This is a genomic window from Nocardioides immobilis, from assembly GCF_003515065.1.
GTDB lineage: Bacteria > Actinomycetota > Actinomycetes > Propionibacteriales > Nocardioidaceae > Nocardioides > Nocardioides immobilis.
In genome coordinates this window covers 167,863-223,207 of the sequence record NZ_QXGH01000011.1, presented here as the reverse complement: position 1 = coordinate 223,207, position 55,345 = coordinate 167,863, and the positions used below count along the sequence as shown (strand labels likewise).

Sequence of the window (55,345 nt, the reverse complement as noted above, 5' to 3'; positions counted from 1 at the left end):
CGACGGCCTGCTGAGCGCGGTGCTGCCGTTCGCTGAGCAACAGCTCACGGCGCACGGCGAGCTCTGGCCGTTCGGAGCGGCCGTGTCCGCCGACGGGGAGACGTTGCTGGTCGCGGTCGACGACGACCTCGGCGAGTCACCGCAGTCCGAGACGATCCTGACGGGCCTCTACGAGGTCGCGAGGGCCAGGGCTGACGACCAGCGGGCTGTTGCGTTCGTCGCCGACGTGCTCGCTCGCGGGACCTATGCGGTCCGGGTCGAGCTGGAGCACCAGGAAGGCGTAGCGCTGGTGGTCCTGCTGCCGTACAAGCGGTCCATCTTCAAGAAGACCGTCGCGCTCAAGCAGATGAGCGTGTCTGCTGCGGAGCCCAAGGTGTGGAGCGCCGACTCACCGCTCCCGTAGGTCCGGATCTAGGCTCACCGCATGGGCAAGGTGCACGCCGCCATCACCGGTCGGCTCCGGGACTTCATCGAGGCGCAGCACGTCTTCTTCGTCGCGACCGCGCCGCTCGCGGCCGACGGGCACCTCAACGTGTCCCCGCGCGGCATCCCCGGCACGTTCGCCGTGCTCGACGAGCGCACGTTCGCGTGGCTCGACGGCACCGGCAGCGGCAGCGAGACGATCGCGCACCTGCGCGAGAACGGCCGGATCACCGTCATGTTCTGCGCGTTCGAGGGCCCGCCCAACATCGTGCGGCTGCACGGCACCGGCCGCGTGGTCGGCGTCTACGACGAGGAGTACGACGCGCTGGCCGCTCACTTCACCGAGCTGCCCGGGGCGCGGGCGGTCGTGGTCGTGGACGTCGAGCGGGTCTCGGACTCGTGCGGCTTCGGCGTCCCGCTGATGAGCTTCGTGGGGGACCGCGACCTGCTCCCGCCGTACTTCGAGCGCAAGGGCGTGAAGGGCTCGGCCGACTACCGGCGCCGGAAGAACCGCACCAGCCTCGACGGCCTGCGGGCGTTCGACGACGACCCGCTCGACGAGTGGTCGACGCTCGAGGGGCTCGCGGCCATCCGGGAGCGGCTGGGCGCGCAGATCGACGGGTGGGAGTTCCCGGCGTCGTACGCTGTTGCCGTCGACGGCGACTTCCCGCACGTCAACCAGCCCGGCGGCGTGCACAAGCTGCCGGCCGCGGTCCTCGGCACCGTCCTGAAGCACGACGGCAGCACCGCCACGCTCGAGGTCAGCCGGCAGCAGCTCGACGAGGCGATCACGACGCTCGCGCCGGCCGCGGCGTGCACCGACATCGACCACCCCAACCTCGCCGCCTGGCGCGCGATCGCCGAGCGGCTCGACGCCCACGGCGGCGGCACCGTCACGGCGGTCTTCGTGCGCTCGGTCGACGACCCGGTCGGGTCCGAGCTCGACGCCGCCCTTCGCGCTGCCTGGTGATCGGGCAGAGGACGGCGCCGAGCCGGGGTCACCCCGTCAGGACAGCCGCCGCACGACCGTGAACAGTGTGAGCCCGGGGTAGGCCACGCTCCAGTCGCCGTCGAGCGCGCTCACGGAGATGTCGTCGGCAGCCAGGGCCGTGGTGTCGGCGCGCCTCCGCGTCTCAGGCGTAGGGGCACCGGGCACCAGCTGGTAGGTCCCTCCGGTCGCCGGCACGTCGCCGGTGAACCTGAGGCCGGGGTCGCTCGAGGTCCCCGCCACGTCACGACCGGGTCGCCGACGGTCTGCCCGGCAGCGACGAACGGGTGGTTGACGTTGAGCACCAGGTCGTCGTCGAGCGCGTCGGCGTCGATCAGCTCCTCGAGCAGGCGGACGGCGAACGCTGCGGTGTCGGCGAACGGCACGTGCGGGATCTGGGAGAGCTCGCGCGGGACCTCCGCGCTGAGCGCGACCGCCGGTACGCCGTACTCGTGCGCGGTGACAGCCGCACCGACCGTGCCGGAGTGGTTGATCGTCGCGCCGACGTTCTGGCCGAAGTTCACCCCGGACAGCACCACGTCGGGAGCGGCGCCCCAGTAGGTCTGCGCGAACCTGCTCAGGGCGACGTTGACGGCGTCGGCGGGCGGCGCCGAGGGCGTGGTCGACGCGCACGGCCCGGCGCTCTGGCAGACGCCGAACACGGCGGCGCCGCCCGGCGCGGCGGTGCAGTCACCGGCGTACGCCGATGGCGGCGTCACGGCCTGGACCGTGAGCGGCACCGGGCTGAACCCGGGGGTGGTCATCCGCGCGCCGGCGCCGCTCTGCTGCAGCCACGGGGCCACCGTCAGCACGTCCGCGCCGGCCGCACAGAGCGCCCGGCGGAGCTCGTAGAGGCCCTTGCCGTCGGTGCCGAAGGTGGTGTCGCGCCCCTGGGCGCTGTCGTCGTTCGTGAGCAGGACCCGGAGGCCGCTGAGTGGCGCGGACTGGGTCGTGGGCCGGGTCGTCGACTGGGTCGTCGACGGGGGCGCGGGTTGGGCAGCGCTCGGCCCGCCGACGAGCACGGGCGTGGTGAGGGTGAGGACGCTCGCCGTGGCGGCCAGCGCGGCGGCTGCGCCTCGGGGAAGGCGTCGGGATCGGATCGGTGTCATGGTTCTCCTCGGTGGTCGGGACACGTCCCCAGGCTCGGGCGAGGAGGCGGCCCGGAGCCAAGACCCGTTCGGCATGACCCACGGCGAGGCCCATGAACATCCAGCAGCTGCGGTACCTGGTCGAGACCGCTGACCACGGCAGCATGACCGCTGCCGCGGCCAGCCTGTACGTCGCGCAACCGGCTCTCAGCCGGGCGGTGCGCGCCCTCGAGCGCGAGCTCGGAGTGACGGTCTTCGCACGCTCGGCGCAGGGCGTCGAGGTGACGGCGGACGGCGAGGTGGTCGTGGCACGGGCGCGGCGGGTGCTGCGCAGCCTGGCCGCCCTGAGCCGGGCCCGCGACGCCGGTGGGGCGGGGCCGCCGTTCTCCATCGCCGCGTCGCCCACGCTGCAGGCCGCGCTGGCGATCCCGATCCTGCGCGCGCTGGGCGACCACGGCCTGACGACCTCGTGCCGCCTCCTCGGCGCGGGAGGCGCGGCCGACGTGCACGAGCTGGTGCGCTCCGGCCGGGCCGCCCTCGGCATCTGCGACCAGGTCCTCGAGACCGACCTCGTGGTGATCCCGGTCGGCCGGGTGGAGGTCCGCTTCGTGTCCCCGGCCGGGCTCGAGCTCCCGGACCCGCTGCCGCTCGCGGATCTCGGCGGGGTGCCGCTCGTGCTGCCCACGTCGGGCTCGGACCGCCGCGCCGCCCTCGACGCGTTCTTCGCCGCGATCGGGGTCGAGCCCGTCGTGTCGGTCGAGAGCGACGAGCGGAGCGTGTGGATGGAGGCGGTCCTGCACGGCCTGGCGTCCTGCCTCTGGCACAGCCTCGACTCCCGGTGGCTGCCGCCGGGGGAGGTCCGGGTCCGCAGCCTGGACCCGCCGCTGTGGCAGGAGCTCTCGGTGGTCCATCGCGGCGAGAGCGGACCGCCCGACCCGCGGCTAGACGTGGTCCGGCAGTTCGCCGAGCTCGTCGTCGGCAGCTGAGTCCGCGGCTGAGTCCGCGGCTGCCCGGTCGGGGGCACGCCGTACGCTCGTCGCCGTGCCGGAGCTGAACGACCACGACCAGTACGTCGGCGACGTGGTGCCCGGGTGGGAGACCCGGCTGGCGCCTGAGCCGGTCATGCTCGAGGGCCGCTACCTGCGCGTCGTACCGCTGACGTCGGCGCACTACTCCGACCTCTTCGCCGCCGTCTGCGGGCCCGACGACGACCCGCTGTGGACGTACCGGCCGATCGCCAAGCCGACGTCGCTCGCCAACCTGTGGATGCACCTGGCCGCCGTCGTCGACGCGCCGGACGACCTGACCTTCGCGATGGTCCCGACCGAGGGTGAGGGCGCCGGCCGCGCTGCCGGGATCGCGTCGTTCATGCGGGTCGAGCCGCGGACCGGGCAGGTCGAGGTCGCGGGCGTGCTGCTCGCCCGGACCCTGCAGCGGACCCGCGCCGGGACCGAGGCGATCCACCTGCTGATGCGCCACGCGTTCGAGGACCTGGGCTACCGACGCTTCGAGTGGAAGTGCGACAGCCTCAACGAGCCGTCGCGGCGGGCGGCGCGGCGGCTCGGCTTCGTCTACGAGGGCCGCTTCCGCAACCACATGGTCACCCAGGGCCGCAACCGCGACACCGACTGGTTCTCGGTCACCGACGGGGAGTGGCCGGAGGTCTCCGCGGCGCACCAGGCGTGGCTGGACCCGGGGAACTTCGACGACGACGGGCAGCAGCTGATCTCGCTGTCGTCACTGATCAAGTAGTTCGGGCTCACCCGCCACTCCGGCCCCGTCCGTCACATCACCCGGCCAAAACTGGCACTTATCGGGGGTTGCAACGGCCGACAAGTGCAGGAATCACCGGCGGACCGGTGATTCCTGCAACGCCCTCAGAGCGGCGCGCCCACCCGGTCCGCCGCAGCCGCCACCAGCTCCCGGGCCGTCCGGAGCCGGCGGAAGTACGTCGCCCGACTGAGGAACGTCGCCCGCATCACTTGGTCGTGGGTGGCGACCGGCTCGAGGTAGCGCTGCTCCAGCAGGTCCGCCAGGTGGGGCTGGTCGTGGAGCGCGGTGAGCATGGTGCGCCGTACGAAGGTGCGGACGCAGTCCGCCGCGTGCCGTACGTCGTGGCCGAGCGGCGCGGACGGCAGGGCGGCGAGCGCCCCGTCGTCGTGGAAGTCGTCGAGCGCCGCGAGCACCAGGTCGCCCTGGGTGCGCGGCTCGGGGAGGGTGATGCCGTGCTCGGCCGCGACGCCGCGGAAGAGCAGGCCGACCAGGCCGGCCGGGCCGACGTCGGCGACCCAGGTCCGCACCTCCTGGCCGCGGACGTCGCGACGCAGCTCGGGCACCTCCTCGTAGCCGCAGTCGGCGACGACCATCCGCTCGAAGTCGTTCCAGCCGAACTCGTTGACCAGGTCGAAGCGCGGGTTCGGCACCCGGCAGCGCTGCAGGGTGTGGCCGTTGCGGAGGGCCATCAGGTTGGGGTCCTCGTCGGCAGCGCCGGGCGCCATCAGCTGGAAGGGGCTGATCACGACCCGCTCGGTGATCCCATGGCGGTCGGCGTACTCGATCAGCGGGGCGACCAGCTCGGCCCGGGGGTCGCCGGACCGCACGATGGCCGCCGCCTCACCGAGCGGCAGCGCGATCGCGGCCGCGACCACGCGCCCGTCGGTGTGCCGCACGACCTGCGGCGGCGTCCGCCACGACACGGCCGGCTGCGCCTGCAGCCAGGGTCGTACGGCGTCCGCCAGCGCCTCGGGCGCCCAGCCCACGATCTCGTCGGCCTCGGTGGCCCGCACGTCGTCGCCGTACAGCGTCGCGCTGTGGGTCGGCGCCATCCCGGCACGGAGGCTCGGGTCCTCGGAGAGGCAGGCGAGCTGGTGCAGCGCGCGGGCGTCCCCGGCCGTCGCCCGCTCCCGCAGGTGCGACGCGATCCGGAGCACCAGGGCCGAGATCCGGGTGCCGTCGTGCCGGACCCGATCGGCGACCGCGTGCGCCACCAGCGGGTGCAGGGTGACGCCGGCGCCGCTGCGCTCGACGAACGAATACGACGTCAGCGTGGCCAGTGCGTCGTGGGAGTCGCGGTCGGGGAGGACGTCGGCCAGCAGCCGGTGGTCCACCCAGCCGGCGACGGCCGCGACCTCGAGCAGCTCCGTGTCGAGCTGGTCGAGGGCGAGCCCGGAGAGGTGACCGACCAGGTCGTCGGCGGTCGCCGTCAGCACCGCGCCCCCTGGCTCGATCGACGTCGAGCCATGCTCCATCCAGGCCGCGGCCCCGAGCACCAGCGCGAGCGGCAACCCGCACGCCCAGGTGCTGATCGCCGTCCGGGCGCTCCCGTCGTCGACGCCGTGGTTGCGCAGCACCTGGTCGGAGGTGTGCTGGTCGAGCGCGGGCATCCGCAGCGTGGCCACCAGCGGCTCCAGCTCCGGGGGGAGCCAGCCGAGCGGCTGCTCCGCGGCAGCGGTCACCACGCGGGTGGAGTCGGGCAGGGTGGCCAGCGTGCGCCCCAGCGCGTGCGCACGGGCGCCGAGGTGGCCGAGCTCGTCCACCAGGACCAGCAGGTCGCCCTCCGGCAGGTCGGCGAAGACGTCGGCGAGACGCGGGCCGGCCGCCACCAGCTGCCGGCCGTCGAGGGCGATCACGTGGTAGCCCGAGCGCTCGCCGCGCCGCGCCGCCTCGCGCAGCGCGGCACTCTTGCCGGAGCCGCCGGTGCCGCTCAGCAGCAGCAGCCGCGCGTCGGCATCGCCTTCGAGGAGCTGGTCGAGCCGCCGGCTGAGCTGCTCCGGGCAGACGTAGCGGCGCTCGTCGACGGCGCCGCCGAGAGTGGCGAGGCTGGCCCGCGCCGCCGGCCGGCGGGAGGCAAGGTGCTGGAGAGAACCCACAGGGGGAGAGTGGGGGACACGGCTTCGAGTTTTCTTCGAGTCGGAGTTTCCTTGCCGTCGGCCTGTCCGACACCGGAGCGTGGAAGGGTGGGCCGCATGGGGCGGGACGCGACCGCAGGGGAGATGCTGACGGACATCGTCGGCGCCCTGGCCTCGACCATCGGCGAACGGCAGGCGGCCGCGCTCGCGGACGAGCCCGACGCCGTCCATCAGCTGCGGACGTCCGTCCGCCGCCTCCGCAACGTGCTGGCCGCGTTCTCGCAGTACGCCGAGCCGTCCGCGGTGGGCGGCCTCCGCGCGCAGCTCGCTGAGTACGGCGACCGGCTCGGCGAGGCGCGGGACCTCGAGGTCCGGGTGGAGTGGTGCGAGCGGATGGCGGCCGAGGTCGGCCTCGACAGCGTGCTGCGCGGTCGGTTGGTCGCACCTGTGGTGGCCGCCCACGCGGACGCGCACAGCGCGTTCGTGGCGTGGGCGGCGTCCCCCGAGGCGCAGGAGATGACGGCGGCCCTCGGTGCCTGGGCGACGCGGCCCGCGCTGGCGATCGGCAGTGCCCGGCCGGCGCACGTGGTCGCGCGCGAGGTGCTGACGGCGCAGATCGACCGGGTCCTCAAGCGGGCCGACGACCACGCCAGCGACCCCGAGGCCGCCCATGCACTGCGGAAGGCCGCGCGCCGGCTCCGCCACACCGCCGACGCCGTCACCCGGCCGCCGGCCGAGGTGCTCGGGAAGGACGAGGCCGCGCTCGGCAGCCTCGGCTCCCGGATCCAGTCGCTCCTCGGCGACCACCGCGACGCGCTGCTCCTGGCCGACCACGTCCGGGAGTCGCTGCCCGACGAACCGGCCCCGCGGGCGTCGTACCTCACCGCCGTCGACGCCGCCGAGCGAACCGCGGCCGAGGCGCTCGCGGCGGTGCCGGAGGTGCTCGAGGAGCTGGAGGCGCGTGTCGGCAAGGCGTGACATGGTGGAGGGCATGGAGCAGCGCATCAGCTTCGTGACCTTGGCCGTGTCCGACCTCGACGCGACCCGGCGGTTCTACGTCGCCGGGCTCGGGTGGCGTCCCGAGCTCGACGTGCCGGGGGAGGTGCTGATGTTCCGCACGGGCGAGCACCTCGTCCTCTCGTTGTGGGACCGCGCGCACTTCGCCGCGGAGGTGGGTGAGCCGACGATGCCGACCGGGGGTGGCCTGGCGCCGATCACGATCGCCCACAACCTGGCGACCAAGGAGGCGGTCGACATCGTGCTGTCGATCGCGCGCCGGGCCGGCGCGGACCCGGTGGTCGACGCGGTCGAGCGCGACTGGGGCGGCTACACCGGCTACTTCGCCGACCCTGACGGCTACCGCTGGGAGATCGCGTACAACCCGAGCCCGATCGGCGACCTGGTGCTCCCGTGAGAACCGTCAGATCTGAGACGCGCGTCTTGGCATGTGGGACGCGTGGGAGGGTGGGCGCACGGCACCGGGTGCGACGGCGTACGCTGAGCGCATGCGCCAGGACCTCCTCCTCGTACGCACCGGACGCGCCGGCTGACTCAGCGCTGCGCGTCCGCCCCTCGTTGCCTCGCAACCGAGGGGTTTTTTGTTGAGTACGACGACCAATGGTGGCTGTAGCGGGTGCCGGGTGCGCGAGCACCACGAGATGTGAAGGACAAGAAGTCGGATGAGTGACCAGCAGCAGAGCGGTTCGACCGTCACCGGGGCCGAGTCACTGGTGAAGTCCCTCGAGGCCGCGGGCGTGACCGACATCTTCGGCATCCCCGGCGGCGCGATCCTGCCCGCCTACGACCCGCTGATGGACAGCCCGATCCGCCACATCCTGGTGCGGCACGAGCAGGGCGCCGGCCATGCCGCGCAGGGCTACGCCGCCGCGTCCGGCCGGGTGGGTGTCTGCATGGCCACGTCCGGTCCCGGCGCCACCAACCTGGTGACGCCGCTCGCCGACGCGCACATGGACTCGGTCCCGATGGTCGCCATCACCGGTCAGGTGGGCGCCGCGATGATCGGCACCGACGCCTTCCAGGAGGCGGACATCCGCGGCATCACGATGCCGATCACCAAGCACAACTTCCTGGTCACCGACCCGGCCGAGATCCCGCGCACGATCGCGGAGGCGTTCCACATCGCCTCGACCGGCCGCCCCGGCCCGGTGCTCGTCGACGTCGCGAAGTCCGCGTTGCAGGCGACCACGACCTTCGACTGGCCGACCGAGATCTTCCTGCCGGGCTACCGCCCGGTCAACCGGCCGCACGCCAAGCAGATCCGGGAGGCCGCCCGGCTGATGCTCGACGCCCGCCGGCCGGTGCTGTACGTCGGAGGCGGCACGATCCGCTCCCGTGCGTCCAAGGAGCTGCGCACGCTGGCCGAGCTGACCGGCATGCCGGTGGTCACCACGCTGATGGCGCGCGGCGCGTTCCCCGACAGCCACCCGCAGCACCTCGGCATGCCCGGCATGCACGGCACCGTCGCCGCGGTCGCCGGCCTGCAGAAGAGCGACCTGATCATCAGCCTCGGCGCCCGCTTCGACGACCGGGTGACCGGCAACCTCGACTCCTTCGCGCCGGGCGCGAAGGTCATCCACGCCGACATCGACCCCGCCGAGATCGGCAAGAACCGCTTCACCGACGTCCCGATCGTGGGCGACGTGCGGGAGGTGCTCATCGACCTGATCACCACCCTGCGCACCGAGCAGGAGGCCGGCAACACCGGCGACTACGAGGGCTGGGTCCAGTTCCTCGCCGGGGTGAAGGCCAAGTACCCGCTCGGCTACGACAAGCCCGCCGACGGCGGCCTCGCTCCGCAGTACGTCCTCGAGCGGCTCGGCGCCCTCGCCGGACCCGAAACGATCTACACCGCGGGTGTCGGCCAGCACCAGATGTGGGCGGCGCACTTCGTCGGCTACGAGAAGCCGAACAAGTGGCTCAACTCCGGGGGCCTCGGCACCATGGGCTACGCGGTGCCCGCCGCGATGGGCGCCCAAGTCGCGATGCCCGACAACACCGTGTGGGCGGTCGACGGGGACGGTTGCTTCCAGATGACCAACCAGGAGCTCGCCACCTGCGCGATCAACAACATCCCGATCAAGGTCGCGGTCATCAACAACGAGTCGCTCGGCATGGTGCGGCAGTGGCAGACGCTGTTCTACAACTCGCGCTACAGCAACACCGACCTGCACTCCAAGCGGATCCCCGACTTCGTGAAGCTGGCGGACGCCTACGGCTGCGTCGGTCTCGCCTGCGAGTCGCCCGACGACGTGGACGCCACCATCGCCAAGGCGATGGAGATCAACGACGTTCCGGTCGTGGTCGACTTCCGGGTGCACCGGGACGCCATGGTGTGGCCGATGGTCGCCGCCGGCACGAGCAACGACGACATCAAGTACGCACGGGACCTGGCTCCCCAGTTCGATGAGGACGACCTCTAAGTCATGGCCAAGCACACGCTCTCGGTTCTGGTCGAGAACAAGCCCGGCGTCCTGGCGCGGATCGCCGCGCTCTTCAGCCGTCGCGGCTTCAACATCGAGTCGCTGGCGGTCGGTCCGACCGAGCACGACGAGGTCTCGCGGATGACGATCGTCGTCAACGTCGAGGACAGCCCGCTCGAGCAGGTCACCAAGCAGCTCAACAAGCTGGTCGAGGTGCTCAAGATCGTCGAGCTCGACCCCAACGCCTCGGTCCAGCGCGAGCTGGTGCTGGTCAAGGTCGGCGCGACCGCGGAGACCCGCAGCCAGGTGCTCGACGCCGTCCAGCTGTTCCGGGCCAAGGTCGTCGACGTCGCCTCGGACGCCGTGACCATCCAGACGATCGGCAACGCCGGCAAGATCGCCGACTTCCTCCGGGTGCTCGAGCCGTTCGGCATCCGCGAGCTCGTGCAGTCCGGAGCGATCGCGATCGGACGCGGCCCGCGGTCGATCTCGGAGCGCGCCAAGCCGGTCGCCGTACCCGTGCCGCCTGCGGCCAACAGCAACTGACGTACAACCACCACAACGAAGGAGAGCCCCCAGTGGCTGAGATCTACTACGACGACGACGCCGACCTGTCCCTGATCCAGGGCAAGCACGTGGCCGTCATCGGATACGGCAGCCAGGGCCACGCCCACGCGCTGAACCTGCGCGACTCGGGTGTCGACGTCCGCGTCGGCCTGCTCGAGGGCTCGAAGAGCCGGGCGAAGGCCCAGGAGGAGGGCCTGCGCGTGGTCACCCCGCGCGAGGCGGCGGAGGAGGCCGACGTCATCGTCATCCTCGCGCCCGACCAGGTGCAGCGGCACCTCTACCGCGACGAGATCGCCCCGGCGCTCACCGCGGGCGACACCCTCGTCTTCGGCCACGGCTTCAACATCCGGTTCGGCTACATCGAGGCGCCCGAGGGCGTCGACGTCATCCTGGTCGCCCCGAAGGCGCCGGGTCACACCGTGCGTCGCGAGTACGTCGCCGGCCGCGGCATCCCGGACATCATCGCGGTCGAGCAGGACGCCTCGGGCGCCGCCTGGGACCTCGCGAAGTCCTACGCCAAGGCCATCGGCGGCACCCGCGCCGGCGTCATCAAGACGACGTTCGCCGAGGAGACCGAGACCGACCTGTTCGGTGAGCAGGCCGTCCTCTGCGGCGGTGTCTCGCACCTGGTCCAGGCCGGCTTCGAGACCCTGATCGAGGCCGGCTACCAGCCGGAGATCGCGTACTTCGAGGTGCTGCACGAGCTCAAGCTGATCGTCGACCTGATGTGGGAGGGCGGCATCGCCAAGCAGCGCTGGTCGGTCTCCGACACGGCCGAGTACGGCGACTACGTCTCCGGCCCGCGGGTCATCGACGAGAACGTCAAGAAGTCGATGGCGGGCATCCTCGCCGACATCCGCGACGGCTCGTTCGCGGAGCGCTTCATCGGCGACCAGGACAACGGTGGCAAGGAGTTCCTCGAGCTGCGCGAGCAGGAGGCCTCCCACCCGATCGAGGCGACCGGCAAGCTGCTCCGCTCGCACTTCGCGTGGAAGCAGGAGGACGCCGACTACACCGAGGGCTCGGCTGCCCGCTGACCCTCGGCACCGGCTCACGTCATACGGCTCGCACCCTCCGGGGTGCGGGCCGTACGACGTTCCGGGGTCGATCCCGGCTCCTATGAGAACGTGTTCTAGTTTCGGGGCTACAGTGTGCCGATGGACATCATCGCCGTCGAGGAGATCAAGCGCCTCAAGCACCGCTACTTCCGCTCCCTCGACCTCAAGGACTGGCCGACCTTCGGCGACTGCCTGACGGCGGACGTCCATGCCCGGTACGGCACCCAGGCCATGGGTGAGCCGGTCCACTACGACAGTCGTGACGACGTCGTGGGGTTCATGATCAAGAACCTGGGCCCCGAGGTGGTGACCGTCCACATCGCCAACCATCCGGAGATCGAGGTCGACGGCAGTACGGCGACCGGCTCCTGGGCCTTCGAGGACACCGTGATCGTGCCGGAGATGAAGGTCCTCATCCGCGGCGCCGGCTACTACCGCGACGAGTACCGCCGCGACACCGACGGCAGCTGGCGGATCGCCGCGACGTCGTACGAGCGCATCTACGAGGCGATGACCTCGCTCGACGACACCCCGAGCTTCACGCTGCTGGCGAATCGGTGGGACCCGAACCTCCAGCACTAAATCCGGCGAACGGCAGGCGTCGCCGACGTAGGGTGCCGCGGTGACCAAGGATCAGACCCCCTGGCTGCCCGAATGCTGGCAGCACCCCACCCGCGTCGACCTGCCGACCGGACACCACATCCGCCCGATCCACCCTGACGACACCGAGCTCGACATGCCCGCGGTGATGGGCTCCCGCGAGCGCCTGTGGTCGATCTACGGCGAGGCGTGGGGCTGGCCGCCGGCGGACATGACCGCCGAGCAGGACCGTGCGGACCTCCAGCACCACTGGGACGAGATCCAGGCCCACGAGTCGTTCAACTACGCGCTGTTCGACGCGGACGAGACCGAGCTGATCGGCTGCGTCTACATCGACCCCACGGACAAGGCCGGCGGCGACGCCGACATCTCGTGGTGGGTCAGGGACGAGTACGTCGGGACCGAGGTCGAGACCGCGCTCGACGCCCTGGTCCCGGAGTGGATCGCCCGCGACTGGCCGCTGGCGGCGCCGAGGTACGTCGGCCGCGACCTCAGCTGGGCGGAGTGGCTGGCGATCCCGCGCGACTGAGCCCTGTCGGTCAGCCGACGAACGCGTTCCACAGGGCGCCGACGCCGAGCACGACGCCGCACCAGAACACCATCAGGAACAAGACGATCGTCGCCCACGTCGCCTGCCGTTCGCCGGGCGTCGGCGGAGTCGCCGGCTTCCTGACCGGCAGGGCGGGTGCGGGTGCGGCGAGCATCGGTGCCTCGTTTCCTCGGGACGTTCAGGATCCCGCACCGAGGACGGCGCGGGATCCTGCGTTGGGTCGGAATCGATCTAGTCCGAAGGGACTACTTCACCTCGGACCGCATCACCAGTCCGAGACCGATGACCAGCGGCAACAGGATCCAGATCGACGACGTGACGCCCAGCTGGAGCCACTCCTCCGAGGTCAGCTTCGAGTCGAAGAGCAGGAAGCGGGTCGAGTTCACGTCGAACCAGGCGGCGTTGTCCGCCCACCACTCCTGCGAGGACGCCAGCGCCTCGGAGATGCCGGGCAGCACCAGGTTGACCACGAAGTAGCCGACGATCGCGGCGGGGGAGCTGCGGAACAGCAGCCCCAGCGCGAACCCGAGCAGCATCCCGAGCTCGTTGGCCAGCACGATCTGGGCGAAGGTCCAGGCCGGGATGTCCCAGACCGCGGTGTTCCCGGTGATCGCGGAGCTGACCACGTTGCCGACCGCGCCGACGCCGAGGGCGACCAGCATCGAGACGGCGCCGATGACCAGGGCGTTGACCAGCTTGGCGCCGATCACGCGGCGGCGGCTCGGGACCAGCGTGAACGTCGTCAGCGCGGTGCGCTGGCTCCACTCGCTGGTGACCGCGAGGACCCCGATGATCGGCAGCACGATGGACATCGGGCTGCCGACGGACGCGGCGAACGAGTCGAACGTCAGGTCGTCGCGGTCGCCGAGCAGGATGGTGAGGGTGGTCGCGATCACGGACGCGATCACGATGCTCGCCATCAGCCAGAAGCCTGACCGGGTGTCGAACATCTTGCGCAGCTCGACGCCGAGGACGCGGCCGAACGGGATCGGGTCGGGCACGGACCGCTCCCGGGGGCGGGCGCTCACGGCGGATCCGCCGGTGGTCGAGGGGGTGATGGTCGCGGTGCTCATGCGACCGCTCCTTCCGTGTAGTCGAGGGAGTCGCGCTGGCTCTCAGCGGTCAGCTCGAGGAACATCTCCTCCAGGCCGGCGCCGTCCGCCGTCCGGAGCTCGGTCAGGGGGACGCCGGCCGCGAACGCCGTACGACCGACGGTCGTGAGGTCGGCATCGGCGAAGACGGCCCCGTCGGCGACCGACGTCACGATGCCGGCGGCCTCGAGCGCGTGGGCGAGGACGGCCGGGTCGGCGGCGCGGGCGAGGGTGCCGGTCGAGGCCAGCAGCTCCTCCTTGGTGCCACCGGCGACGATCCGGCCGTTGCCGATGACGACGATGTCGTCGGCGATGACCTCGATCTCGTGCAGGAGGTGGCTGGAGAGCAGCACGGTGCCTCCCTGGTCGCCGAACTCGCGCAGCAGGTCGCGCATCCAGCGGATGCCCGCCGGGTCGAGGCCGTTGGCCGGCTCGTCGAGGATCAGCACCTCCGGGTCTCCGAGAAGTGCGGTGGCGATGCCGAGCCGTTGCCGCATGCCGAGGGAGTAGTTGCGCACCCGGCGGCTCGACTCCTCCTCGGTGAGGCTGACGCGGTCGAGCATGTCGTCGACGCGGCCCTTCGGCAGCCCCATGGTCCGGGCGGCGATGGTGAGGATCTCGCGGCCGGTGCGGCCGGCGTGCTGGGCGGAGGCGTCCAGCAGGACGCCCACCTCGCGGCCGGGGTTCGGCAGCGCGGCGAACGGTCGTCCGAGCACGTGCACGTGGCCGGAGGTCGGCTCGGTGAGGCCGACCATCACCCGCATCGTGGTGGACTTCCCGGCGCCGTTCGGGCCGAGGAAGCCGGTCACCCGACCGGGCTGCGCGGTGAACGTCACATGGTCGACGGCCGTGAATGCGCCGTACTTCTTGGTCAGGGACTCGATGGTGATCATGGCCGTCAGCCTTCCGGTGCAGGCCCCTCGCGCGCGTCGGGCAGACCCCCGGAACCACCCCTGAACCCACCCTGGGAACAGGTCAGGGGTGGCGCTGGTTGTGACCTGTCGTGCGCATCGATATCTGGTCCGACGTGGTCTGCCCCTGGTGCTCGATCGGCAAGCGCCGCTTCGAGCGGGCACTGGCCGAGTTCCCGCACCGCGCGGACGTCGAGGTCGTCTACCACTCGTTCCTGCTGGACCCGAGCGCGCCGACGGAGCCGACGGAGACCGCGCAGCAGGCGCTCGCGCGCAAGTACGGGCTCACCCTGGCCGATGCCGCCGAGAAGCAGGCCATGGTCACCCGGTTCGCTGCCGAGGAGGGCATGGAGTGGCGGCGGCACCACGAGTCGCCGCACACCAGCACCGTCGACGCGCACCGACTGCTGCACCTCGCGCTCGCCGACGGCGGCCCCGCCCAGCAGGCCGCGCTCAAGGACGCGCTGCTGCTGGCCTACTTCGACGAGGCCCGCAACGTGGCCGACCACGCGGTCCTGCGCGACGTCGCCGTCCGCGTCGGCCTCGACGCTGCCCGGGTCCAGCAGGTGCTGGCCAGCGAGGAGTACGCCGGCGAGGTCGCCGCCGACATCGCCCAGGCCCGCGCGTACGGCGCCAACGGGGTCCCGTTCTTCGTCGTCGACGAGAAGTACGGCGTCTCCGGCGCCCAGCCCACCGAGTTCTTCAGCCAGCTCCTCGAGCGCGCCTGGTCCGAGGGCCACCCGGTCCTCGAGACCGTGCCCGGCGCAGCCGACGCGGAGGCGTGCGGCCCCGACGGCTGTCCGATCTGACCCACGCCCGACGTTTCGCCGTTCTCCCACGGTGCCGGGATCCTTTGCCTAGGCTCCGGGTGTCCGGTCATCGTGGTCGGCACTACGCGGAAGCGGGACACGTGAACAAGTTCACCCGGATGGCGGTGGGGGCACTCACGGTGGCCGCCGTGATCGCACCTCTCAGCACCGTCACGACGGCATCTGCACTACCCGCCGCAGGCAAGGACTGGACCACCCTCGAGTCCCTCAACCGGGCCAAGCAGCAGGCCTGCAAGGTCTCGGCCGACGAGGGGACCGTCTGGAAGATCTACAACCGGCTCGACGCGCGCAGGATGCCTCGCCGGTGGGTCCGGGTCCGGTCCACCTTGACCGCGACCCGCAGCGGCGTACCGACGGCACGCGACTGGGACAGCGGCTGGGTCAGGCACGGCAACGTCTCCGCCGTCGGCACGTTCAAGATCCCCAAGACCGGTCCCTGGGCGCTGACCATGTCGATCTACGGCGACAACGCCGGCAGCGGCGGCGAGCTCACCGCCGCCGACATCCGCCACTGCTGACCCACCCGCGAAGTGTCACTGTTGGTCGCGCGAGGTGTCGATCTTGGTCGCGCGAGGTGTCGACCAAGATCGACACCTCGGCGCGCCAAGCCTGACACCTCGGCGCACCAAGCCTGACACTTCGGCGGGCTACCCGGTACGACGGGCGGCGAGCCAGGGGAGGATGCCGATCAGGGCGAGGGTGATCCCGACGAGTACGGCGGGCGGCTCGCCCCACTCCTCGGCGACCTCGACCACCACCGCCAGGCCGGTCGTCACGAGCAGCACCAGCCCGCAGCGCCCGGCGAGCTGACGTACGACGGCCCAGGTCGGCGTGGCTCCCGGTGGGCCCGCGGCGGCGTGGGCGAGCGCGACGTGGAACACCAGGCCGCAGGTCGCGACGAGGAGCGCCCACCAGACGGTGTCCTCGGGGACGGCGAGCAGCCACCAGGAGACCAGGCCGGCGAGGGTGACCAGGCCGGCGCCGGAGTCCGGCACCTCGGCCGAGATGACGGCGAGGAGGACCAGCACGAGCGACGGCCACCACGGCGTCTCCGGTGCGACCAGGTGGAGCACTCCGAGCGCGGTCACGACCGGCACGATCGTCAGGATGCGGACGACGATGCCCGGGATGGTGATCGTCAGCAGTCGGGTGCCGTCGCGGTCCTCGACGACGAACCCGGTCAAGGCGCTGCCGGCAGACGGCTCGGGGCTCATCGGACGACCAGCCTCGGGGTGGACCGACGGCGGCTGAGGTCCCGGAGGACCTGGTCGAGGCTGTGGGCGCCGGCCCACGGGACGACCGGGATGCCGAGCGAGGCGAGCTGGGTGGTCTCGACCCGCCGTTGCAGCATCCGGATCCGCCAGGCGAGGGCGTCGGGCGTCGTACCGGTCTCCTCCTCCATCCCCGATGGCAGCGTGTCGATGACGACCACGTCGATGCCGGCCCGGTTGAGGATCGCGACCTGCTGGGTGGCTGCGCGGTCGATGAGCGGCGACAGCATCAGCGCGAGGGTGCCGGCCCCGAGGCCCTGCCGAGCCGCGAGCGCATCCTCCCCACGGGCGGTCCCTGGCTCGATCAGGCAGAGCGTGTCGAGGATCCGGCGCAGCTGGAGCAGGCCGGAGGACGCCGGCACCATGGTCACCCGCCAGGCGCCGAACACCCGGATGCCGACCCGGTCGCCCCGGTGCAGGAAGTGCTGGGCGAGCACCGCAGCGGCGCGTACGGCGAGGTCCATGCTGCTCTTGTCGCCGTCGATCCCCGTGCTCTCGCCGACGTCGTTGACGGCGTCGATGAGCACCGCGACGTGGGCGTCCTCGTCGGAGTAGGTGGCGGTGACGTGCAGCCGCCCGGTGCGGGCGGACACCGGCCAGTGGATCCGGCGCAGCCGGTCGCCGACCCCGAACGGCCGCACCTTGTTGAACTCGGTGCCCTCACCCGGGCGGGCGGCGCGCTCCATGCCCACCAGGCCGCGTGGGTGCGGCGCGGGCGCGGCGTCGTCCAGCGGCGCGGTCACTGGCAGCACCGTCATCCGCATGCCGTCGAGGGGGACCGGGCCCCAGCGCCAGGAGTACCAGCCGTCGTACGCCGCGACGGCCGGGTCGCCGAGCCGGCGGCGACCCCAGCGCAGCGGCCGCAGCCCGATCTGCGCTACCGCGGAGCCGGGACCGGGGCCGTCCGCGCCCGCCGCGACCACCAGCCCCTCGGCGGGCTCGACCTCCAGCAGCTTCTGGGCGGGATGGACGACGGTGGCGACCCCGCCGGGCGGCAGCCCCTCGATCGTGGCCTCCCAGGTGACCTCCTCGCCCTCGTTGACGGTGAGCGCGGTGAGGGGTGTGACGGCCCGCGGCTCGGTGTCGGGTCGCCGTGCTGACCACAGCGTGACCAGCACCAGGGGCGCGGCGATCACGACGGCGTCGGCCCGCCCGATCACGACCCCGACGACGAGCACGGTCAGCCCGACGACCACGGCCCGCAGGTGGGCGTAGGTCGGCTGCCAGCCGGTCATCGGGTCGGCCCGCTCATCCAGGCTCAGACCCGGTCGCGAGCCGTCGGCGCCGGCACCTGGCTGAGCACCGTCTCGACGACGGACCGTCCCGAGATGTCGGTCATCCAGAGCTCGGGGCGGATGGTGATCCGGTGTGCCAGCGCCGGCACGGCCACCGCCTTGACGTCCTCCGGTACGACGAAGTCGCGCCCGTCGATCACCGCGTAGCCGCGCGCCACCAGCATCAGCGCCAGCCCGCCGCGCGGGGACGAGCCGACCAGGGTGTGCTGGTGCTTGCGAGTAGCGGCAGCGAGGGCGACGCAGTAGCGGCCGATGTCCGGATCGACGGTCACCGTCTCGACGACGGCCTGGATCGCCAGCAGCTCCTCACGGGACACCACCTGCGCGAGGGTCTGCTCCTCGCGCTGGCGCTCGAGCCGGCGCCGCAGCACCTCCCACTCCTCCTCGGAGTCCGGGTAGCCGAAGCCGACGCGGAGCAGGAACCGGTCGAGCTGCGCCTCCGGCAGCGGGTAGGTGCCTTCGTACTCGACCGGGTTGGCCGTCGCCAGCACGTGGAACGGCGGCTCCAGCGTGAACGTCTCGCCCTCGACGGTCACCTGCCGCTCCTGCATCGCCTCGAGCAGCGCCGCCTGGGTCTTCGGCGGGGTCCGGTTGATCTCGTCGGCGAGGAGCAGGCCGGTGAAGAGGGGACCCGGCCGGAACTCGAACGTCGCCCGGCCCTGGTCGTAGATGAACGAGCCCGTCAGGTCGGCCGGCAGCAGGTCGGGGGTGAACTGTGCCCGTCGGAAGTCCAGGCCCAGGGTCTGGGCGAAGGATCGCGCGGCCAGGGTCTTGCCGAGGCCGGGGAAGTCCTCGAGCAGCACGTGCCCGCCGGCCAGGATGGCGCTCAGCACCAGGGTGAGCGCGTCGCGCTTGCCGACGACCGCGCGCTCGATCTCGTCGAGCACCGCTCGGGCCTTCCGGGACGCCTCGGTGTGTCCGCTCACATGTCCTCGATCCTCTTGAGTGCCGCGGCGAGGTCACGCCGGTAACGGTCGGGGTTGCCCACCGGCGGGTCCGCGACGAACGCGGCGGCCCGGGGATCGAGCCTGACCTCGGCCAGGACCGGCATCGCCAGCAGGTCGCCGGTCACCTCGCGCACCACCTGGTGCGCCGCGGTCGGGTCGTCGGCGGCGACCAGGCGCTCGAGGTGGTGGATCTGCTGGTCGTGGGCGCGGTTCTCCCGCACCTGGAGCGGTGCCTCGTCCGGCCAGGTCGTTGGTGTGACGGTGCGGCTGACGAACGCGGCGTAGAACGCCACGGCCGCCGCGGTGAGCACGAGCGCGACCCAGACGACCGTCATCGCGCACCGGTCCCCAGCGTCGCGAGCAGCCGGCGCAGGCAGGCGGTCGCCTCGAGCCGGTGCTCCTCGGTGATCGGGTGCGACGAGAAGCGGGCCTCGCGGTAGAGCGCGGCCAGCCGGCGGATCGCCTCGTCGTCGAGCCGGTACGCCGCCAGCGCCCGCTCGACCAGCTCGCTCGGTGTCTCCTCCGGCTTGTGCGGGAACCGGTCGCCCTCGACCGCCTGCTCGAGCCGGACCCACGAGGCGACGATCGCGTTGCGCGGCGAGCCCTCGCCGATCGTGCGGGCGCCCTCGCCGAGAGCCTCCGGGAGGCCCTCGACCTCCTCGTCGGGAGGCGGCTCGTCCTCGAGTCCCGGCGAGTGGCGTGGCCCGATGCGACCGGTGAGCTGCCGGCGTCGTCGTACCAGCCGGAGCCGGGCGACCACGAACAGCGCGACGCCGAAGATCAACGCGGCCGGCACCAGGAGCAGCAGGTCGAGCGGCGGCAGCCAGGGGAACCAGGGCTCGTCGTCGTCGGCCGGCTCCTGGGAGTCCTCGTCGGTCGGCTCGTCGGGCTTCTCGACCTGCCGACCCTCCTCGCTGGTCGTCTGCCGTTCCTCCTCACCCTCGAGATCGGTCCAGCGCGGACCGTCGAAGGTGGCGGCCACCAGCGCGCAGAGCACCAGCACGAGAGCGCCCAGTGTCACGGCCCCATGCTTGACCGGGTCGGGGGAGTCGGTCCCCATGACTGAACGTTAGTCGTCGGCGGCTGGATCGGCATCCGACCGCGGTCGGAGGGCCGCGGACAGGCCCGATTCGAGGCCTGACACGAGTTCGAAACACCGGTGGTCGTCCGGTACCGTGAACGTCGGCACAGCGACGTGCAAACCCTCACCCCCGCACGATCCTCAGTGAAGGACATCTGCTGTGACTGACCGCCCCGTCGTTCTGATCGCCGAAGAGCTCAGCCCCGCCACCGTCGACGCGCTGGGGCCGGACTTCGAGATCCGAAACTGCAACGGCGCCGACCGGGCCGAGCTGCTCCCGGCCATCGCCGATGTCGACGCGATCCTGGTGCGCTCCGCGACCAAGGTCGACGCCGAGGCGCTCGCCGCCGCCAAGCGGCTGAAGGTCGTCGCCCGTGCCGGTGTGGGGCTCGACAACGTCGACGTGAAGGCCGCGACCCAAGCCGGCGTCATGGTCGTGAACGCCCCGACCTCCAACATCGTCTCCGCGGCCGAGCTCGCCGTCGCGCTGATGCTCGCCGCCGCCCGCAACGTCGCGCCCGCCCACGCCGCGCTCAAGGGCGGCGAGTGGAAGCGCTCGAAGTTCAGCGGCATCGAGCTCTACGAGAAGACCGTCGGCATCGTCGGCCTCGGCCGGATCGGCGTGCTCGTCGCCCAGCGGCTCAGCGCCTTCGGCATGAACGTCATCGCCTACGACCCCTACGTGCAGGCCGGTCGCGCCGCGCAGATGGGCGTCCGTCTGGTCGACCTCGACACCCTGCTCGCCGAGGCCGACTTCATGTCGGTGCACCTGCCGAAGACCCCCGAGACGGCTGGCCTGATCGATGCCGAGCAGCTCGCGAAGGCCAAGCCCTCGCTGGTGCTCGTCAACGCCGCCCGCGGCGGCATCGTCGACGAGGCGGCGCTCTTCGACGCGCTGAAGACCGGCCGGATCGCGGCCGCCGGCCTCGACGTCTTCGCCAAGGAGCCGTGCACCGACAGCCCGCTCTTCGAGCTCGAGAACGTCGTCGCCACGCCGCACCTCGGAGCCTCGACCGACGAGGCCCAGGAGAAGGCGGGCATCGCGGTCGCGAAGTCGGTCCGGCTCGCGCTCGCCGGTGAGCTCGTGCCCGACGCCGTCAACGTCCAGGGCGGCGTGATCGCCGAGGACGTGCGCCCCGGCATCCCGCTGACCGAGAAGCTCGGCCAGATCTTCACCGGCGTCGCCGGCGAGGTCGCCCAGCAGCTCGACGTCGAGGTGCGCGGCGAGATCACCGACCACGACGTCAAGGTGCTCGAGCTGGCCGCGCTCAAGGGCGTGTTCAGCAGCGTCGTCGAGGACCAGGTGTCCTACGTCAACGCGCCGCTGCTCGCGGCCGAGCGGGGCGTCGCCGTACGGCTCGTCACCGACCCGGAGAGCCCCGACCACCGCAACCTGATCACGATCCGCGGCACCCTCGCCGACGGTTCGCAGATCTCGGTCAGCGGCACCCTCGTCGGCATCCACCAGAAGGAGCGGCTGGTCGAGGTCAACGGCTACGACATCGACATCGAGCCGACCGACCACCTCGCCCTGTTCACGTACGACGACCGCCCGGGCATGGTCGGCACCGTCGGCCAGATCCTCGGCGACGCCAACGTCAACATCGCCGGCATGCAGGTCTCCCGCGACACCAAGGGCGGCAAGGCCCTGGTCGCGCTCTCGGTCGACTCGGCGATCCCCGCCGAGACCCTCAGCGAGATCGCCGCCGCCATCTCCGCCAGCTCGATCCGCGCCGTCGACCTCGTCTGACGCTTCCGCGAAGTGTCAAGGTTGGCGCCGCGAAGCGTGACACTTCGGACCGCCAAGAGTGACACTTCGCGGGGCTAGGCAACCAGCACTCCGGTACGGCGGTCGCGGGGTGGCTCGGAAGGTGAGCCCGGCGCCGCGCTGGTGACCACCCGCCACGCGGCGGCGATGCGTCGTACTGCTTCCTCCAGGTCGCGGACCGGGACGGTGAAGGGGAGCCGGAGGTAGCGGTCGAGGCCGCCCTCCGGTGCGAACGAGGGGCCGGGCGCGAGCAGGACGCCGTGGCGCTCGGCCTCGACGGAGAGTGCCGTCGCGCCCGCGTGCGGCAGGCGGCACCACAGCGCCATGCCGCCGGCCGGCTTGCGGAACGTCCAGTCGGGGAGCTCCTTGCCGAGGGCGGCGATCAGGGCGTCGCGCTGCTCGCGCAGCCGCAGCCGGTGGGCGTCGAGCACGGCGTCGAAGTCGCCGGTCAGCAGCCGGGTCAGCACCAGCTGCTCGAACACCGGCGCGCCGAGGTCCAGCCCGACCCGGGCGCGGGTGAGCCGGTCGACGAGGCCGTGCGGGGCGCGGATCCAACCGAGCCGCAGGCCGCCCCAGACGCTCTTGCTGGCGCTGCCGACGGTGACCGCGTCCTTGGCGTACGACGCGAACGGGCGCTGCGCCGGCGCGCCGTCCAGCCGGATCGTGTGGTGGGCCTCGTCGACCACGGCGGTCGCCCCGTGCCGGGCCAGCAGCCGGGCGTACGCCGCCCGCTCCTTGTCCGCCATGACGAGGCCGGTCGGGTTGTGGTGATCCGGCATGACGTGGACGAGCCGTGGCGACCGCTTGGCGAGCACGCCGCCGATCGCGTCGAGGTCCCACCCCTCGGGGTCGAGCGGGATCGTCACGATCCGCCCGCCACCGGTCCGCAGCGCCTGCACGGCGTTGGGATAGGTCGGCGACTCCACCAGCACCCGGTCGCGCGGCCCGGCGAGCGCGCTGCCGACGACGGCGCTCGCCGCGAGGGCACCCACCGTGACGATGATCTGGTCGGGTGAGGTGGCCAGGCCGCGTTCGTCGTACGACGCCGCGATCGCGGCCTGCAGGTCCGGCATGCCGGCGGGGTAGTAGCCGTGGTTGCCGAGGTGCGCCGGGAGCGCGGCAGCGGCCTCGGCGTACGCCGCCGCGATCCCCGGCGGCGCGGTCGTCGCGGCGCACACCAGGTCGATCACGCCGGCACTGACGTCCGTCGGCCACAGGGCGCGGTCGTGGGCGCGGGTCGCCCCACCGGGAAGGCGGGTGAACGTGCCCGAGCCGTGACGGGCCTCGGCGTACCCGCTGTCGCGGAGTACGGCGTACGCCCGGGTGACCGTCGTGCGCGAGACCCCGAGCGCTGCGGTCAGGTCCCGCTCGCTGGGCAGTCGGGTGCCGTAGCCGATCCGTCCGTCGCCGATGAGCTCGCGCAGGGCGGAGGCCAGTCCGACGTACGCGGGGGAGCGGTTGAAGTCACCGGCGAGGGTCGCGACCCGCGCGGCAGAAATGGACTGCGACATGCAGTCCAGTAGATCACAAGTGGCTATTTGAAACCAGACCACCAGTAAGGATCCTTATTGCATGACGACCATGACAGCCGCCGCAGCGCCAGCCCGGACCCTTGCCGACCTCGGCCCGGTCGCCCAGCTGCGCGCCGGTCGGCTCGGCCGTCGGCTGCCGCAGCTGGTCGTCGGCCTGGTCCTGTACGGCGTCAGCCTCGCCCTGATGGTGCGCGGCAACGTCGGGCTGGCGCCGTGGGACGTGCTGCACTCCGGCCTGATCGAGCACCTGCCGATCACTCTCGGACAGGCAGTCGTGCTGATGAGCTTCGTGGTGCTGCTGCTCTGGATCCCGCTCAAGGAGCAGCCCGGCATCGGCACCATCGCCAACGCGTTGCTCGTCGGCCTCTCCGCGGACGCGACGCTGTGGCTGATCGACGAGCCGCACGCACTCGCCGCCCGGGTGGCGTTCATGCTCGGCGGCGTGCTGCTCTGCGGCATCGCGTCCGGTCTCTACATCGGCGCCCAGCTCGGCCGCGGCCCGCGGGACGGGCTGATGACCGGCCTCCACCGCCGCACCGGACGGTCGCTGCGCCTGGTCCGGACCCTGCTCGAGGTCGCGGTCGTGCTGGTCGGGCTGACCCTCGGCGGGGTGCTGGGCGCCGGCACCGTCGTCTACGCCCTGGCGATCGGTCCGCTCACCCAGCTGTTCCTGCCGTGGTGCCTGGTCGACATCGAGATCCCCGAACGGAGTGTGCCGTCATGATCGCCTTCCTGTTGCTGCTCGGACTGCTCGTCGTCCTCAGCGTCGTCGGACTCGTCCGCGAGCTGCGGCTCGACCGGCCGGCGGAGATCCCGCGGTCCCGGTTCGTCGACCCCGACCTGCTGCCACCCTCGAGGCGGCACTCGCCTGTCTAGTCCACCGCGTCCTCGGGGTGAACCTCCTGGATTTCCCCGGTGTGCGTCATGGTTTGACTGGATAGGCTCAGCCGCATGACCACCGATGGTTCCGCTGCCGCGCCCGAGCCGAGCCCGCTCGCTCCTCCTGACCCGGTCCAGACGCTGACCCTGACCGCCCCCGAAGCGCCCAAGCCCGTGGCTGAGACGGCCGCGCCCAAGATGGCGCCACAGGTCTCGGCCGAGATGGTGCCCGAGCTGGACGCCAAGGTCGACGGCTTCCTCACCGCGCTCAGCAGCGAGGCGGTCGGAAGTCCCGGATTCGCCGCCCAGGCCGAGAACGTGCGGACCATGGGTGACGCCGACATCCGGCGCGCCGCCGAGACGTCCAACCGGATGCTCGACAAGCCGGTGTCCGCGCTCAAGAACGGCGCCATCTCGCAGAGCTCCGACGTCGGCAAGACCCTGCTCGCGCTGCGCCGTACGGTCGAGGACCTCGACCCCGGCCAGGCCAAGGGTGCGAAGAAGTTCTGGGACATGCTCCCGTTCAACGACAAGATCGAGGACTACTTCCGCAAGTACCAGTCCTCGCAGAGCCAGCTCAACGGCATCCTGCACAGCCTGCGCAGCGGCCAGGACGAGCTCACCAAGGACAACGTCGCGCTCAACCTGGAGAAGACCAACCTCTGGGCGGTCATGGGCCGGCTCAACCAGTACATCTACGTCGCCGAGCGGCTCGACGCGAAGCTGTCCGCGAAGATCGCCGAGATGGAGCTGAGCGACCCCGAGGGCGCGAAGACCCTCAGCCAGGACGTGCTGTTCTACGTCCGGCAGAAGCACCAGGACCTGCTGACCCAGCTCGCGGTCTCGATCCAGGCCTACCTGGCGATCGACATCATCATCAAGAACAACATCGAGCTCATCAAGGGCGTCGACCGGGCGACGACGACCACCATGTCCGCGCTGCGGACCGCGGTGATCGTCGCGCAGGCGCTGACCAACCAGAAGCTGGTGCTCGACCAGATCACGGCGCTCAACACGACGACGTCGACGATGATCCAGCGGACCTCGGAGATGCTCAAGGAGAACTCCGCGAAGATCCAGGAGCAGGCCGCGTCCTCGACGATCGGCATGGAGCAGCTCCAGGCCGCGTTCGCCAACATCTACGCGACGATGGACTCCATCGACGAGTTCAAGCTCAAGGCGCTCGACACCATGTCGACCACCATCGGCGTCCTCGAGACCGAGGTCGAGAAGTCGAAGTCCTACCTCGAGCGGGTCCAGAAGCACGACCAGCGCAACGCCGCCGGCACCCTCGATATCAAGGCCTGACGGGCGCCGGAGTGGGACTGGGGTCGTGGTTCCGGAAGGTTCGCGGCAAGGACGACAACGACGCCGCGGAGTACGTCGCTCCGCCTCCGCCGACCGACAAGGACATCCTGGCGGCGCTCAACCGCGTCAACGCGATGCTGCGTGAGGGCAACGCTCCACCGGTGGTGATCTCGCGGGTCGTGAAGATCGCGCGCACCATCCACCAGACGCTGCCGCGGCTCGACGACCTGGGCCTCGGCAGCCAGGACGGCTACTCGCTGATGGCGACGGCCACGGAGTACCTCCCCGAAGCAGTCGGCGGCTACCTGCGGCTGCCCCGCGAGTGGGCCGACACCCGTCCGATCGACGGCAACAAGACGTCACTGATGGTGCTGATCGAGCAGCTCGAGCTCCTCGGCTTGACCATGGACAAGATCTTCGACGCGGCCAACCGGGCCGACGCCCAGGCCCTGATCGCGCACGGACGGTTCCTCGAAGCCAAGTTCGGCCACACCGCCGACGGTGGCCACGACCTCACACTGGGGGCACCATGAGCGACTCCCTGGCCGACTGCCTGAACGCGTTGGTCGCGGCCGCCCGTGCGGCCGGCATCGACGAGGCGACGGCGCGCGCCGAGGGCGAGGCGCTCGCCGCGACGGTCGCCGAACGTTCCAAGGGCGCGTTCGTCGACTGGTGCGAGCAGACCGGAAGGCCCGGCGCGACCGAGGACTTCTTCGTCGCGGCCAAGCAGGGCAACCGGTTCCGCGCCGGGCCCACGCCCGCGATGTCCCAGCTGGCGCTCGGCAAGTCCGAGCACGCGCCGTCGTACGCCCGGGCGCTCGGCGAGGTCGCCCTCGCCGCGACCCTGCTCGGGCAGCCGGGACCGGAGGCCGTCGGCACTGCCTCCATGGCCACCGCCGCCCAGCTCGGAGAGGCCCGGACGCTGACACCGTCCTCGACAGGACCGGGTGCCTTCGACCTTCCCGGGCGTCAGCCCGTGCCGGGCGTGGGTGACGAGATGCTCGACCAGGTGCGCCGGATGGGCGACCAGGTACGGCGCCAGCTCGAGGCGATCAACGTCGGGACAGGGTCTTTGCTGCCGGACGCGCCCGTGTCCGACACCTCGGGCATCGAACGCACGCCCCCGGTCGCCGACGCGGCGCGAGTTTCCGACGAGGCTCGCTCCGCTCGCGAGGGGGAAACGCGCGCCGAGTCGGCTGGTCCTCAGGAGACTGTTGCTGCGGTGGAGCCCGAGGAGCCGACCAAGACCGTCGAAGAGCTGCTCGCCGAGCTGGACGCGATGATCGGGCTCGACAACGTCAAGGGCGAGATCCACCGGCAGGCCGCCGTACTCCGGGTCGAGGGCCTGCGGAAGAAGGCAGGGCTCGAGAGCCCGACCATCACCCGGCACCTGGTCTTCAACGGCAACCCCGGCACCGGCAAGACCACGGTCGCGCGGCTCGTCGCCGGCATCTACCGCGCGCTCGGGCTGCTCTCGAAGGGCCAGCTGGTCGAGGTCGACCGCTCGGAGCTGGTGGCCGGCTACCTCGGCCAGACGGCGCAGAAGACCGCCGACGTCGTGAAGTCCGCCGAGGGCGGCGTGCTCTTCATCGACGAGGCCTACTCGCTCTCCGGTGACCAGTACGGCAAGGAAGCCATCGACACCCTGGTCAAGGAGATGGAGGACAAGCGCGACGACCTGGTCGTGATCGTGGCCGGCTACCCGCTGCCGATGGCCATCTTCATCTCCGAGAACCCGGGCCTCGAGAGCCGCTTCCGCACCATGATCGAGTTCGCGAACTACACCGACGACGAGCTGGTCGCGATCTTCGAGCAGATGGCCACGGGTGCCGACTACGACGCGGGGGAGGACGTCGTCGCCCGCCTGCGAGAGATCCTCGCCGACGCGCCGCGGGGCCCGTCGTTCGGCAACGCCCGCTACGTCCGCAACATGCTCGAGGCCGCGATCGGCCACCACGCATGGCGCCTGCGTGACGTCAAGGAGCCGACGCTCGAGCAGCTGCGCTCGCTGGAGGCCGACGACCTGGCGATCCCCGACGACGGCGAGCCGGACGAGCCGGTGGTGGCCGAGGATGGCACGCTGCTCCCTCCGGCCGACGCGGAACCCGCCGACGTGGTCGACGCGTTGGAGCCGGGTGACGAGGGCGCCGAGCCCACCGTCGAGACGGTCCCGGCCGACCCCGTCCAGCAATCGGCCGACGAAGGGCAGGAAGAGTCATGACCCAGTCCGCTGCCGCGCCCCCGGCGGTCCAGCAGGCGCCGCCACCGCCGGCGCCCGCACCCCAACGGAGAGGGTTCTGGCCCGCGCCCACCGGCAAGCCGGTGGGCGCCGGTGTCGAGGACACCCCCAGCCTGCTCAACCGCCTGCAGATCATCGGCATGACCGTGGTCCTGCTCTTCGGCCTGGCCAGTGCGCTGATCCAGTTCCTCTCCTACCAGTCCGACGGCCGGGCGGCTGACGACACCGAGCAGCTGGTGCGGGTCCAGGAGATCCAGTCGTCCCTGCTTCGCGCCGACGCGCTCGCGACCAACGCGTTCCTCGAGGGCGGCGACGAGGACCCCGAGAAGCGTGGCGAGTACGACGACACGATTGCGGTGGTCTTCGAGCAGATCGCAGAGGCGGCAGAGGCACAGTCCGCCGACCGCGATGCGCTGAAAGCGCTCGTCGTCGTCGTCAATCGATACGCCAACTACGTCGCCGAGGCGCGGGTCTACAACCGACAGGGATTTCCGGTCGGAGCCGAGTACCTGAGCGTGGCCAGCGACTCGGTGCGCACCGAGGCGCAGCCGATCCTGGGGAACCTGGTCACCGCGAACACGGACCGTGCCGAGGACTCCATGGCCGGCCAACACCCGTTCTGGTTGCTGTTGCTCGGCCTGGTCGTGCTGGGGGTGCTGGTCTGGCTGAACCTCTTGCTGGCACAGCGATTCCGTCGTTACCTCAACGTCGGCGTCGCCATCGCTGCCGCGATCGTCGTCGTCACCACCCTCGTCGCCGCGATCGCTGCCTGGCGCGCAGACAGCACGAACGACGGGTTGCTCGACGACGAGCTCCAGGTGGCCATCGACGAGTCGGCTGCTCGCACGGCAGGGAACGATGCCAAGGCCTACGAGAGCTTGCGGCTCATCAAGCGCGGCTCAGGGGGCACCTACGAGCCCAAATGGGAGGACGCTGCCGAGATCGTCGAGAAGAAGGCCGACTCGTCCAGCCTGGATGAGTGGGAGGACTACGTCGACGGTCACCGGCAGATCGCCACCCTTGACGACGACGACCAGTGGTTCAGAGCCAGGAACATCGCGATCGACGAGGCAGCAACGTCGCCGACGGCCAACTTCGACAGGTTCGATGGTGCGACCCAGGCAGTTGTCACCGAGAACGGCACGACAACGACCGACGAGCTGCGTTCCGGGCGCACTCTCGCGTTGATCGGCAGCCTGCTGACCCTGATCCTCGGCTTCGTCGCTGCGGTGGCCGTCGCACGAGGAATCGGCGCCCGGCGGAAGGAGTACGCATGAACACGCGCTGGAAACTGTCGGTCGTGGCCTCGGTCGTCGCCGTACTCCTCGCGGGCTGCGGGTACGACGACACCCCCGTGCCGGAGAAGCCGGACGAGCCTCCGCCCCCGAGCGCGGCAGAGTCAGAGTGCGACACGGTCGAATCCACCTTGGAGTCATACGATCCGGGAATCGGTGTGCCGACCGGCCCGACTATCGAACGGATCCTCCGTGATCACAAGCTCGTCGTCGGTGTCTCGGCCGACACCTACCTGATGGGCTCGCGAAACCCGGAGACCAACCGCATCGAGGGTTTCGACATCGAGTTCGTCCGCGCGATCGGCGAAGCGCTTTTCGAGGACACCGAGGACGGGTTCGAGGTCGGTCGGGACATCCAGTTCCGGGTGATCACGGCCGGGGATCGCATCCCGCTGTTGGGCGGCCCCGACGCCGAGGGCGAGAAGCACCCGGCGGAGCTCGACCTGGTGGTTCGGAACTTCACGATCAACTGCCAGCGTTGGGAGCAGATCGACTTCTCGGCCGAGTACTACCACGCGACGCAGAAGGTCCTGCTGCGCGCCGAGCTGGAGGAGACCTACAACGGCACGCAGTCCCTTTCCGACAAGAAGGTGTGCGCGCCGATCGGATCGACCAGCCTCGTCAACATCACGGATCCGAAGCTGGGCGGCAACCCGGACATCGAGGTCGTCCAGGCGACGAACCACACCGGGTGCCTGATCAAGCTGCAGCAGGGTGAGGTGGACGCCATCACTGGTGACGACACCGTGCTCGCGGGCCTCGCCGCCCAGGACCCGTACGCCGAGGTACCGCCGACGTGCGAAGGTGATCAGGTCGAAGGGTGCCAGGTCCCGATCACCGACGAGCCTTACGGAATCGGAGTCCCGAAGGGCCAGGAAGACCTGGTGCGGTTCGTCAACTACGTCCTCGAGCAGATGATCATCGAGGACGGCGGCGCCGAATGGAGGCGTGCCTACAACAGGTGGCTCGCGGATCCGCTCGGGCCGGGTGACCCGCCCGAGCTTCGGTACGGCCGCTGAGGAAAGGCGTCGACTGTCTGCATGAACACCGCACCCACTGCCCCCGGACGGCTCGGCGAGGCCATCGAGCCGGCGCTCATCCAGCGCTACCTCGCCGAGCTGGACTCCTGGTCGCGCACCCGCAAGGACGAGCTCGACGAGCTCGACCGGGCGGCGCTCGCGTCCGGGCGGGGGCAGGAGCTGACGGGCGACATGCAGCTGGTGCTGGCGCTGTGGAAGGCGATCCACGACCGCTACCAGCTGGTCTTCGCGACGTGGGACGGCGGCCGGGTGCTGCAGCAGGAGCGGGAGCGGATCTCGACCCTGATCTGGGGCCGGCTCGACGGCGCTTCGGGGATGCCGGGCGGGCTGGCCGTGTCGCTGCCCGAGGCGTGTCGTCTCAACGACGCGCTCGCCGGCCAGCTGCGCACCAAGCTGGCCCTCGCGCACGACGCGACCGAGCAGGTCGCGCGGATCCGCGAGGTCCGGGCCCAGCTGGAGCGGATCCGGGACCAGGTCGCGCTCGAGCCGGCCACGACGCGCGACCAGGCCGTCGACAAGCTGGCCGGCCTGATGGCGCGGCTGGAGCAGATCAACGAACGGGCGGGGCGGGGCGCCGACGTCGGCGGCATGCTCGCGCCGCTCGAGGTGGAGGCGACGACGTACGAGCGCGACCTCATCGTCGGCAACGCCCGCCGCCGTGACGCGCGCTCCAAGGTGCTCTCGGCCCGCGAGCTGCGCGCCGACCTCGAGGCCCGGGAGCAGGCGGTGGAGAAGCTCGCGGCCCAGTGCGTGGCCACCGTCGACACCGCCCCGAGGTACGCCGTACCCGATGTCGAGGCCCTCGGCCCGGTGCCGGTGACGCCGGACGAGATCGATGCGTACCTCAAGAAGCTCGACCGGGTGTCCCAAGCCCTCGAGTTCGCCCAGCACAAGTACGCCGACGCGCTCGCCGAGCACACCGAGCTGGTCGCGCTGCTCGACGCCTACGTCGCCAAGGCCACCGCCCAGGGCGTGGCCGCCAACCCCGACCTGGTCGAGAGCGAGAAGCAGGCGCGCGCCGTACTGGCTCGCAGCCCGGCCCCGATGTCCGTCGCCCAGCAACTGGTCGCGACCTACCAGACCTGGCTTCAGAAGGAGACAACCCACCGATGAGCAGCTGCACACAGCCGGGTTGCACCGGGAGCATCCTCGACGGCTACTGCGATGTCTGCGGGTCGCCCGGCGAGGCCGGGGTCGCGACCGGCTCGACCACCGGGGTACCCACCGCCACCGTCGGCGCGCCCGCCACCGGGATCGCCCCGGCCGCGCCGGTCGCCAACGGCACGCCCTGCGCCCAGCCCGCGTGCACCGGCAAGATCCTCGACGGCTACTGCGACGTGTGCGGCACCGCCGCCGACGCGCCCGTGGTCCCGACGGGCTCGGCCGGCGTGGGCGCTGAGGCCGAGCCGGTCTCGCACTTCGAGGGATCGGTCGCCACGTCCGCGAGCCGGGTGCAGTCCGCGGCGATCGGCTCCAAGCGCGCCGGCAGCACCGGCACCGGTTCCACCCGCCGCACCCGCACCGGTTCGCAGCGCATGCGCGCCGCCCGGCTGGGCGCCGGCCTCACCCACGTCCCGCCCGCGCCGGCAGTCGACGCGGCCAAGGCGATCATGGCCAACCCGCAGGTGCCGGAGGAGAAGCGCAGCTGCTCGAAGTGCGGCAACAAGGTCGGCCGCAGCATCGACGGCAAGCCCGGGCGTGGCGAGGGCTTCTGCGCCCACTGCGGTCAGCCGTTCTCGTTCACCCCGAAGCTCCAGGGCGGTGACCTGGTCGCCGGGCAGTACGAGGTGGCCGGCGCGCTCGCCCACGGCGGTCTCGGCTGGATCTACCTGGCCCGCGACCGCAACGTCTCCAACCGCTGGGTCGTGCTCAAGGGCCTGCTCAACTCGGGTGACCCCGACGCTCTCGCCGCCGCCATCGCGGAGCAGCAGTTCCTGGCCCAGGTCGAGCACCCGGCGATCGTCGAGATCTACAACTTCGTGACCCACGAAGGCGCCGGCTACATCGTCATGGAGTACGTCGGCGGCAAGTCGCTCAAGCAGATCCTCAAGGACCGGATGCGCGCCAACAACGGCGCCTACGACCCGCTCCCGGTCGACCAGGCGCTGGCCTACATCCTCGAGCTGCTGCCGGCGTTCCAGTACCTGCACGACCTCGGCCTGGTCTACTGCGACTTCAAGCCGGACAACATGATCCAGGTCGGCGACGCGATGAAGCTGATCGACCTCGGCGGTGTGCGGCGCATCGACGACCAGGAGTCGGCGATCTACGGCACGGTGGGCTACCAGGCGCCCGAGGTGGCCGAGGTCGGGCCGTCCGTCGCGTCCGACGTCTACACGATCGGGCGCACCCTGCTGGTGCTGACGATGGAGTTCCGCGGCTACCAGGGCACCTACCTCCACAGCCTGCCGCCGGTGGAATCGACACCGCTCTTCCAGCAGTACGACTCGCTCTACCACCTGGTGGCCAAGAGCTGTGCCGCCGACCCGGCCGACCGGTTCGCGTCGGTCGACGAGCTGCGCACCCAGCTGCTGGGCGTGCTCCGTGAGGTCGTCGCGCGCGGCCGGCAAGGTACGGCGCTCACGTCCGCGGCGTCGGTCCTCTTCGAGTCGCCGGCGACCGCGCGGCCGATCACCGAGTGGAGCCAGCTGCCCAAGCTGCGTGAAGACACGACCGACCCGCAGTACGGCTGGCTGTCCACGATCGGTGCCGACGACCCGCGCCAACGGCTGCGCGACCTCGACGCGGCGCCCGAGGACAGTGCCGAGGTGTGGCTGGCCCGCTGCAAGGCGGCGCTCGAGCTCAAGGAGTCGGCGGCCGCGAAGAGCTACGCCGGCAACCTCCTCGCCGCCGACCCGTGGGAGTGGCGGGCGCTGTGGATGGAGGGCCTCGCCTCCGTCCAGCAGGAGGACTGGGAGAACGCCAAGGCCTCGTTCAACGCGGTCTACCAGCAGGTGCCGGGCGAGCTCGCGCCCAAGCTGGCGCTGGCGTTCGCCTGCGAGAAGGGCGGCCAGCCGGAGGTCGCCGAGGGGCTCTACCTGACCTGCGCGGCGACGGACGCGACGTACGTCGCCCCCTCCGCGTTCGGGATGGCCCGGGTGCGGGCCGATCGCAAGGACACGGCCGGCGCGGTCGCGGCGCTCGACCTGGTGCCGACGACCAGCCGCGGCTACACCGAGAGCCGGCAGCAGCGGGCCGAGGTGCTGCTCGCAGGCAGCGCGATGGACCTGACCGTGCTCGACCAGGCGCTGCGGACGATCGAGAGCTCCTCGGTCGACGGGCCCACCCGCCAGCGCTACACCGTGCGGATCCTCAACGAGGCGCTGCCGGTCGTGGTGAAGAATCCACCCCGCAAGGGTGTGCACATCGGCTCGGTCCCGGCGTCCGAGCCGGACATCCGGACCGGGCTGGAGACCGCGCTGCGCCTGCTGGCCCGCGATGCCCACGACCTCGATGAGCGGGTGGACCTGGTCAACCAGGCGAACGCCGTACGGAACTGGAGCCTGACATGACGGAGTCGACCACCGCGACCCCGACCGCCTGCCCGTCCTGCGGCGTCGGAGTGCCGGCGGGCGCACGCTTCTGCGAGTCATGCGGTGCCCAGATCGGGCCCGCGGCGGCGCCGCTTGCGCCTCCGACGATGACCCCGTCCGACGACCTCGGGGACGCGCCGATCAGTGCGCCGACCCGTCGGCCGGTCGACGCGCTCCCAGACCCGCTGCCCGACCCGGGCCGCCGGCCCTGCGGCAACTGCGGGGGAGAGGTCGGGCCCGACCTCTACTGCCTCGCTTGCGGTACCAAGGCGCCGAGCGAGCGTGACCACTTCCGTGAGGCGCCGTCCTCCTGGGTCGGTGGAGTCTGCGACAAGGGCGTGAAGAAGAGCCGCAACGAGGACGCGATGGCACTGCTCGCCGGTGAGCAGCCGGGATCCCGCGCGGTCCTGGTCGTGCTCGACGGGGTGTCGAACCTGGTCGACTCCGACGTCGCCTCCCTCGCCGGCGCCCGGGCGGCACGCGAGGTGCTGCGCACGCCACTGCCCGCCGGGATGGGCACTCCGCAGGGCCGGGACGCGGCGGTGACCAAGGTCCTCGCCGACGCCGCGGCCGCCGCCCAGAACGCGATCGTCGCCATCACCGACCCCGACGAGCCCAACCCCGCCTCGGCGACCTTCACCGTGGCGGTGCTGGAGGGAACCCGCATCTCCCACGGCCAGATCGGCGACTCCCGCGCGTACTGGTTCCCGGACGACGGGCCCGGGGTGCAGCTGACCGTCGACGACTCGATCGCACAGCAGCAGATCTCCGAGGGCATCGCCAAGGAGGTCGCCGAGACGGGCGAGTTCGCGCACGCCATCACCAAGTGGCTGGGCCGCGACTCCCAGGACTTCGTGCCGTCCGTCGGCTTCCTCGACATCACCGGCCCGGGCTGGCTGCTCGCATGCTCGGACGGGCTGTGGAACTACGCGTCCGAGCCGGCGGCGCTCGCGGCACAGATCGCGGCCGCCCGCGCGACCGATCCGGTCGGGATCGCGCTCGAGCTCGTGGCCTTCGCCAACGCGGCGGGCGGGCACGACAACATCACCGCCGCGCTGGCCCGGGTCGGGCCGCTGCCGGAGGCGCCCGCCGTACCGCCGCCGCCTCCGCCGGTGCAGAATGCCCCTGACCCGATCGCACCGTCGCCCGCCGAACCCCCGACCGGACAGACCCAGGCACCAGGAGAGGGAGCGCCCACCGATGGCTGAGTTCACCACCGCCGTCTTCCAGAACGAGTTCCTGCCGGACGGCGGGACCGACGTCAACGCGATCGTCACGATCAGCTGCCAGGGAGCCGGCACGGCCGGCCAGGGAGGCTCCGGCGACGCTGGCGAGATCATCATCGTCGACACGTCCGGCTCGATGGGCCCGGCGACGATGGCCGCGGCCAAGGACGCCGCGCAGGCGGCGCTCTCCGAGATCGTCGACGGCACCTGGTTCGCCGTCGTCGCGGGCGCCGACCGCGCGATGCTGGCCTACCCGCTGGTGACGGCGGGCCCGGCCCTGGTGCAGATGAACGAGCAGACCCGGCAGGAGGCGTCGGCCGCGATCGGCCGGTTCGTCGGCAGCGGCGGTACGGCGATCTCCACGTGGCTCGACCTCGCCGGCCAGATCTTCGCGTCCGTGCCCCAGGTGACCCAGCGGCACGCGCTGCTGCTCACCGACGGCGAGAACCGGGAGCGCCCGGGCCGCCTCGACGAGGCGATCAACCGCGCGACCGGCTACTACCAGTGCGACTGCCGCGGCGCCGGCACGGACTGGCAGGTCGCCGAGATCCGGCGGATCGCCCAGGCGCTGCTCGGCACCGTCGACATCATCCCGAGGCCGGACGAGATGCGGGCGCAGTTCCAGGAGATCATGCGTGCCTCCATGGCGCGCGGGGTCGCCGACGCCAAGCTGCGGGTCTGGACGCCGCAGGGCGCCCAGGTGCTGTTCGTGCGCCAGGTCGCGCCGACGCTCGAGGACCTGACCGACCGCGGGGTCGCGGTCAACCCGCTGACCCGTGACTTCCCGACGGGCGCGTGGGCCGACGAGTCGCGTGACTATCACATCGGCGTGCGGGTCGCCGCCAAGGCGATCGGCCAGGAACAGCTCGCCGCCCGCGTGCAGCTCGCGCTCGGCGACAACGTCGTGACCCAGGGCCTGGTGAAGGCGACCTGGTCCAACAACTCCGAGCTGACGACCCGGATCGACAAGCAGGTCGCCCACTACACCGGCCAGACCGAGCTCGCCGCGGCGATCCAGGAGGGCCTGGCGGCCAAGGCCGCCGGCGACGAGGCCACGGCGACGACCAAGCTCGGCCGCGCCGTGCAGCTCGCCGCGGCGACCGGCAACGAGGAGGCGACGTCCAAGCTGCGCAAGGTGGTCGACGTCGACAACGAGGCCGAGGGCACGGTGCGGCTCAAGCGTGCCGTCGACAAGGCCGACGAGATGGCGCTCGACACCGCCTCGACCAAGACGACCCGCGTCCGCAAGGGGTGACGAGCGTGGCCACCTGCCCGTCCGGGCATACCTCCGAAGCCACCGACTACTGCGACGTCTGCGGCCTGCCGATCCCCGCCGGGGGCGGCGCCGGGCCGCCGAGCGAGCCGCAACCCGTCGTCGAACCGGGGCCGGACGTTCCGCAGCCGGTGGTGCCGACCGAGACGACCTGTCCCAACTGCCAGGCGGTCAACCCCGAGAACGCCCTCTTCTGCGAGGCGTGCGGCTACGACTTCACCACCGGCCAGCCACCACGCCAGCCGTCGCCGCTCGACCTCGGGGTGCCGGTCGACACCGACCCGCCGACCGCCGAGACCCCGACGGCCGCTCCGTCGATCGCACCGCCGCTCGCCGACGCCTGGGTGGCCGAGGTCTGGATCGACCCCGACTGGTACGCCGACCAGGACTCCAGGGATCCGCTCCCCTCGGCGGGGGTGCCGGTCGTCGTACCTCTGAAGACGACGTCGATCCTCGTCGGCCGCACCTCGCGCAGCCGCAACATCCACCCGGACATCGACCTGACGACCGACAACGGCATCAGCCGTCGGCACTGCCAGTTCACGACCGACGGCAAGCGCTGGTGGGTCGAGGACCTCGGCTCGTCCAACGGCACGTACGTCGGCGGCCCGGTCGGCCCGGTGCCGACGACGCCGCTGGCGCCGGGGGAAAAGCGCGAGATCGCCCCCGACGAACGGGTCTACCTCGGTGCCTGGAGCCGGATCGTCATCCGCAAGGCCTCACCCGGCGAGGTCGGCTGACCCGCCGAAGTGTCAGGGTTGGCCCGCCGAAGTGTCAGGGTTGGCCGCTCGAGATGCGGGGGTTGGGCGCTCGAAGTGTCGGGGTTGGCGGTGCCAGGTGTGCGCAACGCTGACATTTCGTAGGACCAAGGTTGAGACTTCGCGCGACCAAGAGTGACACTTCGCGCGACCAAGAGTGACACTTCGCGGGGGTCAGCGACGGGTGGCGATCACGACCGAGGAGTCGGGGGCGACCATGATCTCGACGGCGGTGAACCGGTCGTCGGTGAGCCATTGCTCGCGCAGGGTGTCGACGCGACCGCCGAACAGCGGCGGCCACTGCTCGCACGGCCAGAAGTCGTCGAGGACCACGATCCCGCCCGGCTCGACCAGGTCGGCGAGCGCGTCGACTCCGACCTCGCTCGGCTGCTCGGAGTCGAGGAACAGCAGCGAGTAGGGGCCCTTGTCCATCAGCGTCGACCAGTCGGCGGTGAGTACGTCGACGAGCGGGTCGTCGGTGAAGATCTCCGCGGCCGCGCGCGCCAGCTTGGGGTCGAGCTCGGCAGTGAGGATCCGGGCCTGGGTGTCACGGACGCCCGACCGCAGCCACGCGGTGCCGACCCCGCAGCCGGTGCCGAACTCGGCCATGATCCCGGAGCGCGTCGCCGCCAGCGTCGCCAGCAGACGGCCGGTCTCGTTGCGGCAGAACGACACGTAGCCCGCGCGGCGACAGACGTCGAACGCACGGAGGACCACGTCGGGGAGGTCAGGGGGCGCGCTCATGGAACGAGTCTTTCATTCTGGAATGGCCGTCTCGGGATCCGAACAAGGCGTGGAAATGGAAGGACAGATCGCCGCGGACGTCGTACCCTCGACTCACCATGCGGCAGTTCTTCGTACTTATCGAGCGCCGCGGCGGGGCCTGAGAGAGGCCACCTCGCCGCGGTGTCTGCGGCGTGCATCCATCGCCTGCGATGGCTTCTCACTCACACTGACGAGAAGCCCTTGCGCGAAAGGCGACATGACCATGTACGACATGTATCCCGACTGGGGTCCGGCCAAGCACGACCCGGACCACCCGCTGAACCACGGCCAGCACCGGTACGACGACTCGCTGCAGTCGGCGTTCAACCGTCCGGCAGGGACTGCCCTGCGAGACGACGACGACCTGCGTCCTGACGACAACTAACGTCTTCGCCCGTGACCGCCAACCACGCAGCCCCCACCCAGTCCACAGCCGCGCCCGTCGACGGGAGCGTGGCTCTCGCTGTCGTCCCCGGTGACGGCATCGGGCCCGAGGTGACGGCCGAGGCGCTGAAGGTGCTGGAGGTCGCTGCCCCGGCAGGGGTGAAGTTCGAACAGACCCGCTACGACCTGGGCGCCGAGCGGTACCTCGCCACCCATGAGGTGCTGCCCGACTCCGTGCTCGCCGAGATCCGGCAGCACGACGCGATCCTGCTCGGAGCGGTCGGCGGCAAGCCGAACGACCCGAACCTGCCGCCGGGGATCCTCGAGCGCGGGCTGCTGCTGCGGCTGCGCTTCGAGCTCGACCACTACGTCAACCTCCGTCCGTCGCGGATCTACCCGGGTGCGGTCTCGCCGCTCTCCGACGCGGTCCTCGGCAAGGGCGAGGTGGACTTCGTGGTCGTCCGCGAGGGCACCGAGGGTCCCTACACCGGCAACGGCGGCGCACTGAGGGTCGGCACCCCGGCCGAGGTCGCCACGGAGGTGTCGGTCAACACGGCGTACGGCGTCGAGCGGGTCATCCGCGACGCCTTCGCCCGTGCGCAGCGCCGGCCCCGCAAGAAGCTCACCCTGGTCCACAAGACCAATGTGCTCGTCAACGCGGGATCGCTGTGGTGGCGACTGTTCGAGGAGGTGGCGGCGGAGTTCCCGGACGTCACCACCGACTACTGCCACATCGACGCGGTCATGATCTTCCTCGCGACGGACCCGCAGCGGTTCGACGTGATCGTCACCGACAACCTGTTCGGCGACATCGTCACCGACCTCGCGGCCGCGATCACCGGCGGCATCGGTCTCGCGGCCTCGGGCAACGTCAACCCGGACCGCACTGCGCCGTCGATGTTCGAGCCCGTGCACGGCTCGGCCCCCGACATCGCCGGCCAGCTGATCGCCGACCCGACCGCCGCGATCCTCAGCGGCGCGCTGCTGCTCGACCACCTCGGCCACCCCGAGGCCGCGGCCCGGATCGAGACCGCCGTGATCGAGGATCTCGCCGCCCGGACGCCGGGTGCGAAGCGGTCGACGCCCGAGGTGGGCGACGCGATCGCAGCCCGAGTAGCCGGATAGTCGGACCGGCTGCACGCCGGTCAGAAGGACAACTTTCGCAACTACTAGGAAGTACGACTAAATTGTCCGGCATGCAGATCAGCTCCACGCTCACGTCGACCCCGACCGACGACGCGCGACTCGCAGAGATCCTGGCGAACCCCGGTTTCGGCACGAACTTCACCGACCACATGTTCACGGTCGAGTGGACGCCGGCCGACGGCTGGCACGCCGCGCGGATCACGCCGTACGGCCCGATCACGCTCGACCCCGCGGCCGCGGTCCTGCACTACGCGCAGGAGATCTTCGAGGGCATGAAGGCCTACCGGCACGCGGACGACTCGGTGTGGATGTTCCGGCCCGAGGCCAACGCCGAGCGGATGGTCCGCTCCTGCCACCGGCTCGCGCTGCCGGTGCTCGAGGTGCCCGACTTCGTCCAGGCGGTCTCCGCGCTCGTCGAGGTCGACCAGCGCTGGGTGCCGGGCAACGACGGCGCCGGCGAGAAGAGCCTCTACGTCCGGCCCTTCATGTTCGCCTCGGAGAAGTTCCTCGGCGTCCGGCCTGCCGAGCACGTCACCTTCATGGTGATCGCCAGCCCCGCGGGTGCCTACTTCAAGGGCGGCGCCAAGCCGGTGAACCTCTGGCTCACCGAGGAGTACACCCGCGCGGGACGCGGCGGCATGGGCGCGGCCAAGACCGGCGGCAACTACGCCAGCTCGCTGATCGCCCAGCAGGAGGCCTACGCGCACGGCTGCGACCAGGTCGTGTTCCTCGACGCCCAGGAGGGCAAGTACGTCGAGGAGCTCGGCGGCATGAACATGTACTTCGTCTACGACGACGGCTCCATCGTCACGCCCGAGACGGGCACCATCCTCGAGGGCATCACGCGCGCCAGCGTCATGGAGCTCGCGGGCAAGATGGGCCACCAGGTCACCGAGCGCCGGTTCGGCATCGACGAGTGGCGTCAGGGCGTGGCCGAGGGCCGGATCGTCGAGATCTTCGCCTGCGGCACCGCCGCCGTGGTGACTCCGGTCGGCGAGTTGAGGACCAAGGACGGGGTTACGCCGGCGCCGGCGAGCACCGAGCTGACGATGAAGATCCGCGACGCGCTGGTCGACGTGCAGTTCGGCAGGGCCGACGACACGTTCGGCTGGATGCACCGCGTGGTCTAGGACCGCTTCCCGGGCTTGCGAGCCGTCTGCGCACTCGCGCCCGCGCGACGGTAGATCGCGTTGCACAGCCGCGCCATCCGGGGCTGCGCCGCAAGCTCGGCGCTCGCGAAGACCACGTTGTACTGGTGCGGACGCTGGTTGTCGCGGAGCACCGGCACGAGCCCGCAGTCGCCGAAGAACCTGGCGACGTCGTCGTCGAGCCACTGGCCGTCCCAGAGCGGCTCGCTCTCGACCTCGATGTAGACCAGCGACGCACGCGACAGCACCTTCGCGCCGGACGACAGGACCGGACCCGAGGCGCCCTCGACGTCGATCCACGCGACGACCACGTCGTCGTCGCTCACCTCGAGGAAGCTGTCGAGCGGCGTCGACGGCACCGTGACGGTCTCCACCTCCTCGGCGAGCACGTGGCTCGCGATGCTCGCCATCCGATTGGTCCGCGGCTTCTTGTAGCGGCGGCCCTTGGCCTCGTTGTGGAACTCGCGGGGGATGCCGAGCTCGACCGGGCCGTCGGTCTGGGAGATCGCGAGGTGGAGGTACTCGACGCCGCTGTCGGCGTGGGACTCGGCGTACTTCTCGTGGACGTGCGGGTTCGCCTCGAACGCGATGGCCCGTGCGGTCGGCACGTCGGCCTTGATCCAACGGCTGAACCGGGCCTCGTGCGCTCCGATCTCGAGGCTGACGGTGGGCTCGAGCTCGCGGCACAGGTCACGGAACGTGCTCTCGACGCGCTCGCCGACGACGTCCCGTGGCAGCTTCCGGGCGCGGAGAGCCAGCAAATTGGCGAAGTAGCGGTAGCCCGCGGCGCGGGCGTCTGCGGGTGCGTTGGACAAGAGAGATCGCCTTCCGGAGCGGTCGAGCAACGGGGGTCAACGTACCCCGAACGGCTGGGGCGGTCGCGAACGCCGTCGCGCCTGGGCGTCGGACGGCTTGCTGCTGGGTAGCCTCGTTCCGTGACGACCCAACCGCAGGGCGAGTCGCCCACGCGGGTGGGCGACTACACGTTGCTGGCCCGCCTCGGGGAGGGCGGCATGGGCATCGTCCACCTCGCGCGCAGCTCCGACGGCCGCCGGGTGGCGCTGAAGGTGCTGCGGCCGCACATCGTGGGTGACGAGGAGGCCCGGGCCCGGCTCGCGCGCGAGGTCAGCACGCTGACCCGGGTGCGCAGCCCGTGGATCGCCGAGTTCCTCGACGCCGACCCGTGGGCCGACGTGCCGTACGTCGTGACCCGCTACGTGCCGGGCCTGTCGTTGCACGACCACGTCGTCGAGGAGGGCCCGGTCGAGGACCGCGACCTGCTCTGGCTCGCCGGCTGCCTGGCCGAGGGCATCGCCGCGGTCCACCACGCCGGCGTGCTCCACCGCGACATCAAGCCGTCGAACGTGCTGATGGAGGGCCGGACCCCGATCCTCATCGACTTCGGCCTCGCCCGGGTCGCCGACGACCCGCGGCTCACCCAGACCGGCTGGCTGCTCGGCACCCCCGGCTACCTCGCGCCCGAGATCCTGTACGGCGACGACGCGACCGCCGCTGCCGACGTCCACGCCTGGGCGGCGACCGTCGCGTACGGCGCCACCGCCCGCCCGCCGTACGGCCGCGGCCCGTCGATGGCGATCATGGACCGTGCCCGCCGTGGCGAGCACGACCTCACCGGCATCGAGGGCCCGCTGGCCGCCGTCCTGGACGCCGCGCTCAACCCGGACCCGCTGGCCCGGCCGTCCCTCAACGAGCTGCTCGCGTGGCTGCGGCCGTTGAGCACGCAGCCGTCGGCGCCTCCGGTACCGCCCCCGGTCGAGGGCGGTGTGGTCGAGGACGACGAGTTCACGCTCCCCGTCGCGCTGGCGAACGGTGGCAACGCACCTCAGCCGCCGGCCGAGCACACGGCCGGCACGATCCCCGAGCCGCGTCCGGTGACCCGGATGCTGACGAACCCGATCGCTCCCGCCCCGGTGCAGCCCGCGCCCGCTCCGCCGACCATCGCGCCGCCCGCCTGGCCGGCGCACGCGGCGGCCGTCGCGCAGTGGGAGCAGGAGTGGGACGCCCGGCTGCTGGGCCCGCCGAAGGTGCCCTTCGGCGAGCGCTTCCGGCGCGGGGCCGCGGTCGCCTGCGGGGGAGCCGCGCTCGGCGCGGCGACCGCGCTTGCGCCGTACGTCACGACCGCCGCGGTGCTGCTCGGCGTGTGGCTGCTGCGCACCGGCTCGCTGGCGGCCTCGGCCGGCGCGGATCGCCGTACAGCCCGTGGCGCCAAGTGGTACGACGCCCCGCAGGTCGCGCTCACCACCCCCTGGCACTCGCTCCGCGCCATCACCGGCACCGTCGTGCTGGTGCTCTGGAGCCTCGGGCTCGCCCTCGCCGCCGGGCTGCTCTGCTACGCCGCTGCGGTCGACGGCGCGGCGACGCTGTTCACCGCGGGCACCACCCTCGGCATCGCGCTGTGGTCCGGACCGGGCGCCAGCCGGTTCCGGTCGCCGCTCTCGCGGATCGTCTATCCCCTCACCGCCCGGTGGAGCCGCTGGCTCCCGCTGTGCGCCGTCCTGCTCATGGTGGCGGCCGTGCTGGGCCTGGTCGTCGCGAGCCAGGGCGTCAGCTGGTGGCCGGGCTCCGGCCCGCCGTTTGGGATCTGATGGCCGGTCCGCCCCGCTGTGGCAGACTGGAGGGGTGCAGCACCGCACCCGCATCATCATTAGCTAGCGCGTCGAGACCCTCGACGCGCCAACCTCTCGTTGTCCGAGAGGTTTTTCTTTTGCTCTGACGCGATCCCCGAAACCGAGAGACACCGATGAACCAGCCAGCCGACGCGCTCGATCTCCACGGCGCGTTCCACGTCTACGACACCACCCTGCGCGACGGCATGCAGCAGGAGGGCCTCAACCCGACGGTGGCGGACAAGTTGACGATCGCGCGGCAGCTCGACGGGCTGGGCGTCGGCTACATCGAGGGCGGCTGGCCGGGCGCCAACCCCAAGGACACCGAGTTCTTCCGCCGGGCGGCGACCGAGCTGGACCTGCAGCACGCGCGGCTCGCGGCGTTCGGCGCCACCCGCCGTGCCGGGGTCAAGGCGGCCGACGACCCGCTGGTCGCGGCGCTGCGCGACAGCGGCGCCGGCGTCGTCACGCTCGTCGCGAAGTCGCACGCCGGCCACGTCGAGAAGGCGCTGCGCACCACGCTCGCGGAGAACCTGGCGATGGTGCGCGACACCGTCAGCCACCTGCGGGCCGAGGGTCAGCAGGTCTTCCTCGACGCCGAGCACTTCTTCGACGGCTACCGCCTCGACCGGGCCTACGCGCTCGAGGTGCTGAGGACGGCGTACGACGCCGGGGCCGATGTCATCGCGCTCTGCGACACCAACGGCGGCATGCTCCCGGGGTGGGTCGCCGACGTCGTCCACGACGTCGTGCAGACGACCGGCGTTCGGGTCGGCATCCACTGTCACAACGACACCGGCTGTGCCGTCGCCAACACGCTCGCCGCCGTCGAGGCCGGCGCGACCCACGTCCAGGGCTGCATCAACGGCTACGGCGAGCGCACGGGCAACGCCGACCTCGTCAACGTGGTCGCCAACCTCGAGCTCAAGCTGGACCGGAAGGTGCTGCCGCCCGGTCTGCTGGCGGAGGCCACCCGGATCGCCCACGCGGTCGCCGAGGTCACCAACGTGCCGCCGGCCTCGCGGCAGCCGTACGTCGGTGTCTCGGCGTTCGCGCACAAGGCCGGCCTGCACGCGAGCGCCATCAAGATCGACCCCGACCTCTACCAGCACATGGACCCGGCCGGGGTCGGCAACGACATGCGACTGCTGGTCTCGGAGATGGCCGGCCGAGCCTCGATCGAGCTCAAGGGCAAGGAGCTCGGCTTCGACCTCTCCGAGCACCCCGAGGTCGTCACCCGGGTCACGGCGCGGGTCAAGGAGATGGAGTCCGGCGGCTACACGTTCGAGGCCGCCGACGCCTCGTTCGAGCTGCTCCTGATCGAGGAGGTCGAGGGCAGGCGCCCGTCGTACTTCGACGTCGAGTCGTGGCGCATCATCAGCGAGACGCTCACCCGCCCCTATCGACCGGGGCCGGGCGAGGAGACCGTCACTCAGTCGACAGAGGCCACCGTGAAGCTGCGGGCCGCCGGCGTGCGCTACGTGGTGACGGGCGAGGGCAACGGGCCCGTCAACGCGCTCGACCAGGCGCTGCGCACCGCGATCGTGCAGGCCTACCCGGCGATCGCGAAGTTCGAGCTGATCGACTTCAAGGTGCGGATCCTCGACCAGGGCCACGGCACCGACGCGATCACACGAGTGCTCATCGAGACCAGCGACGGCGAGTCGTCGTGGGTCACCGTCGGCGTCGGCGCCAACGTGATCGAGGCCTCGTGGGAGGCGCTGGTCGACGGTCTCACCTACGGACTGGTGCGCCACCACGTCGAGTGACGCTGGGCCCTCCCGGCGCTAGCGGCAGCCGACCGCCAGGGTCTGCACCCGCTCGATGAGGGCTGGGTCGGGCTCGGCGGTGTTCAGCTCCTCCAGGTCATCGATCGTGAACGCGCGGACCACCTCGCTCGCGAAACACCTCGCCTGATCCTCGGTCGCGCCCTGCTGCATGCCCTGGGTCGCGAGCGTGGTGCGTCCGACCGCGAGCTCCAGCGCGGCCTGTGAGCCGCCGTTGCCACCGACCGCCTCGCGCCCCGGGTCGCAGGACTCGAACCGGAGCCCGTCCTCATGGTCGCGCACGCTCGCGATGCCGCTCGGGCCGTCGGCGATCCACTGCTTCAGGGCGCCGCGCAGCTCGGCGACATCCCGCTGGGTGTCGCCGCGGTAGTCGACCCGGATGCAGCTCCGCTTGTCGCGCTCGAACGCGACGTACTGGTCGCCTCCCCACCCGTCGGCCGCTTTCAGGGCCTGCTGGACGTCGATCCGCTCGGCGAGCACGAACAGCAGGCTGGGAGAGCCGAAGGTGCCGTCGTCGAACTCGTCCTCGCCCTCCTTGAGGTCGGGCTTGTCCACCGAGATCGCGTCCTGGTCGCCGTCGATCAGGGTCCAGGGGTCGAGCAGGTGCTCCTCGGTGACGGGCGGGTCCTCGAAGAGCTCGTCGACCGCCTCGTCGCCGTCGATCTCGGTGGCGAGGGCCAGCAGCGCCTCCCCGAAGGCGTACGACGACCCGAGCTGGGTGCGCAGGAAGGGCGGCACGTCCTTCAGCTTCTTCCGGACGCCCTTGCCCTGCTTCTCCTCGTCCTTGTCGAGCGCCTTCTTCTCCTTGGCGCTCAGGTCGGCGACCCAGGCGGTCTCGATCCGGTTGGCGTCGCCCTCGACCAGCGCGTCCCATGCCGCCGTCGCGCTCGAGTCGACGGCCTCCTCGAGCTCCTTGTCCTTCTCCTCCAGGTCGAAGTGCTGGTCCTGGAGCACGTGCGTCAGCTCGTGGACGAGGGTGGCCTCGACGGTGGGCGTCAGCTCCTCGCCGCGCATCCGGATTCGCTCGTCCTCCGGGTCGTAGAGGCCGATGATCCCGCCGCCGGTGAGGTCGTTGGCCGCGTCGAACAGGTCGACGTCGTGGTCGATGAGGCCGAGCGCGCGCATCAAGCCGGTGACCTGCTCGATCTCCTCCTTGTCCTCGTCGGTCAGGTCCGACTCCTCCGAGGTGACCTCCTTCTCGAAGGCCTCCTCCGAGAGGAAGTCGATGTAGACGGGGTGCTCGAACTCGAGTCCGCGCTCGTCCTCGACGAACTCGACCAGGTCGTCGACCCGGGAGTCCCACTCGTCGGGGTAGTCGGGGCCGCGGTTGAGCCACCAGTAGCCACCGGCGACGGCGGCGCCGACGACGAGGACGAGGGCCAGCAGGAACACCAAGGGTCGCTTGATCACGGCAGCCGCATCGCCTCGAGGAGGCCGGCCCGCGGCTGGAACGTGAGGGGAAGGGTCAGCCGGGCAGACCGGTGGTGTCCGAGGCGCACGGCGCGACGCTACGTCACACCTACCACTCTGCGAGCCAAATCCGACCAACCGGCGACGAGTCGGCCCATCGGCACGTGGGCGCGGTCGACCTGCTCGCGCAGCACGATGATCTCCAGCGGCGCGACGAGGGCCGTGGCGAGGTAGGAGAGGTCGCCCTCGACCTGGAGCTCGCTCAGCAGGTAACGCACGTGCATCGTCGTGAACGAGAGGGCCCCGACGCTGCGTGCGCCGGGGTTGCCGGCCGCCTCGATCAGCTCCGCGTGCCGCAGGTTGAGCAGCATCCGGGACTCGCCGAACGCCAGTAGCCGCTCGAACGGCGGCGCACCCGGGCCCAGGGGCGGCGGGCCGCTCATCACGGCCGCCTGCCACTCCGTCTCGGAGTGGTTGAGGACGGCGCCCATCAGTCCCTCGCGGCTGCCGAACCGGCGAAAGACGGTGCCCTTGCCGACCCCGGCCCGGCAGGCCAGCGCGTCCATCGTCACCCCGCGGACCCCGACCTCCTCGACCAGGGCGGTGGCGGCCGTCATCAGCGCCTCACGGTTGCGGGCCGCGTCGCGGCGCTCGGGAGCGGGGGACGTGAGCAGGGGGAGCGGCTTGGACATGGCGGTCGTCACTCTAGGACGATCGACCGACAGGACGCGCGAGAATTTTCGGATCCGGCGGAATAGAAGCGGACTGTGGTCCGTTTCGACAGCATGACTGACACCACCCGCGTTCTCGTCCTCGTCGGCAGCCTCCGCGCCGACTCCCACAACCGCAAGATCGCCGAGGCGATCCGGGCGCAGGCCCCCGCCGGCGTGACCGTCGACATCGCCGACGGGCTCGGCGAGCTCCCGTTCTACAACGAGGACATCGACGGCGAGCAGGCGCCGGAGGCCGTCGTCCGGCTCCGCGCGCAGGTCGCCGCGGCCGACCGGCTCCTCGTCGTGACGCCCGAGTACAACGGCACCATGCCCGCCGTCCTCAACAACGCCATCGACTGGGCCTCCCGCCCGTTCGGCGAGGGCGCCATCAAGGACAAGCCGCTCGCCGTCGTCGGCACCGCCGTCGGCCAGTACGGCGGCCAGTGGGCCCACGACGACACCCGCAAGTCCGCGCGCGTGGCCGGTGCTGCCGTCGTCGACGACATCACGCTCTCGCACGCCTACGCCTGGGGCGCCGACCCGTCCGCCGACGCCGAGACCGTCGAGAAGTTCCTGGCCGCGGTGACCGACCTCGCGTCGTACGACGCCGCCACGGTCGCGGCCTGATCGCTGCCGCTACGTTGGGCGTGTGGCAGAGCTGCACGAACTCAGCGCCCTCGAGCAGGGTGAACTGGTCCGATCGGGCGGGATCAGCGCCGTCGAGCTGACCGACCACTACCTGGAACGAATCGAACGCGCCGGCCGTGAAGCAGGGGACTTCGTGGCCGGCGCGTTCGCGTTCCTGGACCCGGACTCCGCCCGCCGCCGCGCCCGCGAGGTGGCGGCCGTCGGGCCGGTCGGGGACGGCGCGTCGCCGCTGGCCGGCGTACCGACCGCGATCAAGGACCTCAACCTGACGGCTGGCGTCCCGACGGAGTTCGGCTCACCGGCGTTCGCCGGCTACGTGCCGGAAGTGTCCGACGCGGTCACGCTCGCGATCGAGGCGGCCGGGCTGGTGAGCGTGGGCAAGACGAGCACGCCGGAGTTCGGGTCGCCCTGCTACACCGAGCCTGAGGGCCGGCCTCCTGCGGTGACTCCCTGGGACACGACCCGGATGGCCGGCGGATCCTCGGGCGGGGCGGCCGCCGCGGTCGCGGCCGGCCTCGTGTCCGTCGCCCAGGGCTCCGACGGCGGCGGCTCGATCCGGATCCCGGCATCGTGCTGCGGCCTGGTCGGGCTGAAGCCGACCCGTGGCCGGATCAGCGGCTTCCCCCTGTACGGCGACCCCGTCGGCCTCGCCACGTCGGGCTCGATCGCGCGGACCGTCGGCGACGCCGCCGCCCTGCTCGACGTGCTCGCGGGGCGCCGGGCGAGCGATCCGTACTGGACGCCCGAGCCGACCGGCACGTTCCTCGACGCCACCCGGCGCGAGCCGGGCCGGCTGCGCATCGCCCGGTTCGTCCAGCCGGTGATCGCCGACGTCGAGGTGAGCGCCGAGAGCCGGCAGGCCTACGACGAAGCCTCGCGGCTGCTCGCCGGTCTCGGCCACAGCATCGAGGACATGGCCGTGCCGCTCCCGTCCGAGGCGGTGGGCACCTTCGAGACGTGCTGGGCGGTCCTCACAGCGTTGTCGGTGACGCCGCTCCCGCCCGAGCGGCGCGCGCTGCTCCGCCCGCTCACCCGCTGGCTGGGGGAGCGGGGCGAGGCGGTCAGCGGCCCCGAGTTCGGGCTGGCCATCGGCCGGCTCCGGCAGTACGCCGCCGCCGCGTTGATCGCGCTGGCGCCGTACGACGCCGTGCTGACGCCGACCCTCGCCACCCCGCCGCTGCCGGTCGGTGCGATCCGCGACGACGCCGATCCGGCCGCGGACTTCGAGGCGCAGAAGCGGTTCACGCCGTGGACCTCGGCCTGGAACGTCACGGGCATGCCGGCCATCTCGCTGCCGCTGCACTGGACGGCCGACGGACTCCCGGTCGGCGTCATGCTCGCCGGGCGACCGGCCGAGGAGGAGACGCTGCTGTCGCTCGCCGCCCAGGTCGAGGCGGCCGCGCCGTGGCACGACCGCCGTCCGCCTCTCTGGTGACCCCTGGCGATCCGTGGCGGGTCAAATCGGCGCGTGGGCGAACCAGCCGGGCGCCTCAGCGAGGAACTCCTCCAGGGCGAGAGCGCCTGCGCCTTCAGGGAGTACGGCGAGCACGGGGAGCCCGGTCACTCGCGGCAGGTCGTCGAGGTTGCACGTCTCCGCGAGACCGGGCTCGACCGGCCAGGACCCGATGACGAGCCCGGCCGGCTCCAGCCCGCGCGCGCGGAGCGCGCCGACGGTGAGCTCGGTGTGGTTGAGCGTGCCGAGGCCGGCCGAGCAGACGACGACGACCTCGAGCCGGATGTCGGCGGGCAGGGTCTCGGCGAGCCCGGTCGCCAGGTCGAGCAGCGTTCCGCCGTCGGTGTCGAGCCGAACCAGCAGCCCGCCGGCGCCCTCGACGACCACGGTCCCGTGCTGGGCGGCGAGGGCTAGGATCCGCGCGACGTAGTCCGACACCGGTGGGATCTCCACGCCCTGCCGACGCGCGGCGGTGTCGGGTGCGAGCGGGTCGTCGAGCGCGGCGTACTCCTCGACGGCGCGCCCGGTCAGCCGTGCCACGACCTCCGCGTCGCGGTAGGGGTCGACGGCGACGCCGGTCTGCACCGGCTTCACGACCACCACGTCCCCCGTGGCCGTCGCGGCGAGGGCGGCGGTCGCGATCGTCTTGCCCACGCCGGTGTTCGTGCCCGACACGACGACCACGCGGCGGAGCGTCACTGGTGCTCCTTCGCGACGGTCACGAGGACGTCGACCGCACGCTCCCAGTCCGCCTCGGCGATGCCTGCGCTCGCGGTGGCGCGCAGCCGCGAGATGCCGTCGGGCACCGAGGGAGGCCGGAAGCAGCCCACCCGGATGCCCTCGGCGAGGGCCGCGGCCTGGGCGGCGACAGCCGCCCGTGGCGACGGCATCGGGATGGAGAGCACCGCACCGTCCGGCGTGACCACACCGAGCGCGTCGGCCAGCGTCCGCACCCGGTCGCGGACCAGGTCGGACAGCCCGGGCTGCGCGCGCAGGACGCGAAGCGCGGCCAGGGCGGCGGCGGTCGACGCGGGCGCGAGGGCGGTGTCGAAGATGAACGGCCGCGCCCGGTTGACCAGGTGCTCGCGGAGCGCCGGCGGTCCGAGGACCGCGCCACCCTGGCTGCCGAGCGACTTGGAGAGGGTCGCGGTGACGACGACGTGGGGGTGTCCGGCGAGCCCGAGCCGGGTGACCAGGCCGGGGCCGTGCACCCCGAGGCCGTGCGCCTCGTCGACCACGAGCAGGGCGTCGTACGACGCGCACAGCTCGGCCAGCTCCGTCAGCGGAGCCGCGTCGCCGAGGACCGAGTAGACGGACTCGGCGAGCACCAGGGTGCGGTCGCCGTCGCCCGACTCCAGTGCGGTCCGCACCGCGTCGACCTCGCTGTGCGGCACCACGGTGAGCCGGGCCCGCGACAGCCGGGCCGCGTCGACCAGCGAGGCGTGGATGTGGGCGTCGGAGATGACGTGCGCCGTCCGGTCGGCCAGCGCGGTGACCACGGCGAGGTTGGCGGCGTAGCCGGAGGAGAGGACCAGGGCCGACGGCTGCCCGAGGTAGTCGGCGAGCTCGTGCTCGAGCTCGGCGTGCAGGGCCAGCGTGCCGGTCACGAGTCGCGAGGCGCCGGCGCCGCCGCCCCAGGTGAGCGCGGCGTCCGCCGCGGCCTGACGCACGTCCGGGTGTCGGGCGAGCCCGAGATAGTCGTTGCCGGCGAGGTCGACCGTGGGATCGTCCGCTGCTCGCGGGTTCAGGCGGCGGGTGAGGCCGGCCGCCTCACGCGCGGCCGCTTCCGCGGCCAGCCACTCGCTCCAGCTCATCCTGCCTTCACCGCCGCGGTGATGCCGCCGAGCAGGCGGTCGAGCTCGTCGTCGCTGATGACGTACGGCGGCATCGTGTAGATCAGGTCCCGGAAGGGACGCAGCCACACGCCCGCGGCCACCGCGGCGTCGGTCGCGGCGACGACGTCGACCGGGTGGTCGAGCTGGACGACGCCGACCGCGCCGATCGTCCGTACGTCGACCACGTTCGGGTGGCCACGCAACGGCGCCAGGCCGGTCGTGAGCCGCTGGTTGAGGTGGCGGACCCGGTCCTGCCAGTCGCCGGCGAGGAGGAGGTCGATGCTCGCGAGCGCGATGGCGCAGGCGAGCGGGTTGCCCATGTAGGTCGGGCCGTGCATGAGGACGCCGCTCTCGGACGCCGACAGCCCGCGGGCGACCTCGCCGGTGCACAGCACGGCCGCCAGGGTGAGGTAGCCGCCGGTCAGCGCCTTGCCCAGGCACATCACGTCCGGGGTGACGCCGGCGGCATCGGCCGCGAACAGGGCGCCGGTGCGGCCGAAGCCGGTGGCGATCTCGTCGAAGACAAGGACCAGGTCGTGCTCGTCCGCGATCTCGCGGAGGACCTGCAGGCACGCCACGGGGTAGGCGTGCATCCCGCCGGCGCCCTGGAGCAGCGGCTCGACGATGATGCCGGCGAGCTCGTGTGCGTGGGTCGCGGCGAGGCGTCGTACGCCGTCCGCCCACGCCGCGACGCCGTCGTCCAGCGCAGGGGGACGGTCGGCGAAGACGTGCTGGGGGAGGACGCCGGCGAACATCGAGTGCATCCCGCCCACCGGGTCGCACACGCTCATGCAGCCGAACGTGTCGCCGTGGTAGCCGCCCTGGACGGTCAGCAGCCGGGTGCGCTCCGGACGGCCGATGCCGCGCTGGTGCTGGAGCACCATCTTGATCGCGACCTCGACCGAGACCGAGCCGCTGTCAGCGAGGAACACGTGGTCGAGGCCCTCGGGGGTGATCTCGACCAGCCGTTCAGCCAGCCGGATCGCCGGAGCGTGGGTCAGCCCGCCGAACATCACGTGCGCGAACTGGCCCGCCTGCTCGGCCAGCGCGGCGTCGAGCACCGGGTTCCGGTAGCCGTGGATCGCGGCCCACCACGACGACATCCCGTCGACGAGACGCGTGCCGTCGGCCAGCTCGAGCTCGCAGCCGGCCGCACCGGTCACCAGCCGCACCGGCGTCGGCGCGGTCATCGAGGTGTAGGGATGCCAGAGGTGCTCGCGGTCGTACGCGAGCAGAGCTCCCTCGTCGAGGGTCGCCCCCGGCTTCATGCGTTCGCTGCGACCTCGGTGCCGGCGCCGCGGTGGCGGATCGCGGGGTCACGGGTCTCGTCGGTCGTGAACGCGTCCTCGGCGCCGAGGATCACGAAGCCGTTGTCGCGGATCATCTCGATGTCGGCCTTCGCGTCCTGGCCCTCGGAGGTGAGGTAGTCGCCGAGGAAGAGCGAGTTGGCCACCTGCAGCGCCAGCGCCTGCAGTGACCGGAGGTGCATCTCCCGTCCGCCGGCGATGCGGACCTCCTTGTCGGGGCACACGAAGCGCGCCATCGCGAGGATCTTCACGCAGCGGCTGGGGGAGAGCTCCCAGGTGTTCTCGAACGGGGTGCCGTCGAACGGCATCAGGAAGTTCACCGGGATCGAGTCGGAGTCGAGCGCCTTGAGCGCGAACAGCGCCTCGACCAGCTGCTCGTCGGACTCACCGAGGCCGGCGATCAGGCCGGAGCAGGGGGAGAGCCCGGCCGTCTTGGCCTTGCCGATGGTGTCGACGCGGTCGTCGTACGTGTGCGTCTGCACGATCGTGTCGTGGTGCGACTCGGCGGTGTTGATGTTGTGGTTGTAGGCGTCGACGCCGGCGGCCTTGAGCTTCTCCGCCTGGCCGTCCTTGAGCAGGCCGAGGCAGGCACAGACCTCGACGTCCGGGTACTCGTCCTTGAGGGCCTCGGTCATCTCGGTGACCTTGTCGATGTCGCGGTCGGACGGCCCGCGACCGGAGGACACCATGCAGACCCGGGTCGCGCCACCGGCGAGGCCGGCGCCGGCCTGCTTGAGGGTCTCGTCCTTCGACAGCCAGGAGTACTTGAGGATCGGCGCCTGCGAGCCCAGCGCCTGGCTGCAGTAGTTGCAGTTCTCGGGGCACAGGCCGGACTTGAGGTTGACCAGGTAGTTGACCTTGACCGTGTTGCCGAAGTGCTCCCGCCGCAGCCGGCTCGCGGCGGCGACGACGGCCATCAGGTCGGCGTCGTCGGCCTGGAGTACGGCGAGCGCGTCGGCCTCGGTGGCTCCACAGTCGGGGCCGCCCTCGAGGATGCGGGTGGCGATCTGGTCGAACTGCGCGCTCATGGCACTCCTAGACACGGTACGTTGAACCCTAGTTGAACACTGTTCAGGTAAGCACCATAGACGGTCGGGCAGGAGGTGTCACATGGGCTACCACCGTTCGGACGTCGTCGAGCGCGCGATCGGCGTGCTCGACGAGACCGGTCTCGAGGCGCTTTCCATGCGCAGGCTGGCTGCCGACCTCGGTGTGCAGGCCGGTGCGCTCTACCACCACTTCGACAACAAGGCCGCCCTGCTAGCGGCGGTCGCCGACGAGATCCTGCGGCGCGGACGACGGCCGGCGGAGATCGTCGCCTGGGATGCGGAGCTGCACCTGCTCTGCGTGGAGCTGCGCGACGCGATGCGCCGCCATCGGGACGGTGCCGCGCTGATCGCTCAGGTGCACCGGTCGGACGCCGAGGCGCTCGAGCGTCCCCTGCGCTCGGCGCTCGAGCGGGGCGGTGCGGATGACCGGCTCGCGCGCGTCGGCGCGCGCAGCCTGGTGCGGTTCGTGCTCTCCCACGAGGACGACGACGCCGACGACTTCGCGCTGGGCCTCGGGCTGCTCCTCGACGGGCTACGTCAGCGGCTCACGACGTCGGCGTGAAGGTGATGCTCTGGGGCGTCTGCGGGGCGCGGTCGAACTGGTCGGGACGGCAGCCCCAGCAGTTCTGCTGGACGACGACGCGCTGGCCCTCGACGTCGAGGATCCACCAGCGGCCGATGTAGGGGGGCGGTCCGCTGACGGCGGTTTCGCGGTTGCCGGGCAGCTGGACCGCGTCGCCCTCGCACTTCGAGGCGTCATAGCTGCGCGGGATCCGAGCCTCGACGTACATGCCTTCGGCCCCGCCGAGGACGACGGGCTCGGGCGGGGTCGTCTGGTAGAGCGGCAGATTGCTGATCGCCTGGACCAGGTCGTCGACGGTGGGGCCGGCGGGGTCGATGGTCTGGTCGGTGCAGGGGTGACGCGGGACGCCGTACGCGTCGCCGGCGACCTCGGTCTTGACGACGAAGTCCTCGGTGGCGAGGAACAAGCCGTCGTCATGGGCGGAGGTCTCGTCGGGCAGGTCGACCTCGAAGGCGAGGGTGTCGCTGAGCGGGATCCGGTAGCGGCCGGCGTCGACGGAGACCTGGTCCGCGCCCGGCGGGCGCCCCGGCAGGGGCAGCGCGTCCTCGGGGGTGTCGGTGATCGTCGGGGTGGGATCCTCTGCGGGCTGGAGGGTGTCGCGGTCGGTGTCGCCGACCGCCGCGACGCCGATGCCGCCGCCGACCAGGACCAGCGCGGCGAGCACGCCGAACGCCCGGGCACGGCGTTGCCGGCGGCGTGCGGTCCGCGCCAGTGACGCCAGGTCCGGCGGCGCGACCTGGTAGGTCAGCTCCCTGAGCTTCTCCCAGTCAGCCATGGCTCGGCTCCTCCCTCTCCGTCAACAGCTCGCCCAGCCGTTCCCGCCCCCTGCTCAGTCGCGACTTCACGGTGCCGATCGGGACGCCCAGGTCCTCGGCGATCTCGGCGACCGAGAGGTCGGCGAGATGGTGGAGGACCACTACCTCCCGCTGGCTGGGGTCGAGGAGGCTCAGCGCCGTGACCAGCGCGACGTGCTCCGGGCCCACCTCGACGGCGGGCTCGGGTTCGCGGTCCAGGGCCTGGTGACGGCGTACGACGGCGAGGTGGCGCCAGCCTCGGTGCAGCCGCCGGAGGGCCACTGTCCGGATCCAGGCCTCGGGGTTGTTGACCGAGCGAAGCGTTCGGCGCTTCCGGATGGCGGTGATGAAGGCCTCCTGCACTGCGTCCTCCGCGTCGGCGAGGTCGCCGCAGATCGCGTACATCTGGACGACGAGCCGGCGGTACGACGCGGCGTACAGCGCGTTGAGGTCGTCAACCTCGCGGCCGCCGTCCATCACCACGTCCGTCACCTCCGTCACCTCCGTCAACCGTCCCGCATCACGAGGTCGGTGTGAAGGTGATGCTCTGGGGCGTGCGGGGGCCGCGGTCGAACTGGTCGGCGCGACAGCCCCAGCAGTTCTGCTGGACGACGACGCGCTGTCCGTCGACGTCGAGGATCCACCAGCGGCCGATGTAGGGGGGCGGACCGCTGACGGCAGTGTCGGGGTTGCCGGGCAGCTGGAGCGCGTCGCCGCCGCACTGCGAGGCGTCGTAGCGGCGCGGGATCCGGGCCTCGATGTAGGCGCCGTCCGCGCCTCCGAGCTCGACGGCCTCGGGCGGCGTCGTCTCGTAGACCGGCAGGTCGGCGATCGCGCCGAGCAGGTCCTCGACGGTG

General features: G+C 71.7%; 56 protein-coding genes (2 of these 56 running past the window's edge). 34 read left to right on the top strand and 22 right to left on the bottom strand.

Going from position 1 to position 55,345, the window contains the following annotated elements:
- Both D0Z08_RS06705 and D0Z08_RS32600 read left to right on the top strand, forming a co-directional pair.
- On the top strand, window positions 1–403 hold the 3' portion of the coding sequence (locus tag D0Z08_RS06705) for a hypothetical protein (RefSeq protein WP_147381347.1). Its footprint begins 47 nt before the window's first position; only the last 403 of its 450 coding nucleotides appear in the window; the start codon falls outside the window, past its left edge; its stop codon occupies window positions 401–403.
- Window positions 404–424: 21 nt separating this feature from the next.
- A complete protein-coding gene (locus tag D0Z08_RS32600; protein ID WP_220454082.1) occupies window positions 425–1,393 on the top strand; it encodes a pyridoxamine 5'-phosphate oxidase family protein in 969 nt (322 codons plus the stop codon).
- A gap of 110 nt (window positions 1,394–1,503) precedes the next feature.
- Here the strand turns inward: D0Z08_RS32600 and D0Z08_RS06695 are convergent, their stop codons facing one another.
- Window positions 1,504–2,520 carry a 5'/3'-nucleotidase SurE gene (locus D0Z08_RS06695; RefSeq protein ID WP_182481201.1) on the bottom strand — a complete coding sequence of 339 codons (1,017 nt, stop codon included), beginning with the start codon at window positions 2,518–2,520 and terminating at the stop codon, window positions 1,504–1,506.
- Window positions 2,521–2,612: 92 nt separating this feature from the next.
- On the opposite strand from D0Z08_RS06695, the gene D0Z08_RS06690 reads away from it, so the two are divergent.
- Both D0Z08_RS06690 and D0Z08_RS06685 read left to right on the top strand, forming a co-directional pair.
- On the top strand, window positions 2,613–3,485 hold the full coding sequence (locus tag D0Z08_RS06690; RefSeq protein WP_118923910.1) for a LysR family transcriptional regulator: 873 nt from the start codon (window positions 2,613–2,615) through the stop codon (window positions 3,483–3,485).
- 55 nt (window positions 3,486–3,540) lie between these two features.
- Window positions 3,541–4,251 (top strand): GNAT family N-acetyltransferase, encoded by a 711-nt coding sequence (locus D0Z08_RS06685; protein ID WP_245993719.1) that lies wholly within the window; start codon window positions 3,541–3,543, stop codon window positions 4,249–4,251.
- Between the two features lie 125 nt (window positions 4,252–4,376).
- Here D0Z08_RS06685 and D0Z08_RS31990 read toward each other — a convergent pair whose 3' ends face one another.
- The gene (locus D0Z08_RS31990) at window positions 4,377–6,368 is read right to left on the bottom strand and encodes a P-loop NTPase family protein (protein WP_182481200.1); all 1,992 of its coding nucleotides are present in this window, start codon (window positions 6,366–6,368) and stop codon (window positions 4,377–4,379) included.
- Window positions 6,369–6,464: 96 nt separating this feature from the next.
- On the opposite strand from D0Z08_RS31990, the gene D0Z08_RS31985 reads away from it, so the two are divergent.
- The 7 genes from D0Z08_RS31985 (at window position 6,465) to D0Z08_RS06645 (ending at window position 12,541) form a co-directional block, all read left to right on the top strand.
- Window positions 6,465–7,325 (top strand): CHAD domain-containing protein, encoded by an 861-nt coding sequence (locus D0Z08_RS31985; RefSeq protein WP_182481199.1) that lies wholly within the window; start codon window positions 6,465–6,467, stop codon window positions 7,323–7,325.
- Between the two features lie 13 nt (window positions 7,326–7,338).
- On the top strand, window positions 7,339–7,761 hold the full coding sequence (locus D0Z08_RS06670; RefSeq protein ID WP_118924163.1) for a VOC family protein: 423 nt from the start codon (window positions 7,339–7,341) through the stop codon (window positions 7,759–7,761).
- A 265-nt stretch (window positions 7,762–8,026) separates the two neighbouring features.
- On the top strand, window positions 8,027–9,787 hold the full coding sequence (locus tag D0Z08_RS06665; RefSeq protein WP_118923904.1) for an acetolactate synthase large subunit: 1,761 nt from the start codon (window positions 8,027–8,029) through the stop codon (window positions 9,785–9,787).
- Window positions 9,788–9,790: 3 nt separating this feature from the next.
- A complete protein-coding gene (gene ilvN / locus D0Z08_RS06660; protein WP_118923902.1) occupies window positions 9,791–10,333 on the top strand; it encodes an acetolactate synthase small subunit in 543 nt (180 codons plus the stop codon).
- A gap of 32 nt (window positions 10,334–10,365) precedes the next feature.
- Window positions 10,366–11,391, top strand: a complete 1,026-nt coding sequence (ilvC, locus tag D0Z08_RS06655; RefSeq protein WP_118923900.1) for a ketol-acid reductoisomerase — start codon at window positions 10,366–10,368, stop codon at window positions 11,389–11,391.
- A gap of 120 nt (window positions 11,392–11,511) precedes the next feature.
- Entirely contained in the window at window positions 11,512–11,994 is a 483-nt protein-coding gene (locus D0Z08_RS06650) for a nuclear transport factor 2 family protein (RefSeq protein ID WP_118923898.1), read from the top strand.
- Window positions 11,995–12,034: 40 nt separating this feature from the next.
- The gene (locus D0Z08_RS06645; RefSeq protein ID WP_118923896.1) at window positions 12,035–12,541 is read left to right on the top strand and encodes a GNAT family N-acetyltransferase; all 507 of its coding nucleotides are present in this window, start codon (window positions 12,035–12,037) and stop codon (window positions 12,539–12,541) included.
- Window positions 12,542–12,551: 10 nt separating this feature from the next.
- Here the strand turns inward: D0Z08_RS06645 and D0Z08_RS31980 are convergent, their stop codons facing one another.
- From D0Z08_RS31980 to D0Z08_RS06635, 3 genes are all read right to left on the bottom strand, one after another.
- A complete protein-coding gene (locus D0Z08_RS31980; RefSeq protein ID WP_182481198.1) occupies window positions 12,552–12,716 on the bottom strand; it encodes a hypothetical protein in 165 nt (54 codons plus the stop codon).
- A gap of 91 nt (window positions 12,717–12,807) precedes the next feature.
- Complete coding sequence (locus D0Z08_RS06640) at window positions 12,808–13,635, bottom strand: ABC transporter permease subunit (RefSeq protein ID WP_118923894.1); 828 nt, start codon at window positions 13,633–13,635, stop codon at window positions 12,808–12,810.
- On the bottom strand, window positions 13,632–14,546 hold the full coding sequence (locus tag D0Z08_RS06635) for an ABC transporter ATP-binding protein (protein ID WP_182481197.1): 915 nt from the start codon (window positions 14,544–14,546) through the stop codon (window positions 13,632–13,634). Before D0Z08_RS06635 ends, D0Z08_RS06640 begins: the two co-directional genes overlap by 4 nt.
- A 110-nt stretch (window positions 14,547–14,656) precedes the next feature.
- On the opposite strand from D0Z08_RS06635, the gene D0Z08_RS06630 reads away from it, so the two are divergent.
- Window positions 14,657–15,373: a DsbA family oxidoreductase gene (locus D0Z08_RS06630; RefSeq protein ID WP_118924159.1), complete on the top strand. Its 717-nt coding sequence runs from the start codon at window positions 14,657–14,659 to the stop codon at window positions 15,371–15,373.
- 101 nt (window positions 15,374–15,474) lie between these two features.
- On the top strand, window positions 15,475–15,912 hold the full coding sequence (locus D0Z08_RS06625) for a hypothetical protein (protein WP_118923893.1): 438 nt from the start codon (window positions 15,475–15,477) through the stop codon (window positions 15,910–15,912).
- A gap of 129 nt (window positions 15,913–16,041) precedes the next feature.
- Here the strand turns inward: D0Z08_RS06625 and D0Z08_RS06620 are convergent, their stop codons facing one another.
- Genes D0Z08_RS06620 through D0Z08_RS06600 form a run of 5 tightly spaced genes read right to left on the bottom strand, consistent with a single transcriptional unit; the run spans window position 16,042 to window position 19,967 of the window.
- On the bottom strand, window positions 16,042–16,608 hold the full coding sequence (locus D0Z08_RS06620) for a hypothetical protein (RefSeq protein WP_147381345.1): 567 nt from the start codon (window positions 16,606–16,608) through the stop codon (window positions 16,042–16,044).
- Window positions 16,605–17,900, bottom strand: coding sequence for a DUF58 domain-containing protein (locus D0Z08_RS06615; RefSeq protein ID WP_118923889.1), 1,296 nt, complete (start codon window positions 17,898–17,900; stop codon window positions 16,605–16,607). The genes D0Z08_RS06620 and D0Z08_RS06615 overlap by 4 nt, the downstream gene beginning before the upstream one ends.
- Before the next feature lie 23 nt (window positions 17,901–17,923).
- The gene (locus D0Z08_RS06610) at window positions 17,924–18,886 is read right to left on the bottom strand and encodes an AAA family ATPase (protein ID WP_118923887.1); all 963 of its coding nucleotides are present in this window, start codon (window positions 18,884–18,886) and stop codon (window positions 17,924–17,926) included.
- On the bottom strand, window positions 18,883–19,242 hold the full coding sequence (locus D0Z08_RS06605) for a hypothetical protein (RefSeq protein WP_118923885.1): 360 nt from the start codon (window positions 19,240–19,242) through the stop codon (window positions 18,883–18,885). Before D0Z08_RS06605 ends, D0Z08_RS06610 begins: the two co-directional genes overlap by 4 nt.
- Window positions 19,239–19,967: a DUF4129 domain-containing protein gene (locus D0Z08_RS06600; RefSeq protein WP_118923883.1), complete on the bottom strand. Its 729-nt coding sequence runs from the start codon at window positions 19,965–19,967 to the stop codon at window positions 19,239–19,241. Before D0Z08_RS06600 ends, D0Z08_RS06605 begins: the two co-directional genes overlap by 4 nt.
- 181 nt (window positions 19,968–20,148) lie before the next feature.
- On the opposite strand from D0Z08_RS06600, the gene serA reads away from it, so the two are divergent.
- Entirely contained in the window at window positions 20,149–21,738 is a 1,590-nt protein-coding gene (serA, locus tag D0Z08_RS06595; protein ID WP_118923881.1) for a phosphoglycerate dehydrogenase, read from the top strand.
- Between the two features lie 74 nt (window positions 21,739–21,812).
- On the opposite strand, the gene yczR is transcribed toward serA, so the two are convergent.
- Window positions 21,813–23,267, bottom strand: coding sequence for a MocR-like transcription factor YczR (gene yczR / locus D0Z08_RS06590; RefSeq protein WP_118923879.1), 1,455 nt, complete (start codon window positions 23,265–23,267; stop codon window positions 21,813–21,815).
- A 61-nt stretch (window positions 23,268–23,328) separates the two neighbouring features.
- On the opposite strand from yczR, the gene yczE reads away from it, so the two are divergent.
- From yczE to D0Z08_RS06535, 12 genes are all read left to right on the top strand, one after another.
- Window positions 23,329–24,012: a membrane protein YczE gene (gene yczE, locus D0Z08_RS06585; protein WP_342772335.1), complete on the top strand. Its 684-nt coding sequence runs from the start codon at window positions 23,329–23,331 to the stop codon at window positions 24,010–24,012.
- Entirely contained in the window at window positions 24,009–24,164 is a 156-nt protein-coding gene (locus D0Z08_RS31975; RefSeq protein WP_182481196.1) for a hypothetical protein, read from the top strand. Before yczE ends, D0Z08_RS31975 begins: the two co-directional genes overlap by 4 nt.
- Before the next feature lie 75 nt (window positions 24,165–24,239).
- Window positions 24,240–25,475 (top strand): toxic anion resistance protein, encoded by a 1,236-nt coding sequence (locus tag D0Z08_RS06580; RefSeq protein WP_118923877.1) that lies wholly within the window; start codon window positions 24,240–24,242, stop codon window positions 25,473–25,475.
- Between the two features lie 11 nt (window positions 25,476–25,486).
- Entirely contained in the window at window positions 25,487–26,008 is a 522-nt protein-coding gene (locus tag D0Z08_RS06575; RefSeq protein WP_118923875.1) for a hypothetical protein, read from the top strand.
- Window positions 26,005–27,696 (top strand): AAA family ATPase, encoded by a 1,692-nt coding sequence (locus D0Z08_RS06570; protein ID WP_118923873.1) that lies wholly within the window; start codon window positions 26,005–26,007, stop codon window positions 27,694–27,696. The genes D0Z08_RS06575 and D0Z08_RS06570 overlap by 4 nt, the downstream gene beginning before the upstream one ends.
- A complete protein-coding gene (locus D0Z08_RS06565; protein WP_147381344.1) occupies window positions 27,693–28,991 on the top strand; it encodes a hypothetical protein in 1,299 nt (432 codons plus the stop codon). Before D0Z08_RS06570 ends, D0Z08_RS06565 begins: the two co-directional genes overlap by 4 nt.
- Window positions 28,988–30,028: a transporter substrate-binding domain-containing protein gene (locus D0Z08_RS06560; RefSeq protein ID WP_118923869.1), complete on the top strand. Its 1,041-nt coding sequence runs from the start codon at window positions 28,988–28,990 to the stop codon at window positions 30,026–30,028. Before D0Z08_RS06565 ends, D0Z08_RS06560 begins: the two co-directional genes overlap by 4 nt.
- Window positions 30,029–30,049: 21 nt before the next feature.
- Complete coding sequence (locus D0Z08_RS06555) at window positions 30,050–31,162, top strand: hypothetical protein (RefSeq protein WP_118923867.1); 1,113 nt, start codon at window positions 30,050–30,052, stop codon at window positions 31,160–31,162.
- The gene (locus D0Z08_RS06550; protein ID WP_118923865.1) at window positions 31,159–33,561 is read left to right on the top strand and encodes a serine/threonine-protein kinase; all 2,403 of its coding nucleotides are present in this window, start codon (window positions 31,159–31,161) and stop codon (window positions 33,559–33,561) included. Before D0Z08_RS06555 ends, D0Z08_RS06550 begins: the two co-directional genes overlap by 4 nt.
- Window positions 33,558–34,790, top strand: a complete 1,233-nt coding sequence (locus D0Z08_RS06545; RefSeq protein ID WP_118923863.1) for a PP2C family protein-serine/threonine phosphatase — start codon at window positions 33,558–33,560, stop codon at window positions 34,788–34,790. The genes D0Z08_RS06550 and D0Z08_RS06545 overlap by 4 nt, the downstream gene beginning before the upstream one ends.
- On the top strand, window positions 34,783–36,063 hold the full coding sequence (locus D0Z08_RS06540; RefSeq protein WP_118923861.1) for a vWA domain-containing protein: 1,281 nt from the start codon (window positions 34,783–34,785) through the stop codon (window positions 36,061–36,063). The genes D0Z08_RS06545 and D0Z08_RS06540 overlap by 8 nt, the downstream gene beginning before the upstream one ends.
- Window positions 36,064–36,068: 5 nt before the next feature.
- Window positions 36,069–36,821, top strand: a complete 753-nt coding sequence (locus D0Z08_RS06535; RefSeq protein WP_245993717.1) for an FHA domain-containing protein — start codon at window positions 36,069–36,071, stop codon at window positions 36,819–36,821.
- Window positions 36,822–37,013: 192 nt separating this feature from the next.
- Here the strand turns inward: D0Z08_RS06535 and D0Z08_RS06530 are convergent, their stop codons facing one another.
- Window positions 37,014–37,583: an O-methyltransferase gene (locus D0Z08_RS06530; protein WP_118923857.1), complete on the bottom strand. Its 570-nt coding sequence runs from the start codon at window positions 37,581–37,583 to the stop codon at window positions 37,014–37,016.
- A 238-nt stretch (window positions 37,584–37,821) separates the two neighbouring features.
- Between D0Z08_RS06530 and D0Z08_RS31970 the strand changes: the two genes are divergently transcribed.
- The 3 genes from D0Z08_RS31970 (at window position 37,822) to D0Z08_RS06520 (ending at window position 40,264) form a co-directional block, all read left to right on the top strand.
- Entirely contained in the window at window positions 37,822–37,989 is a 168-nt protein-coding gene (locus D0Z08_RS31970) for a hypothetical protein (RefSeq protein WP_182481195.1), read from the top strand.
- Between the two features lie 68 nt (window positions 37,990–38,057).
- On the top strand, window positions 38,058–39,113 hold the full coding sequence (locus tag D0Z08_RS06525) for a 3-isopropylmalate dehydrogenase (protein WP_220454091.1): 1,056 nt from the start codon (window positions 38,058–38,060) through the stop codon (window positions 39,111–39,113).
- 71 nt (window positions 39,114–39,184) lie between these two features.
- Window positions 39,185–40,264 (top strand): branched-chain amino acid aminotransferase, encoded by a 1,080-nt coding sequence (locus tag D0Z08_RS06520; RefSeq protein ID WP_118923853.1) that lies wholly within the window; start codon window positions 39,185–39,187, stop codon window positions 40,262–40,264.
- On the opposite strand, the gene D0Z08_RS06515 is transcribed toward D0Z08_RS06520, so the two are convergent.
- On the bottom strand, window positions 40,261–41,097 hold the full coding sequence (locus D0Z08_RS06515) for an FkbM family methyltransferase (RefSeq protein ID WP_182481194.1): 837 nt from the start codon (window positions 41,095–41,097) through the stop codon (window positions 40,261–40,263). The two genes, D0Z08_RS06520 and D0Z08_RS06515, sit on opposite strands and share 4 nt — an antisense overlap.
- Window positions 41,098–41,217: 120 nt before the next feature.
- On the opposite strand from D0Z08_RS06515, the gene D0Z08_RS06510 reads away from it, so the two are divergent.
- Together D0Z08_RS06510 and cimA are read left to right on the top strand one after the other, a co-directional pair.
- On the top strand, window positions 41,218–42,888 hold the full coding sequence (locus D0Z08_RS06510) for a serine/threonine-protein kinase (RefSeq protein WP_147381343.1): 1,671 nt from the start codon (window positions 41,218–41,220) through the stop codon (window positions 42,886–42,888).
- Window positions 42,889–43,043: 155 nt separating this feature from the next.
- Entirely contained in the window at window positions 43,044–44,678 is a 1,635-nt protein-coding gene (cimA, locus tag D0Z08_RS06505; protein WP_118923847.1) for a citramalate synthase, read from the top strand.
- Window positions 44,679–44,696: 18 nt separating this feature from the next.
- On the opposite strand, the gene D0Z08_RS06500 is transcribed toward cimA, so the two are convergent.
- Both D0Z08_RS06500 and D0Z08_RS06495 read right to left on the bottom strand, forming a co-directional pair.
- On the bottom strand, window positions 44,697–46,106 hold the full coding sequence (locus D0Z08_RS06500; protein ID WP_118923845.1) for a hypothetical protein: 1,410 nt from the start codon (window positions 46,104–46,106) through the stop codon (window positions 44,697–44,699).
- A gap of 98 nt (window positions 46,107–46,204) precedes the next feature.
- Entirely contained in the window at window positions 46,205–46,798 is a 594-nt protein-coding gene (locus D0Z08_RS06495) for a TetR/AcrR family transcriptional regulator (protein WP_118923843.1), read from the bottom strand.
- Window positions 46,799–46,891: 93 nt separating this feature from the next.
- Here D0Z08_RS06495 and D0Z08_RS06490 point away from each other — a divergent pair, with 93 nt between their 5' ends.
- Together D0Z08_RS06490 and D0Z08_RS06485 are read left to right on the top strand one after the other, a co-directional pair.
- Window positions 46,892–47,446 (top strand): NAD(P)H-dependent oxidoreductase, encoded by a 555-nt coding sequence (locus D0Z08_RS06490; RefSeq protein ID WP_118924155.1) that lies wholly within the window; start codon window positions 46,892–46,894, stop codon window positions 47,444–47,446.
- Window positions 47,447–47,468: 22 nt separating this feature from the next.
- Window positions 47,469–48,902, top strand: coding sequence for an amidase (locus D0Z08_RS06485; protein ID WP_118923841.1), 1,434 nt, complete (start codon window positions 47,469–47,471; stop codon window positions 48,900–48,902).
- A gap of 21 nt (window positions 48,903–48,923) precedes the next feature.
- On the opposite strand, the gene bioD is transcribed toward D0Z08_RS06485, so the two are convergent.
- The 4 genes from bioD to bioB are packed head-to-tail and all read right to left on the bottom strand — an operon-like array spanning window position 48,924 to window position 53,090.
- Window positions 48,924–49,619 (bottom strand): dethiobiotin synthase, encoded by a 696-nt coding sequence (gene bioD, locus D0Z08_RS06480; protein ID WP_220454081.1) that lies wholly within the window; start codon window positions 49,617–49,619, stop codon window positions 48,924–48,926.
- Complete coding sequence (locus D0Z08_RS06475; protein ID WP_118923839.1) at window positions 49,616–50,734, bottom strand: 8-amino-7-oxononanoate synthase; 1,119 nt, start codon at window positions 50,732–50,734, stop codon at window positions 49,616–49,618. Before D0Z08_RS06475 ends, bioD begins: the two co-directional genes overlap by 4 nt.
- Window positions 50,731–52,023, bottom strand: a complete 1,293-nt coding sequence (locus tag D0Z08_RS06470) for an adenosylmethionine--8-amino-7-oxononanoate transaminase (RefSeq protein WP_118923837.1) — start codon at window positions 52,021–52,023, stop codon at window positions 50,731–50,733. The genes D0Z08_RS06475 and D0Z08_RS06470 overlap by 4 nt, the downstream gene beginning before the upstream one ends.
- The gene (gene bioB / locus D0Z08_RS06465; protein ID WP_118923835.1) at window positions 52,020–53,090 is read right to left on the bottom strand and encodes a biotin synthase BioB; all 1,071 of its coding nucleotides are present in this window, start codon (window positions 53,088–53,090) and stop codon (window positions 52,020–52,022) included. The genes D0Z08_RS06470 and bioB overlap by 4 nt, the downstream gene beginning before the upstream one ends.
- 82 nt (window positions 53,091–53,172) lie before the next feature.
- On the opposite strand from bioB, the gene D0Z08_RS06460 reads away from it, so the two are divergent.
- Window positions 53,173–53,673, top strand: a complete 501-nt coding sequence (locus D0Z08_RS06460) for a TetR family transcriptional regulator (RefSeq protein WP_118923833.1) — start codon at window positions 53,173–53,175, stop codon at window positions 53,671–53,673.
- Here D0Z08_RS06460 and D0Z08_RS06455 read toward each other — a convergent pair.
- The 3 genes in view from D0Z08_RS06455 to D0Z08_RS31965 are tightly spaced (at most 28 nt apart) and all read right to left on the bottom strand, a layout consistent with a single transcriptional unit that may run on beyond the window.
- Window positions 53,657–54,469, bottom strand: a complete 813-nt coding sequence (locus D0Z08_RS06455; protein WP_118923831.1) for a hypothetical protein — start codon at window positions 54,467–54,469, stop codon at window positions 53,657–53,659. The two genes, D0Z08_RS06460 and D0Z08_RS06455, sit on opposite strands and share 17 nt — an antisense overlap.
- Complete coding sequence (locus D0Z08_RS06450) at window positions 54,462–54,980, bottom strand: RNA polymerase sigma factor (RefSeq protein ID WP_245993715.1); 519 nt, start codon at window positions 54,978–54,980, stop codon at window positions 54,462–54,464. Before D0Z08_RS06450 ends, D0Z08_RS06455 begins: the two co-directional genes overlap by 8 nt.
- Window positions 54,981–55,008: 28 nt before the next feature.
- On the bottom strand, window positions 55,009–55,345 hold the 3' portion of the coding sequence (locus D0Z08_RS31965; RefSeq protein ID WP_182481193.1) for a hypothetical protein. The gene runs 440 nt beyond the window's last position; only the last 337 of its 777 coding nucleotides appear in the window; the start codon falls outside the window, past its right edge; its stop codon occupies window positions 55,009–55,011.

Bases quoted from the DNA above. Each gene is read 5' to 3' on its own strand.
- D0Z08_RS32600 (WP_220454082.1), top strand. From the start codon at position 425: ATGGGCAAGGTGCACGCCGCCATCACCGGTCGGCTCCGGGACTTCATC.
- D0Z08_RS06695 (WP_182481201.1), bottom strand. From the start codon at position 2,520: ATGACACCGATCCGATCCCGACGCCTTCCCCGAGGCGCAGCCGCCGCG.
- D0Z08_RS06690 (WP_118923910.1), top strand. From the start codon at position 2,613: ATGAACATCCAGCAGCTGCGGTACCTGGTCGAGACCGCTGACCACGGC.
- D0Z08_RS31985 (WP_182481199.1), top strand. From the start codon at position 6,465: ATGGGGCGGGACGCGACCGCAGGGGAGATGCTGACGGACATCGTCGGC.
- D0Z08_RS06670 (WP_118924163.1), top strand. From the start codon at position 7,339: ATGGAGCAGCGCATCAGCTTCGTGACCTTGGCCGTGTCCGACCTCGAC.
- D0Z08_RS06665 (WP_118923904.1), top strand. From the start codon at position 8,027: ATGAGTGACCAGCAGCAGAGCGGTTCGACCGTCACCGGGGCCGAGTCA.
- ilvN (WP_118923902.1), top strand. From the start codon at position 9,791: ATGGCCAAGCACACGCTCTCGGTTCTGGTCGAGAACAAGCCCGGCGTC.
- D0Z08_RS06650 (WP_118923898.1), top strand. From the start codon at position 11,512: ATGGACATCATCGCCGTCGAGGAGATCAAGCGCCTCAAGCACCGCTAC.
- D0Z08_RS31980 (WP_182481198.1), bottom strand. From the start codon at position 12,716: ATGCTCGCCGCACCCGCACCCGCCCTGCCGGTCAGGAAGCCGGCGACT.
- D0Z08_RS06640 (WP_118923894.1), bottom strand. From the start codon at position 13,635: ATGAGCACCGCGACCATCACCCCCTCGACCACCGGCGGATCCGCCGTG.
- D0Z08_RS06635 (WP_182481197.1), bottom strand. From the start codon at position 14,546: ATGATCACCATCGAGTCCCTGACCAAGAAGTACGGCGCATTCACGGCC.
- D0Z08_RS06620 (WP_147381345.1), bottom strand. From the start codon at position 16,608: ATGAGCCCCGAGCCGTCTGCCGGCAGCGCCTTGACCGGGTTCGTCGTC.
- D0Z08_RS06615 (WP_118923889.1), bottom strand. From the start codon at position 17,900: ATGACCGGCTGGCAGCCGACCTACGCCCACCTGCGGGCCGTGGTCGTC.
- D0Z08_RS06605 (WP_118923885.1), bottom strand. From the start codon at position 19,242: ATGACGGTCGTCTGGGTCGCGCTCGTGCTCACCGCGGCGGCCGTGGCG.
- D0Z08_RS06600 (WP_118923883.1), bottom strand. From the start codon at position 19,967: ATGGGGACCGACTCCCCCGACCCGGTCAAGCATGGGGCCGTGACACTG.
- yczR (WP_118923879.1), bottom strand. From the start codon at position 23,267: ATGTCGCAGTCCATTTCTGCCGCGCGGGTCGCGACCCTCGCCGGTGAC.
- yczE (WP_342772335.1), top strand. From the start codon at position 23,329: ATGACGACCATGACAGCCGCCGCAGCGCCAGCCCGGACCCTTGCCGAC.
- D0Z08_RS31975 (WP_182481196.1), top strand. From the start codon at position 24,009: ATGATCGCCTTCCTGTTGCTGCTCGGACTGCTCGTCGTCCTCAGCGTC.
- D0Z08_RS06580 (WP_118923877.1), top strand. From the start codon at position 24,240: ATGACCACCGATGGTTCCGCTGCCGCGCCCGAGCCGAGCCCGCTCGCT.
- D0Z08_RS06570 (WP_118923873.1), top strand. From the start codon at position 26,005: ATGAGCGACTCCCTGGCCGACTGCCTGAACGCGTTGGTCGCGGCCGCC.
- D0Z08_RS06565 (WP_147381344.1), top strand. From the start codon at position 27,693: ATGACCCAGTCCGCTGCCGCGCCCCCGGCGGTCCAGCAGGCGCCGCCA.
- D0Z08_RS06560 (WP_118923869.1), top strand. From the start codon at position 28,988: ATGAACACGCGCTGGAAACTGTCGGTCGTGGCCTCGGTCGTCGCCGTA.
- D0Z08_RS06555 (WP_118923867.1), top strand. From the start codon at position 30,050: ATGAACACCGCACCCACTGCCCCCGGACGGCTCGGCGAGGCCATCGAG.
- D0Z08_RS06550 (WP_118923865.1), top strand. From the start codon at position 31,159: ATGAGCAGCTGCACACAGCCGGGTTGCACCGGGAGCATCCTCGACGGC.
- D0Z08_RS06545 (WP_118923863.1), top strand. From the start codon at position 33,558: ATGACGGAGTCGACCACCGCGACCCCGACCGCCTGCCCGTCCTGCGGC.
- D0Z08_RS06540 (WP_118923861.1), top strand. From the start codon at position 34,783: ATGGCTGAGTTCACCACCGCCGTCTTCCAGAACGAGTTCCTGCCGGAC.
- D0Z08_RS06530 (WP_118923857.1), bottom strand. From the start codon at position 37,583: ATGAGCGCGCCCCCTGACCTCCCCGACGTGGTCCTCCGTGCGTTCGAC.
- D0Z08_RS31970 (WP_182481195.1), top strand. From the start codon at position 37,822: ATGACCATGTACGACATGTATCCCGACTGGGGTCCGGCCAAGCACGAC.
- D0Z08_RS06520 (WP_118923853.1), top strand. From the start codon at position 39,185: ATGCAGATCAGCTCCACGCTCACGTCGACCCCGACCGACGACGCGCGA.
- cimA (WP_118923847.1), top strand. From the start codon at position 43,044: ATGAACCAGCCAGCCGACGCGCTCGATCTCCACGGCGCGTTCCACGTC.
- D0Z08_RS06495 (WP_118923843.1), bottom strand. From the start codon at position 46,798: ATGTCCAAGCCGCTCCCCCTGCTCACGTCCCCCGCTCCCGAGCGCCGC.
- D0Z08_RS06490 (WP_118924155.1), top strand. From the start codon at position 46,892: ATGACTGACACCACCCGCGTTCTCGTCCTCGTCGGCAGCCTCCGCGCC.
- D0Z08_RS06475 (WP_118923839.1), bottom strand. From the start codon at position 50,734: ATGAGCTGGAGCGAGTGGCTGGCCGCGGAAGCGGCCGCGCGTGAGGCG.
- D0Z08_RS06470 (WP_118923837.1), bottom strand. From the start codon at position 52,023: ATGAAGCCGGGGGCGACCCTCGACGAGGGAGCTCTGCTCGCGTACGAC.
- bioB (WP_118923835.1), bottom strand. From the start codon at position 53,090: ATGAGCGCGCAGTTCGACCAGATCGCCACCCGCATCCTCGAGGGCGGC.
- D0Z08_RS06460 (WP_118923833.1), top strand. From the start codon at position 53,173: ATGGGCTACCACCGTTCGGACGTCGTCGAGCGCGCGATCGGCGTGCTC.
- D0Z08_RS06455 (WP_118923831.1), bottom strand. From the start codon at position 54,469: ATGGCTGACTGGGAGAAGCTCAGGGAGCTGACCTACCAGGTCGCGCCG.